General features: G+C 55.0%; 57 protein-coding genes (2 of these 57 only partly in view). 23 read left to right on the forward strand and 34 right to left on the reverse strand.

Features of this window, described 5'->3' with window-relative positions; translation table 11 throughout:
- Positions 1 to 265, forward strand: partial view of a glycosyltransferase family 9 protein gene (locus OMR58_RS21650; protein ID WP_264546891.1) — the 3' end only. Its footprint begins 752 nt before the window's first position; 265 of the gene's 1,017 nt are visible here — the last part of the coding sequence; the start codon falls outside the window, past its left edge; the stop codon is at positions 263 to 265.
- On the opposite strand, the gene OMR58_RS21655 is transcribed toward OMR58_RS21650, so the two are convergent.
- Genes OMR58_RS21655 through rfaQ form a run of 3 tightly spaced genes read right to left on the reverse strand, consistent with a single transcriptional unit; the run spans position 254 to position 3,561 of the window.
- Entirely contained in the window at positions 254 to 1,363 is a 1,110-nt protein-coding gene (locus OMR58_RS21655; protein WP_264546892.1) for a glycosyltransferase, read from the reverse strand. The genes OMR58_RS21650 and OMR58_RS21655 overlap by 12 nt on opposite strands.
- 3 nt (positions 1,364 to 1,366) lie before the next feature.
- Complete coding sequence (locus OMR58_RS21660) at positions 1,367 to 2,494, reverse strand: glycosyltransferase family 4 protein (protein ID WP_200562113.1); 1,128 nt, start codon at positions 2,492 to 2,494, stop codon at positions 1,367 to 1,369.
- Entirely contained in the window at positions 2,491 to 3,561 is a 1,071-nt protein-coding gene (gene rfaQ / locus OMR58_RS21665) for a putative lipopolysaccharide heptosyltransferase III (RefSeq protein WP_200562111.1), read from the reverse strand. Before rfaQ ends, OMR58_RS21660 begins: the two co-directional genes overlap by 4 nt.
- A 161-nt stretch (positions 3,562 to 3,722) precedes the next feature.
- Between rfaQ and OMR58_RS21670 the strand changes: the two genes are divergently transcribed.
- Both OMR58_RS21670 and OMR58_RS21675 read left to right on the forward strand, forming a co-directional pair.
- Positions 3,723 to 4,679, forward strand: a complete 957-nt coding sequence (locus OMR58_RS21670; RefSeq protein ID WP_264546893.1) for a polysaccharide deacetylase family protein — start codon at positions 3,723 to 3,725, stop codon at positions 4,677 to 4,679.
- A 1-nt stretch (position 4,680) separates the two neighbouring features.
- The gene (locus OMR58_RS21675) at positions 4,681 to 5,778 is read left to right on the forward strand and encodes a glycosyltransferase family 9 protein (protein ID WP_264546894.1); all 1,098 of its coding nucleotides are present in this window, start codon (positions 4,681 to 4,683) and stop codon (positions 5,776 to 5,778) included.
- 4 nt (positions 5,779 to 5,782) lie between these two features.
- Here OMR58_RS21675 and OMR58_RS21680 read toward each other — a convergent pair whose 3' ends face one another.
- The 6 genes from OMR58_RS21680 to rfaD are packed head-to-tail and all read right to left on the reverse strand — an operon-like array spanning position 5,783 to position 12,144.
- A complete protein-coding gene (locus tag OMR58_RS21680; protein ID WP_264546895.1) occupies positions 5,783 to 6,766 on the reverse strand; it encodes a glycosyltransferase in 984 nt (327 codons plus the stop codon).
- A complete protein-coding gene (locus tag OMR58_RS21685) occupies positions 6,759 to 7,994 on the reverse strand; it encodes an O-antigen ligase family protein (RefSeq protein ID WP_370569917.1) in 1,236 nt (411 codons plus the stop codon). The genes OMR58_RS21680 and OMR58_RS21685 overlap by 8 nt, the downstream gene beginning before the upstream one ends.
- Positions 7,995 to 8,016: 22 nt before the next feature.
- Entirely contained in the window at positions 8,017 to 9,186 is a 1,170-nt protein-coding gene (locus OMR58_RS21690) for a glycosyltransferase family 4 protein (protein WP_264546897.1), read from the reverse strand.
- Positions 9,183 to 10,148 (reverse strand): lipopolysaccharide heptosyltransferase RfaC, encoded by a 966-nt coding sequence (gene rfaC, locus OMR58_RS21695; protein ID WP_200562099.1) that lies wholly within the window; start codon positions 10,146 to 10,148, stop codon positions 9,183 to 9,185. Before rfaC ends, OMR58_RS21690 begins: the two co-directional genes overlap by 4 nt.
- Complete coding sequence (gene rfaF, locus OMR58_RS21700) at positions 10,149 to 11,195, reverse strand: ADP-heptose--LPS heptosyltransferase RfaF (RefSeq protein ID WP_200562097.1); 1,047 nt, start codon at positions 11,193 to 11,195, stop codon at positions 10,149 to 10,151.
- Positions 11,196 to 11,211: 16 nt separating this feature from the next.
- Positions 11,212 to 12,144, reverse strand: coding sequence for an ADP-glyceromanno-heptose 6-epimerase (rfaD, locus tag OMR58_RS21705; RefSeq protein WP_105594452.1), 933 nt, complete (start codon positions 12,142 to 12,144; stop codon positions 11,212 to 11,214).
- Positions 12,145 to 12,371: 227 nt separating this feature from the next.
- Between rfaD and OMR58_RS21710 the strand changes: the two genes are divergently transcribed.
- Positions 12,372 to 13,571 carry a glycine C-acetyltransferase gene (locus OMR58_RS21710; protein WP_200562095.1) on the forward strand — a complete coding sequence of 400 codons (1,200 nt, stop codon included), beginning with the start codon at positions 12,372 to 12,374 and terminating at the stop codon, positions 13,569 to 13,571.
- A gap of 9 nt (positions 13,572 to 13,580) precedes the next feature.
- Positions 13,581 to 14,612 (forward strand): L-threonine 3-dehydrogenase, encoded by a 1,032-nt coding sequence (gene tdh, locus OMR58_RS21715; RefSeq protein WP_200562093.1) that lies wholly within the window; start codon positions 13,581 to 13,583, stop codon positions 14,610 to 14,612.
- Positions 14,613 to 14,647: 35 nt separating this feature from the next.
- Here tdh and OMR58_RS21720 read toward each other — a convergent pair whose 3' ends face one another.
- Together OMR58_RS21720 and envC are read right to left on the reverse strand one after the other, a co-directional pair.
- Complete coding sequence (locus OMR58_RS21720; RefSeq protein WP_200562091.1) at positions 14,648 to 15,580, reverse strand: divergent polysaccharide deacetylase family protein; 933 nt, start codon at positions 15,578 to 15,580, stop codon at positions 14,648 to 14,650.
- A 2-nt stretch (positions 15,581 to 15,582) separates the two neighbouring features.
- Positions 15,583 to 16,890 carry a murein hydrolase activator EnvC gene (gene envC, locus OMR58_RS21725; protein ID WP_200562089.1) on the reverse strand — a complete coding sequence of 436 codons (1,308 nt, stop codon included), beginning with the start codon at positions 16,888 to 16,890 and terminating at the stop codon, positions 15,583 to 15,585.
- Positions 16,891 to 17,242: 352 nt separating this feature from the next.
- Between envC and OMR58_RS21730 the strand changes: the two genes are divergently transcribed.
- The 5 genes from OMR58_RS21730 (at position 17,243) to cysE (ending at position 20,397) form a co-directional block, all read left to right on the forward strand.
- Complete coding sequence (locus OMR58_RS21730) at positions 17,243 to 17,674, forward strand: rhodanese-like domain-containing protein (protein ID WP_200562087.1); 432 nt, start codon at positions 17,243 to 17,245, stop codon at positions 17,672 to 17,674.
- Between the two features lie 17 nt (positions 17,675 to 17,691).
- Positions 17,692 to 17,943, forward strand: a complete 252-nt coding sequence (grxC, locus tag OMR58_RS21735; RefSeq protein ID WP_105594458.1) for a glutaredoxin 3 — start codon at positions 17,692 to 17,694, stop codon at positions 17,941 to 17,943.
- A gap of 86 nt (positions 17,944 to 18,029) precedes the next feature.
- Positions 18,030 to 18,491: a protein-export chaperone SecB gene (gene secB / locus OMR58_RS21740; protein ID WP_105594459.1), complete on the forward strand. Its 462-nt coding sequence runs from the start codon at positions 18,030 to 18,032 to the stop codon at positions 18,489 to 18,491.
- Positions 18,491 to 19,510 carry an NAD(P)H-dependent glycerol-3-phosphate dehydrogenase gene (gene gpsA, locus OMR58_RS21745; protein ID WP_105594460.1) on the forward strand — a complete coding sequence of 340 codons (1,020 nt, stop codon included), beginning with the start codon at positions 18,491 to 18,493 and terminating at the stop codon, positions 19,508 to 19,510. Before secB ends, gpsA begins: the two co-directional genes overlap by 1 nt.
- Positions 19,511 to 19,575: 65 nt before the next feature.
- Positions 19,576 to 20,397: a serine O-acetyltransferase gene (gene cysE, locus OMR58_RS21750; protein WP_105594461.1), complete on the forward strand. Its 822-nt coding sequence runs from the start codon at positions 19,576 to 19,578 to the stop codon at positions 20,395 to 20,397.
- Positions 20,398 to 20,411: 14 nt separating this feature from the next.
- On the opposite strand, the gene trmL is transcribed toward cysE, so the two are convergent.
- From trmL to cpxR, 3 genes are read right to left on the reverse strand one after another with little or no spacing between them, the layout of a single operon-like run.
- On the reverse strand, positions 20,412 to 20,885 hold the full coding sequence (gene trmL / locus OMR58_RS21755) for a tRNA (uridine(34)/cytosine(34)/5-carboxymethylaminomethyluridine(34)-2'-O)-methyltransferase TrmL (RefSeq protein ID WP_264546898.1): 474 nt from the start codon (positions 20,883 to 20,885) through the stop codon (positions 20,412 to 20,414).
- 38 nt (positions 20,886 to 20,923) lie between these two features.
- Positions 20,924 to 22,303, reverse strand: coding sequence for an envelope stress sensor histidine kinase CpxA (gene cpxA / locus OMR58_RS21760; protein WP_200562085.1), 1,380 nt, complete (start codon positions 22,301 to 22,303; stop codon positions 20,924 to 20,926).
- Entirely contained in the window at positions 22,300 to 22,998 is a 699-nt protein-coding gene (gene cpxR / locus OMR58_RS21765) for an envelope stress response regulator transcription factor CpxR (protein ID WP_200562083.1), read from the reverse strand. The genes cpxA and cpxR overlap by 4 nt, the downstream gene beginning before the upstream one ends.
- A gap of 152 nt (positions 22,999 to 23,150) precedes the next feature.
- Between cpxR and cpxP the strand changes: the two genes are divergently transcribed.
- The 5 genes from cpxP (at position 23,151) to OMR58_RS21790 (ending at position 27,987) form a co-directional block, all read left to right on the forward strand.
- A complete protein-coding gene (cpxP, locus tag OMR58_RS21770) occupies positions 23,151 to 23,660 on the forward strand; it encodes a cell-envelope stress modulator CpxP (protein WP_264546899.1) in 510 nt (169 codons plus the stop codon).
- 189 nt (positions 23,661 to 23,849) lie between these two features.
- The gene (gene fieF, locus OMR58_RS21775) at positions 23,850 to 24,746 is read left to right on the forward strand and encodes a CDF family cation-efflux transporter FieF (RefSeq protein WP_105594466.1); all 897 of its coding nucleotides are present in this window, start codon (positions 23,850 to 23,852) and stop codon (positions 24,744 to 24,746) included.
- A gap of 215 nt (positions 24,747 to 24,961) precedes the next feature.
- Positions 24,962 to 25,924 carry a 6-phosphofructokinase gene (pfkA, locus tag OMR58_RS21780; protein WP_264546900.1) on the forward strand — a complete coding sequence of 321 codons (963 nt, stop codon included), beginning with the start codon at positions 24,962 to 24,964 and terminating at the stop codon, positions 25,922 to 25,924.
- A 144-nt stretch (positions 25,925 to 26,068) separates the two neighbouring features.
- On the forward strand, positions 26,069 to 27,058 hold the full coding sequence (locus OMR58_RS21785) for a sulfate ABC transporter substrate-binding protein (protein WP_264546901.1): 990 nt from the start codon (positions 26,069 to 26,071) through the stop codon (positions 27,056 to 27,058).
- A gap of 182 nt (positions 27,059 to 27,240) precedes the next feature.
- Positions 27,241 to 27,987 carry a CDP-diacylglycerol diphosphatase gene (locus OMR58_RS21790; protein WP_264546902.1) on the forward strand — a complete coding sequence of 249 codons (747 nt, stop codon included), beginning with the start codon at positions 27,241 to 27,243 and terminating at the stop codon, positions 27,985 to 27,987.
- A gap of 27 nt (positions 27,988 to 28,014) precedes the next feature.
- On the opposite strand, the gene yhjD is transcribed toward OMR58_RS21790, so the two are convergent.
- On the reverse strand, positions 28,015 to 29,013 hold the full coding sequence (yhjD, locus tag OMR58_RS21795) for an inner membrane protein YhjD (protein WP_200547471.1): 999 nt from the start codon (positions 29,011 to 29,013) through the stop codon (positions 28,015 to 28,017).
- Between the two features lie 54 nt (positions 29,014 to 29,067).
- On the reverse strand, positions 29,068 to 29,967 hold the full coding sequence (locus OMR58_RS21800) for a LysR family transcriptional regulator (RefSeq protein ID WP_200562079.1): 900 nt from the start codon (positions 29,965 to 29,967) through the stop codon (positions 29,068 to 29,070).
- Positions 29,968 to 30,082: 115 nt separating this feature from the next.
- Here OMR58_RS21800 and OMR58_RS21805 point away from each other — a divergent pair, with 115 nt between their 5' ends.
- Complete coding sequence (locus OMR58_RS21805; protein WP_264546903.1) at positions 30,083 to 30,841, forward strand: SDR family NAD(P)-dependent oxidoreductase; 759 nt, start codon at positions 30,083 to 30,085, stop codon at positions 30,839 to 30,841.
- Between the two features lie 147 nt (positions 30,842 to 30,988).
- On the opposite strand, the gene OMR58_RS21810 is transcribed toward OMR58_RS21805, so the two are convergent.
- A complete protein-coding gene (locus OMR58_RS21810; RefSeq protein WP_264546904.1) occupies positions 30,989 to 31,840 on the reverse strand; it encodes a PhzF family phenazine biosynthesis protein in 852 nt (283 codons plus the stop codon).
- A 128-nt stretch (positions 31,841 to 31,968) separates the two neighbouring features.
- Between OMR58_RS21810 and OMR58_RS21815 the strand changes: the two genes are divergently transcribed.
- Entirely contained in the window at positions 31,969 to 32,592 is a 624-nt protein-coding gene (locus tag OMR58_RS21815) for a glutathione S-transferase family protein (RefSeq protein WP_264546905.1), read from the forward strand.
- 2 nt (positions 32,593 to 32,594) lie between these two features.
- Here the strand turns inward: OMR58_RS21815 and OMR58_RS21820 are convergent, their stop codons facing one another.
- The gene (locus tag OMR58_RS21820; protein ID WP_264546906.1) at positions 32,595 to 34,049 is read right to left on the reverse strand and encodes an aminotransferase-like domain-containing protein; all 1,455 of its coding nucleotides are present in this window, start codon (positions 34,047 to 34,049) and stop codon (positions 32,595 to 32,597) included.
- Positions 34,050 to 34,187: 138 nt separating this feature from the next.
- On the opposite strand from OMR58_RS21820, the gene OMR58_RS21825 reads away from it, so the two are divergent.
- Positions 34,188 to 34,775, forward strand: a complete 588-nt coding sequence (locus OMR58_RS21825) for a LysE family translocator (protein WP_200562075.1) — start codon at positions 34,188 to 34,190, stop codon at positions 34,773 to 34,775.
- A 92-nt stretch (positions 34,776 to 34,867) separates the two neighbouring features.
- Here the strand turns inward: OMR58_RS21825 and mqo are convergent, their stop codons facing one another.
- Positions 34,868 to 36,472, reverse strand: a complete 1,605-nt coding sequence (gene mqo / locus OMR58_RS21830; RefSeq protein WP_444861336.1) for a malate dehydrogenase (quinone) — start codon at positions 36,470 to 36,472, stop codon at positions 34,868 to 34,870.
- Between the two features lie 312 nt (positions 36,473 to 36,784).
- Positions 36,785 to 37,240, reverse strand: a complete 456-nt coding sequence (locus tag OMR58_RS21835; RefSeq protein WP_200562185.1) for a carboxymuconolactone decarboxylase family protein — start codon at positions 37,238 to 37,240, stop codon at positions 36,785 to 36,787.
- 92 nt (positions 37,241 to 37,332) lie between these two features.
- Between OMR58_RS21835 and pdxR the strand changes: the two genes are divergently transcribed.
- Positions 37,333 to 38,772 (forward strand): MocR-like pyridoxine biosynthesis transcription factor PdxR, encoded by a 1,440-nt coding sequence (gene pdxR, locus OMR58_RS21840; RefSeq protein ID WP_200562073.1) that lies wholly within the window; start codon positions 37,333 to 37,335, stop codon positions 38,770 to 38,772.
- A 33-nt stretch (positions 38,773 to 38,805) separates the two neighbouring features.
- On the opposite strand, the gene tpiA is transcribed toward pdxR, so the two are convergent.
- Together tpiA and OMR58_RS21850 are read right to left on the reverse strand one after the other, a co-directional pair.
- On the reverse strand, positions 38,806 to 39,573 hold the full coding sequence (tpiA, locus tag OMR58_RS21845) for a triose-phosphate isomerase (protein ID WP_200547462.1): 768 nt from the start codon (positions 39,571 to 39,573) through the stop codon (positions 38,806 to 38,808).
- 117 nt (positions 39,574 to 39,690) lie between these two features.
- Positions 39,691 to 40,284: a YiiQ family protein gene (locus OMR58_RS21850; RefSeq protein WP_200547518.1), complete on the reverse strand. Its 594-nt coding sequence runs from the start codon at positions 40,282 to 40,284 to the stop codon at positions 39,691 to 39,693.
- Between the two features lie 89 nt (positions 40,285 to 40,373).
- Here OMR58_RS21850 and OMR58_RS21855 point away from each other — a divergent pair, with 89 nt between their 5' ends.
- Positions 40,374 to 40,808, forward strand: coding sequence for a DUF805 domain-containing protein (locus tag OMR58_RS21855; RefSeq protein WP_105594481.1), 435 nt, complete (start codon positions 40,374 to 40,376; stop codon positions 40,806 to 40,808).
- On the opposite strand, the gene fpr is transcribed toward OMR58_RS21855, so the two are convergent.
- Positions 40,809 to 41,555, reverse strand: a complete 747-nt coding sequence (gene fpr / locus OMR58_RS21860) for a ferredoxin--NADP(+) reductase (RefSeq protein ID WP_200547461.1) — start codon at positions 41,553 to 41,555, stop codon at positions 40,809 to 40,811.
- Positions 41,556 to 41,863: 308 nt separating this feature from the next.
- On the opposite strand from fpr, the gene emrD reads away from it, so the two are divergent.
- Positions 41,864 to 43,042, forward strand: a complete 1,179-nt coding sequence (gene emrD, locus OMR58_RS21865; RefSeq protein WP_264546907.1) for a multidrug efflux MFS transporter EmrD — start codon at positions 41,864 to 41,866, stop codon at positions 43,040 to 43,042.
- 54 nt (positions 43,043 to 43,096) lie between these two features.
- On the opposite strand, the gene glpX is transcribed toward emrD, so the two are convergent.
- The 3 genes from glpX to OMR58_RS21880 all read right to left on the reverse strand — a co-directional run bounded on the left by glpX (position 43,097) and on the right by OMR58_RS21880 (position 46,609).
- The gene (gene glpX / locus OMR58_RS21870) at positions 43,097 to 44,107 is read right to left on the reverse strand and encodes a class II fructose-bisphosphatase (protein ID WP_200547996.1); all 1,011 of its coding nucleotides are present in this window, start codon (positions 44,105 to 44,107) and stop codon (positions 43,097 to 43,099) included.
- 93 nt (positions 44,108 to 44,200) lie between these two features.
- Positions 44,201 to 45,712: a glycerol kinase GlpK gene (gene glpK, locus OMR58_RS21875; RefSeq protein WP_200547995.1), complete on the reverse strand. Its 1,512-nt coding sequence runs from the start codon at positions 45,710 to 45,712 to the stop codon at positions 44,201 to 44,203.
- Positions 45,713 to 45,766: 54 nt separating this feature from the next.
- Positions 45,767 to 46,609: an MIP/aquaporin family protein gene (locus OMR58_RS21880; RefSeq protein ID WP_105594486.1), complete on the reverse strand. Its 843-nt coding sequence runs from the start codon at positions 46,607 to 46,609 to the stop codon at positions 45,767 to 45,769.
- Positions 46,610 to 47,054: 445 nt separating this feature from the next.
- Here OMR58_RS21880 and zapB point away from each other — a divergent pair, with 445 nt between their 5' ends.
- A complete protein-coding gene (gene zapB, locus OMR58_RS21885) occupies positions 47,055 to 47,294 on the forward strand; it encodes a cell division protein ZapB (RefSeq protein ID WP_105594487.1) in 240 nt (79 codons plus the stop codon).
- A gap of 66 nt (positions 47,295 to 47,360) precedes the next feature.
- Here zapB and rraA read toward each other — a convergent pair whose 3' ends face one another.
- From rraA to priA, 7 genes are all read right to left on the reverse strand, one after another.
- The gene (gene rraA / locus OMR58_RS21890) at positions 47,361 to 47,846 is read right to left on the reverse strand and encodes a ribonuclease E activity regulator RraA (protein WP_105594488.1); all 486 of its coding nucleotides are present in this window, start codon (positions 47,844 to 47,846) and stop codon (positions 47,361 to 47,363) included.
- 106 nt (positions 47,847 to 47,952) lie between these two features.
- Complete coding sequence (locus OMR58_RS21895) at positions 47,953 to 48,882, reverse strand: 1,4-dihydroxy-2-naphthoate polyprenyltransferase (RefSeq protein WP_264546908.1); 930 nt, start codon at positions 48,880 to 48,882, stop codon at positions 47,953 to 47,955.
- A 171-nt stretch (positions 48,883 to 49,053) separates the two neighbouring features.
- Complete coding sequence (gene hslU / locus OMR58_RS21900; RefSeq protein WP_200547993.1) at positions 49,054 to 50,385, reverse strand: HslU--HslV peptidase ATPase subunit; 1,332 nt, start codon at positions 50,383 to 50,385, stop codon at positions 49,054 to 49,056.
- Between the two features lie 11 nt (positions 50,386 to 50,396).
- Entirely contained in the window at positions 50,397 to 50,927 is a 531-nt protein-coding gene (hslV, locus tag OMR58_RS21905) for an ATP-dependent protease subunit HslV (RefSeq protein ID WP_105594491.1), read from the reverse strand.
- Between the two features lie 90 nt (positions 50,928 to 51,017).
- Positions 51,018 to 52,025, reverse strand: coding sequence for a cell division protein FtsN (ftsN, locus tag OMR58_RS21910; RefSeq protein ID WP_264546909.1), 1,008 nt, complete (start codon positions 52,023 to 52,025; stop codon positions 51,018 to 51,020).
- 172 nt (positions 52,026 to 52,197) lie between these two features.
- Positions 52,198 to 53,235 carry a DNA-binding transcriptional regulator CytR gene (gene cytR / locus OMR58_RS21915; protein WP_105594493.1) on the reverse strand — a complete coding sequence of 346 codons (1,038 nt, stop codon included), beginning with the start codon at positions 53,233 to 53,235 and terminating at the stop codon, positions 52,198 to 52,200.
- Positions 53,236 to 53,469: 234 nt separating this feature from the next.
- Positions 53,470 to 55,668, reverse strand: a complete 2,199-nt coding sequence (priA, locus tag OMR58_RS21920) for a primosomal protein N' (RefSeq protein WP_264546910.1) — start codon at positions 55,666 to 55,668, stop codon at positions 53,470 to 53,472.
- A 243-nt stretch (positions 55,669 to 55,911) separates the two neighbouring features.
- On the opposite strand from priA, the gene rpmE reads away from it, so the two are divergent.
- Positions 55,912 to 56,124: a 50S ribosomal protein L31 gene (rpmE, locus tag OMR58_RS21925; RefSeq protein ID WP_105594495.1), complete on the forward strand. Its 213-nt coding sequence runs from the start codon at positions 55,912 to 55,914 to the stop codon at positions 56,122 to 56,124.
- A gap of 78 nt (positions 56,125 to 56,202) precedes the next feature.
- On the opposite strand, the gene OMR58_RS21930 is transcribed toward rpmE, so the two are convergent.
- Positions 56,203 to 56,469, reverse strand: partial view of a linear amide C-N hydrolase gene (locus OMR58_RS21930; RefSeq protein ID WP_264546911.1) — the 3' portion only. It continues 822 nt past the right edge of the window; the window shows 267 of its 1,089 coding nt (coding positions 823-1,089); its start codon lies off the right edge, out of view; the stop codon is at positions 56,203 to 56,205.

Consider the following 56,469-nt stretch of genomic DNA (forward strand, 5'->3'; position numbering starts at 1 on the left):
GCGGGTTTCTCTTTATCCCACTGCTTCGGTACGCGAGCTGGTGGCGGCTTTTGAACACTGCGAGCGCCTGCTGTGCAGCGACGGAGGCCAGATGCATCTGGCCTCGGCAATGAATAAAAAGCAGGTGGTACTGTTTGGTGACACGGACAGCAAGGTCTGGCATCCGTGGTCAGGCGAATACCGGATTATGCAGACGCCATCCGGTGAGTGCGCTGATGTCAGCGTCGATGAGGTCTGGCAACAGCTGCAAAGCTTAGCGGATTGATTTCTCCTGAAGCGCCAGATACTGCCGGCAAACGGGTTCTAAATCATATTCAGCGAGCTTTTGGCTATCGATGAACGGTGGCGACTGCCAGGTCGCCGCTATCTTCGCGGCCAGTGAATCGGCCGTTAACTCTGCCAGCGCATCCTTCATGCCCATACGTTCGAGAATTTCCGCCGGGCCACCCGGGCAGCGCGTGCTGACCACCGGGGTGCCGCACAGCAGGGCTTCCACCAGCACATTACCAAAACCTTCACTGTCTGAACTCAGTACCAGCATTCGGGCATGCTTAATCAGCGGGTAAGGATTAGCCTGGAAACCGGCAAAAACCACCCGGTCATCAATACCCAAACGAATGGCCAGATCCTTCGTCTTCGCGAGCTGGTCTTCGCTGCCGGTTCCTGCCAGCACCAGTTTGGCCGGAATACCCGATGCCGCAAAGGCTTCCAGCAGGCGGTCATGGCGCTTGTGCGGATGAAAACGCCCGACGTGAACGATATAAGGCACGCCCGCGACGGATAAAGGTTCTGCTGCCTGCTGCAGAATACTTTCAATATCAAAAGGATTATTGATAACCGCCAGCCGCGATGGCGAGATCGCCAGCTGTTGGGTCAAATCCTCTCCCACCGCGCGGGAGACCGCGACGATATTTTTGCCCTGATAAACACGGGCGATCTTACGCAGTTTCAGCCAGCGGCTGAACCCGCTGCGATGACCCAGGTAAGAGGTAGAGAGAATACCGTGAATGCAGTACCACAGCTTCTGCGGCGGAATGGCTTTACAGCGCGATACAATCCGGTCGGTTTTATGCAGATTGGAGAAGATTAAATCATAGCTGCCGCGATGCGATTCGCTGACTGCAATGGCATCATCCAGCGCGGCGGCGCGGCGCGACAGCTCGGTCAGCTTGCGCCAGGGAGCTTTGCTCGGGCGTTCTACGATCTGATAATCAATCCCGTCCGGGATAGCGTAATTGCACACGTTACGCAGCGAGAACAGGCTGACATCGTGGCCCATCTTCTGCATCCCTTCGCACAGCGTCAGTACCACTTTTTCTGCACCGCCGCCCGGCAGGCCGTCAATAATCATCAAAATACGCATTGGTTAGTCCAGAATCTGTTGATAAAGCGATACAAGCTGCTGTGACAGCCGCTGTGGCGTGGAAGCCATCACTTGTTCACGGGCCGCCAGCGCCATGCTGCTGTCGGTCGCACAAGCGGGAAGGGCCATCACCGCATCGCGCAGCGCAGTGATATCCAGCGCATCGCATACATAGCCATTGTGTCCCTGCTGAATGAACTCCGCGCCGCCGCAGGTGGTCGAGGTGATCACCGGCAGACCGCAGGCCATTGCCTCGAGGATAACGTTAGGGAACGGATCGTACAGCGTGGGCAGCAACAGCCCATCGGCGGCCTGATACCACGGCAGCGTATCCGATTGCATCCCAACGAAGCGGATACGATCGGCACAGCCCAGCGTAGTCGCCAGTGCTCTGTACTGTTTCTCTGCTTTATCTTTGCCGACGACCAGCAGGTAGCGATCGGTACTGGCTACTGCGCGTATTGCCGCCGCCAGCCCTTTACGCTCGAAGCCGGAGCCAACATAAATCAGCACGCTGGCATCCAGCGGCAGCGCGATTTTCTGTCGGATAGCCGCCCGTGTCGCCATTTCCGCCGGTACGAACTGGGCAGTGTTAATCGCGTTGTAGATGACGTGGATTTTGTCACCGGCAACGCCAAACCGCTGGATGATTTCCTGCTTTACCATCTCCGCATTGCAGATGACGGCTTTCAGCTCCGGAGCTTCATACATTGCTTTTTCGGCCGCCATCACGTAGCGGTGATAACGGTTCGCCAGCAGTAGTTTATGTCGCCAGCCCGGCATCAGCCGGCCGCGCAGCTCAAGCCAGCGCTGATGAACACCGTCGCCGGCGCGGTAGATATCGCATCCGGCAATGCGCTCGTGGCTCTGAACGATATCGAAGTTTTCACGCTGCCACAGCGCCCGGGCGGCGTCGGCAAACCCTCGCTCGCGGCTGATGCGGCCCCATTTTGTCGGATTACAGATATGCAGGTGCCAGTTGGGCTGGCGCTGACCCTGCCATTCACGGGTAATCACGTTGAGGTCCAGCGACTGCTGGTCCAGCGCTTCCAGCGCGCGGGCGATAAAACGCTCTGCGCCGCCATCGGGGCGGTATTTCTGCCGTACGATCGCCAGTCTGATGGGTTTCATGCTAAAAGCCTCCGTGCTGCTGCCAGGACATCGTCAACGGGAATGGCATCCAGATAGCGCTCGCTGGTGCGGGTATCAACGCTGTCCGGGTCCGGCAGGGGAGCGTAGTCTCCAGCCCAGATGATTTCGCCTTTAACCTGCCACGGGCGCCAGAAGACCAGCTTTGAGGGGCCAAACAGCGCGACGGTTGGCGTTTGAAGTGCCGCAGCCATGTGCATCGGAACCGAATCTACGCCGATAAACAGCTGCGCACCGTCAATCAGCGCGGCAAGCTGGGTCAGCGTCAGCTTCCCGGCCAGAGAGAGAACGCCTTTCCGCGAACTCAGTCGATCGATAATTCCTTCAACCATCGCTTTTTCTTTGCCGTCAGGACCGGAGGTCAGTACGACTTTTCGGCCATCATCCAGCAGCCCCTGAAGCGTGGCAGCAAATTTCTCCTCGCTCCAGCATTTGAAGAACCAGCGGGAGGTCGGTTGAACCACGATATAATCTTCCGGACCGGCAAGCTCGCGAACGATCTGACGATCTGCGTCGGAGTAGTGCATGGCGACGTTATCCCGCCGCTGTGGAAGCCTCAAAGGGGCCAGCAGCGACAGATTCTGCTCAACGGTATGCAGCGAATTATGGTCAGCAGTGGAAACTAACTGCGTATGGCACTGACGCCACAGCCTCCCCTGACGCTTCGGGAAATCAAACCCCAGACGCACACGTGCGCCGGTAAAGCGGGTAATAATCGCACTGCGCCACTGATCGGCCAGATTCAGCACCATATCGTAATGCTGCTTTCTCAGCGTGCTCATCAGCCGCCATTCCTGGCTAATCTGGAAGCGCACACCCTGTTTTTTCCAGCTGCGATCGATGGCATAAATCTGGTGGATATCAGGATGGCAGCTGAGCATGGTTCGGGTTTCCTCGAAAAGCAGCACATCTATCTGAGCATCAGGAAAGGCGGCTTTTAATGAGTGAATGACCGGCGTAGTCAGCAGCATATCGCCATGGTGGCGAAATTTGATCACCAGGATACGTGATACCGGGTGAGGGATGTGGGACAGATCCAGAGATTCCATGCTTTATCGCTGTTCAGTAAACCAGTCGTTGATTCTAAAGCAGTCACCAGGGCGTGGCTAGCCTCGCCTCCCGCTAACGCCGGGATGAGCGGAATTACCTTTGCGCTTTGCTGGCCCGCTACGTAACATAGCCGCAGGTAATTGTGCTGACAGGAAATAATATGGGTAAGCCCGCGTTTATCATCACCATCGATACCGAAGGCGATAATCTTTGGCAGAATCACAATCGGATCACTACCGAAAACACCCGGTTTTTGCCCCGTTTCCAGCAGCTTTGTGAGAAGTACGCTTTTAAACCGACATGGCTGACGAATTATGAAATGGCGGTCGATCCGGCCTACGTTGAATTTGCCCGCGACGTGATTGCCCGCGATACCGGGGAAATCGGCATGCACCTGCACGCGTGGAATAACCCCCCCATACAGGACCTCACCGGCGACGACTGGCGGCACAAACCCTATCTGATTGAATACCCTGAAGCGCTCATCCGCGAGAAAGTCGGCTACATCACCCGGCTGCTGGAAGACACTCTGCAGACTAAAATGCGCAGCCACCGCGCCGGACGCTGGGCGTTTAACGAATTTTATGCCCGTTTGCTGATTGAGCTGGGCTATCAGGTGGATTGCTCGGTCACGCCGCGAGTGAACTGGCAGTTTTCGCCGGGCGCACCTCAGGGCAACGGCGGCACCAATTACCAGCATTTCCCCGATCGTGCTTATTTTATCGATCCGCAGGATATTTCCCGGGCGGGTGATTCCCCGCTGCTGGAAGTGCCGATGAGTATTCAGTACAAGCATTCAGCGTTGATGAACGGCGTTAAGCAGGGCTGGGATCGGCTGCGCGGCAAGCGTCGCAGCCCGTCTGTCCACTGGCTGCGGCCGATGCACGGTAATCTTCAACAGATGATCGGCGTGGCGGAAAAGACGCTGGCCGCTGGCAGCGACTACGTGGAGTTTATGCTGCATTCGTCGGAGTTTATGCCCGGCGGCAGCCCGACGTTCAAAACCGCCGCGGATATCGACGCGTTGTATGACGATTTGGAGCAGCTGTTCAGCTGGTTGCAGTCGCGTACGACGGGGTTAACTTTATCAGAATATTACCAGAGTAAAGTGGGTTGAGATGTCGAAGAAATGGAAGATTAAGCTCGCGAACTTTTTCCTTGACCGCTATACCGCCAGATACGGCCGTCTGCAGGATAAATCCACTTTCGACAGTGGGATTCATTTCGACAATATCGTTATCTATTCGACAACGGCACTCGGCGATTTTATGTTCAATACGCCCGCTATTCGTGCCGTACGCGAGCGTTATCCCGATGCGCATATTACGCTGGTAGTGCATGAGAAGAACCGGGAGCTGGTGGAGGGCGGGCGAGACTTTAACCGCGTCGTTTACTGGAACAGTAAAATCAAAACGCTGGGCCCGCTGCTGAAATCCTTACGTGAGCATCAGCCCGATCTGGCTCTGATTATGCATTCGCATCTGCCCTATGATGTGATCAGCGCCGTGATGGCCGGGGCCAAATATATTATTCGCGATAACTACAGCTCCGGAATTAGCGGGCTGGAGAAATGGCTGACCAACTATGTGTTCCATTACTACGGACATTTTGTTCGTCGTAAGCTTGAGCTGGTTTCGATTCTGGGATGCCGCAGTGACGATCCCACGATGGAGATCCCCGCCCCTTTTGAGCGAGCGGAAAAAAATCCTGACCAGATAACCATTGGTTTTCAACTGGGCGCATCAACGGAGTCACGCTGTTGGCCCGTTTCTCATTACGTTAGTCTGGCTGAAATGCTGGTGGCTGCCTGGCCGAAAGTGAAAATTGTGCTAATTGGCGGCGGTACCGACAGGGAAAGAGCACAGCGCTTTCTGCAAAGCGTCAGCGCAACGACCGCAGAGCATGTTGATGACCGCATTGGGAAAACCGGGTTACAGCAAATGATTACGCTGCTGGATGGTTTCGATTTGCTGGTGACCGGTGATACGGGGCCACTGCACGTAGCGATCGCTCTGAAGGTAAAAACCATCAGCCTGTTTGTTACCGCCGACCCGCGCTCTACCGGCCCTATTCAGGATTTAGAGCTGCACCGCGTTATTCATCTTTCCCGCACTGGCTATACGATGCCGCTGGAAGCAGAAAGTCCGATGGGAGTGATCCAACCACAGCGGGTTTATGATGAGGTTGTGGAACACCTGCGGCTGAATGAGAAGTAATCTTTCACTTCGTCATTTTCCAGCGGAGTTGTGACAGCCAGGTATCGATGTAGGCGTATCGCATCTGCCGGACCTTTTTCTTCGGTACGGCAGTGCCATCACACAGCGCGGCGGCTTGCGTTAATACTTCCCGGACTTTCTCGGGGTAAAAGTAGTAGCCGTAAAGTTTCTTCGACATGGCTTTTACTTCGTTAAAGCAGTTGAGCACCATCAGGGCAGCGAGCTGTTTAATTGCCTTATCATGTTGATGCTGCGCTGCAAAACTCAGCATTTTCTGCATCGCAAACAGCATGTCTTCAATGTCTTTTTCTTTAACGTTGCGGGTGATGCCCTGGCTGTTATCGCGATAAAAATAGAGTGGGTGATCGATATGGCCAATTTTTTGCGTCTTGAAGTAGACGAATGGCGTAAAGATCACATCCTCATAGCGTCGGCCTGCTTCGAATGATTCACCAACGAGTAGAGAACGATGGAACACTCTGTTCCACAGATGCCACATGGACCGACTGAAAAGCGGCATCAGGCAGCTCATTCCCTGCGTAAAATCACTGGTGGAAAATGCTGATTCTGCGGGGCGGTTGTCTTCCTGCGTTGCATTGGCAAATATATGATATTTAAAATCTATTAACTCATACTTCCCGGATAACAGCAGTGGGCGAAGCGTGATCAGATAGTGACGACTGAGCAAATCATCCCCATCAAGGAAAGTCACATACTGTCCGCTGGCATGCCGAAGCCCAACATTGCGTGCGTGCGCGATGCCCCCGTTTTGCTGAGAAATAAAGACAACGTGCGGATGGGCGTAGCGATCCAGGACACTCTGTGCTGCAATGACTGAACCATCTGTTGAGCCGTCATTAACTAGTACGATCTCAATATCATCATCAACTTGTCGCAATAATGACTCCAGGCCGTCGCCCAAAAATTCTTCATTATTGTAGAACGGAATAATAACGCTGAGCAGACGACTATTTTCAATGTCACTCATCTGCCTGCTCCCGAGTTTTCTTTAGCGACAGCACACTGAAGATAATTGCCAGTGAAAAGGTGATGGTTGCCTCCGAGCTAAAGAACAGAACGTCGCTCAGGCCATAGAGGATCAGTGCAGCACTGACACCCAGCAGCATGGCATTTCGTTCAGGTCTGAAGGACTGAATCAACAGGGCCAGGTAGATGGCGAGCAGTATGGCAACGCCCCATATACCTTTTAGCGAGTAGGTTTCGAGCACTTCATTATGCATATGCACGTCGAGATAGCGTTTGGCATTATATAATTTTGGTTCTTCGGCAATAATTTTCAGCGCTTCTTTCGCTCGACTTTCAGCAGACTGCCCAAAAGGCGCATCATTGCCGGTTCTGATTGCGATAATTTGCATCCACACTCGGGAGAAAATAGAGTTATCCGCTTTTGCCGTATTTAGCATGACGAAATTTCTCTGTGCATCCTCAATACGTTTAGCAATTTTATCCTTAAAGATAAAACCACAGACGGTAAGCAGCAGCGGAAGAAGCAATATAATCACGATCTTATGCCGATGAGATATCACATTTTTTGTCGCAAGCACTGACAAACCAATTAGCACAGGGTAAAGCAGCATAGCGGCACGTGTGCCCGTGAACACGATAGCGGCATAGCTGAGCATGAAAGCCAATGCATAAAGTACCAGCCGATACCTGACTTTTAGCATCAGAAAAGATTGCATCATCAGTAAGCTAACGGCGGTAAGAATATAGGCTACTATCGTCGCGCGATCGAAGGCCAGTTCAATACGAATGTATCTCAACGCTATGCTCTGATAGAAAGCATAGAGGTTAATCACGACTCCAGCAGTGATGCAAAAATAGATAATTTTACGCTGCAAGACCAGGCGTTCATTGAGAGCAAGTAGTAGAACAAAAGCGGTGGCTATAAACAGTCTCGACATGTTCATATACGAACGATAGATATTGATATAGTCGCCGGGGGCTTTATAAACGACCAGCCAAAATATGGTGGAAAAGGATAATGTCAGAAATAATCCTGGCAGGATCAGATTTTTTTTATTAACGGTATAATATCTAAAATTGAATAAAACGCAGAAAAAGGCGAAGTAGCCGCTAAGATAAAACAAATCACGCCCGGCACTCGGAAGAAAAGGCAGTATTAAAAGACTAATGGCGCAGCACGAGTAGGAAAAATAACTCCACAGTGGCGACGGAGTTGGGTTATTAAAAATGCCTTTGGCTAAATCTCTCACATTATTTCTCATTTTTGTAATATTCAAGGGTGTTATTAAATTCATCCTGAAATACTGCAAAACTAAAGTTCTCTAATGGGAATTTCTGCGCATTTCTGCTGTAGGATTCGTAATTTTTTTCCGCTATCAATTTTTCGACAGCATCCGCGCAGTCAGTATGTGAAATTAATTTCGCAGAAACCAGCGCGTCCGCTAGAGGATCGTAGACCTGATGAGGGAAATCCACCTCAATACCGGTGAGAGTTTGGTGTTGTTCAATGCTGACGGAAGGAACGATACCGATGCCGCAGACGCCTTCTTTAACGGCCTCTGGCTGACCGTCTACCATTGGAAATATCACCGGAACGCCAAAATATAACGATTCCATACAGGATAATCCGAAAGGTTCGGTGATAGGTGTGCTGAGGTAAATATCAGTACGGTTAAAAAAATCCGCAACGTTATGCTGAAAACCACTGAAAGTGACCCGATCGCCAAGCTGTAATCTTTCTGCCAGTGCCTCAAACTCCGCGCGGTCCGGACCTTTTCCGGCAATCTCCAGCACCACGTCGTGTCCTCGTGCCAGCAGCTCTTTCAATGTCAGTAATCCAACGCTGATACCCTTCAGGGTGACCAGTCGCGAAGCCGTACCCAGACGTATTGGCGACCTCAGATGGCGAGGAGTGGTACTGATCCCGTCGGGAGTTTTGATGCGGTTAATCACCACCTTATGCGGGCAGGGTAAATTGAAACGCAGCTCCATCACCCGCTTAGAAGCATAAGAGGCTGAAATAACGCCATCAAGCATTGAGAGAAAACGCAGCGTCTTGGTGTTTTTGGCATAGCGCCACGAGCAGCCGTGATCGTAGTAAAGCAGCTTGCCGCGTTTAGGTTTAGCTGCCAGTCCGGGGATCAGATCCCAGACAATAATGACGTCAGCATTGGTACGGTTTACCTTCCACTGAAGTAGATACTTTCTCAGAAACTGTGGGCAGCGTAGCGGGAGCTTATCGATAAGTCGCGTAGCGAAGGTCACTTTCTGCTGTGGCATCTGACGCGCAATTTCAGGGCCTATCTCGCGGCTCACACAGATGATTTCATTGCTGTCATCGCCCGCGTCATTAAGATACTGCAAAAAAAGGCGCTCTACGCCGCCCATTTTTCCCAGGTTAATGATGTGTAGTTTCTTCATGAAATGACCTTACTCAATGCCTCGTGCACTTGCTCTGCGCTCAACGAGTCCATGTTTTTATCCGGAGAAATCAGGGCAAACTGATTCTTGCCGTAGCCGCCAATCAGCCCCGGATCGGTTGGGCCATACAGCGTGATGTTCGGGCGGTCGAGCGCGGCGGTTAGGTGGCTCAAACCGGTATCGACGGATACCACCGCACGCGCGCCCGCCAGCGTGCGGGCGACCTGCTCCAGCGTCAGCTTCGGCAGCACATCTACGAAATCAAAGCCTTCAGCCAGGCGAATCGCACGCTGATGCTCGTGTTCCGCACCCCAGGGAAGCTTTATCCGCAATCCCGATGGCTGTATTAAACCAATAAGTTCACGCCAGTGGCTTTCCGACCAGTGCTTATTATCGCGGGTGGTGGCATGCAGAAACACCAGATAGCGGTTCGCATCTTCCGGCAGCTCGTGAATAAAATGTTGGGCGATAGCGTAGTCACCCGTGGTTTCCGGCAGCGCATAGCCGAGGCTTTTGGCGAACAGTTCTCGCGTGCGCTGTACGGCATGCTGCTGTTTGTCGATCGGATGACGGCGGTCATACCACCAGCTGGCAAACGGTTCACGCGCGCTGCGGCTATCGGCCCCATGCTTAACGCCTTTTGCCAGACGCGTGACCAGCGCCGCGCTTTTAATCAGCCCCTGCGCATCCAGCACCACATCATACTCTCGCGACTGTAGCTCGCGCTTAAACGCCACGCGCTCTTCGCGGTTCTGGCTGCCAAACCAGTGTTTGCGCCAGCGGCGAATCGCCACCGGCAGGACATTATCCACGGCGGGATGCCAGGAAGGGATCTGAGCAAAGCCCTCTTCAACGACCCAGTCAAAACGAATTCCGGGAATGGCCTGCATGGCGTCCGTTAATGCTGGTAGCGAGTGCAATACATCTCCCATTGAGGAGGTTTTAATAATCAGAACCCGCATTCAAACTCCTGGAGTAGGGCAAAGCGTTTCCAGCTCGGCGATAACGCGCGCTGGAGTAATATCAATCAAACTCTGGTGATAGCCTTCGGCAGCATCACCCTTACGCACTTTGTGGTAGCCGTCGATCAGACGTATCACCCGTGCCTTATCGGACAGCGGCGGCGTGAAATCAGGGCTGCTTGGACCGTAAAGCGCAACCAGCGGGCGGTCGAGCGCTGCGGCAATATGCATCAGTCCTGAGTCGTTGCTTACTACAGCGTGGCAGCAGGCCAGCAGGATCACCGCCTGTTCCAGCTGGGTTTCGCCAGCGAGATTGCGGCAGTGCTGTCGATTGTTTTCGCTCAACGCGGCAAGGATCTGATCGCCCGTCTCATGGTCTTTCGCTGAACCGAACAGCGCTATCTGGTATCCCTGGTCGATCAGATGCTGCGCCAGCGCTGCATAGTGATAGTGCGGCCAGCGTTTTGCCGGGCCAAACTCCGCGCCGGGACAGAAGCCGATCAGCGGTCGGTCAGCATCGAGATTAAATGCGGCGGCGGTGGTTTGCTTCTCGGATTCCTGTACTACCAGTTTCGGCCACAGCAGCGGCTGGGGCAGATCGCTGGCGCTGGCGATGCGAGATTTGTCGTATGCCAGCGCGACGTAGCGCTGCACCATCAGAGGAAACGCGGCTTTATCCAGCGTGCGGATATCGTTCAACAGGCCGTAGCGCATTTCACCGCGCCAGCCGGTACGGCGTGGGACGGCAGCAAAAAACGGCACCAGCGCGGATTTAAACGAGTTGGGCAGCACAAACGCGCGATCGTAGCCTTTATCGCGCAGCGCCTTGCCCAACCGACGGCGTTCACCGATCTCCAGTGCGCCGTGGCCCAGCGGCATCGCCAGCGCCTCGTTCACTTCCGGCATGCGCGACAGCAGGGGCCGGCACCAGGCTGGCGCCATCACATCGATCGTCGCCTCGGGATGTTCCGCCTTCAGCGTACGATACAGGCTCTGCGACATCATCATGTCGCCGACCCACGATGGGCCAATAACCAGAATTTTCATTGCCTGCCCCGCTCCGTTAACCGTTACGGTTCAGCCACGCCATGTATTCAGCCACGCCTTCGGCGACGGTTTTGAACGGCTTATCGTAGCCCGCAGCACGCAGTTTGGTCTGGTCGGCAAGGGTAAACGCCTGATAACGGCCTTTCAGTTTTTCCGGGAACGGAATGTATTCGATTTCACCTTTCTGGTGATAATTCAGCGCGGCGTCCGCCACTTCCTGGAAAGATTCGGCACGGCCGGTACCGCAGTTAAAGATGCCGGACACGCTGTTTTCCCAGAACCACAGGTTGACCGCAGCAACGTCTTCCACATAGATAAAGTCGCGCTTAAATCCGTCGCTGCCTTCAAACAGTTTTGGGTTCTCACCGTTCTTCAGCTGGGTATTGAGATGGAATGCCACGCTGGCCATGCTGCCTTTGTGTCCTTCGCGCGGTCCATAAACGTTGAAGTAGCGGAAACCGCAAACCTGAGACTGCGCTTCAGGCAGGATGCTGCGTACATAGTGGTCGAACAGCATTTTGGAGTAGCCGTACACGTTCAGCGGCTCTTCAAACTGGCGCTCTTCAATAAAGTCGGCGTTACGGCCACCGTAAGTCGCCGCGGAAGAGGCGTACAGGAACGGAATATCGTGCTCAAGGCAGTAATGCAGCAGCTCTTTAGAGTACTGATAGTTGTTATCCATCATGTACTTTCCGTCCCACTCGGTGGTGGATGAACAGGCACCTTCGTGGAACACGGCTTCAACATCGCCAAAATCTTCATCGGCCAGAATGGCAATCAGGAAGTCTTCTTTATCCATGTAGTCGGCGACGTCTAAATCCACCAGATTGGCGAATTTGGTTCCGTCTTTAAGATTGTCGACCACAAGAATGTCAGTATGGCCCTTATCATTCAGCGCCTTGATGATATTGCTTCCAATAAATCCAGCGCCGCCGGTGACGATAATCATGAGCATTAACCTTTACTGTGGGGTGGAACAGGAGGCTCCACGCGCTAATAGTCTTATCATAACATCTCAACGCGCCACACACAGCCAGACGAGTCTGTAACCTGGGGTGCTGAACAAATTATTCCGTGAGATATGCTGCAATATTTGCATCTTCCATCATGTCTGTCCGCTATTGTGCTGTACTTTCAGTGCACAGTTTCGCTGAAAAGAGCTGGAGGGGGATAAACATGAAGGATGTTTTTTATCAGCAGGTTAAACAGCAGTTGCTGAATGCGGATCGTGAGGGGCTGTTTAAGCACGAGCGGCAGATTGCAGGTGCGCAGCAGGCGGTAATTGAATTAGCTGACGGTAGCGAGCTACTGAATTTTTGCGCCAATAACTATCTCGGGCTGGCTAACCATCCGTCGCTGATTGCTGCAGCAAAATCCGGGCTGGATACGCACGGTTTTGGCATGGCCTCGGTGCGGTTTATCTGTGGGACGCAGGACCAGCATCGCCAGCTTGAACATCGACTGGCGGAATTTCTGGGCATGGAAGACAGCATCCTTTACTCCTCCTGCTTTGACGCCAACGGCGGGCTGTTTGAAACCCTGCTGGGTGCGGAGGATGCGGTAATCTCCGACGCGTTGAATCACGCCTCAATTATAGACGGCATCCGCCTGTGTAAAGCTCAGCGCTATCGCTATGCCAACAATGATATGGCCGAGCTGGAATCCTGCCTGCAACGGGCGCGGGAAGCGGGCGCACGTCATATTCTTATCGCTACCGACGGCGTGTTTTCGATGGATGGCGTGATTGCTAATCTGGCGGGGATCTGCGATCTCGCCGATCGCTACCAGGCGCTGGTGATGGTGGATGATTCTCACGCTGTAGGTTTTGTCGGTGAGGCGGGGCGCGGCAGCCATGAATACTGCGGCGTGATGGGCCGAGTGGACATCATTACCGGCACACTGGGCAAAGCGCTTGGTGGGGCGTCCGGCGGCTACATCGCTGCCAAAAAAGAGGTGGTGGAGTGGCTGCGTCAGCGATCGCGCCCTTATCTGTTCTCCAATTCCCTGGCCCCCTCAATTGTCGCGGCATCCTTACAGGTGCTTTCTATGCTGGCAGAAGGCGATGGGCTGCGGCAGCGGCTGTGGGATAACGTGAACTATTTCCGTTCTGCGATGCAGGCCGCAGGATTTACCCTGGCCGGTGCTGACCACGCCATTATTCCCGTGATGCTGGGCGATGCGCGGCTGGCCCAGACCTTTGCCAGCCTGTTACAGCAGGAGGGGATCTATGTCACCGGTTTCTTCTACCCGGTAGTGCCGGAAGGAAAAGCGCGTATCCGTACCCAGATTTCTGCCTCCCACACGCAGCCGCAGCTGGAACGTGCGGTTGATGCATTCACCCGCGTTGGCCGTCAGCTGGGCGTCATTGCCGGATAAGGAGGAGTGATGAAAGCGTTAGCCAAACTGCACGCCCGCCAGGGGATCTGGATGATCAACGACGCCGCAATACCCGAGCCGGGCCACAATGATGTGTTGATAAAAATCCGCAAAACGGCGATCTGCGGTACCGACGTTCATATCTATAACTGGGATGCCTGGTCACAGAAAACCATCCCGGTGCCGATGATTACGGGCCACGAATACGTCGGCGAGGTGGTGGCGGTGGGGCAGGAAGTGGTCGGTTTTCAGCCCGGCGACCGGGTCTCCGGCGAGGGGCATATCACCTGCGGCCACTGCCGTAACTGCCGGGGAGGGCGAACTCATCTGTGTCGCAATGCGATTGGCGTTGGCGTGAATCGTCAGGGCTGCTTTGCCGAATACCTGTCAATTCCGGCGGTTAACGCGTTTAAAATTCCCGATAATATTCCTGACGAGCTGGCGGCCATCTTCGATCCCTTCGGCAACGCGGTGCATACGGCGCTGTCATTCGATCTGGTCGGTGAGGATGTGTTGATAACCGGCGCGGGGCCGATTGGCATCATGGCGGCGGCCATCTGTCGCCACGTGGGGGCGCGGCATGTGGTTATCACCGACGTTAATGAATACCGGCTGAAGCTGGCACAGAAAATGGGCGTCACCCGGGCGGTTAACGTCAGCCGGGACGACCTGAGATCGGTGATGGGTGAGTTGGGAATGACGGAAGGCTTTGATATCGGACTGGAGATGTCTGGCGTACCCGCAGCATTTCGTTCCATGCTGAGCGTAATGAATCACGGCGGGCGCATTGCTATGCTGGGTATTCCTTCCGAGGAAATGGCCATCGACTGGAATCAGGTGATCTTCAAGGGGTTGTTTATCAAAGGCATTTATGGTCGGGAAATGTTTGAAACCTGGTACAAAATGGTGGCGTTGCTGCAGTCCGGACTGGATTTAACGCCGATTATTACTCATCGCTTTGATATTGATGATTTCCAGCAGGGGTTTGATGAAATGCGTTCCGGCCACTCGGGCAAGGTGATCCTTAACTGGCCGTCTTAACACGCTGCCGCCAGCTGGCGCTGGCGGCAAACGAATTAGCGAGAAAAATCAGGCTTTAATCCTGAAAACTGCTGCGACAGCGTTTTCAGCAGTGGGCTGCTGGCGACGCTTTCAGCGACAATCCCAAGAGCCAGCGTTGCCGGAACCGGCACGGTTTTCACCGGGCAGTTTTTGCCCACGCGGAACGGATTGCGCGGCTTGTTCGGTTGCGGCCGGGTCTCAGGCAGCGGCGTGTTGCTGCCATGCTGTGGTTCGTTGAGAAGCTGGCTTGGGCGCACCAGCGTGATATCGGCGGGCAGCGTTGGCAACATCTGCTGCAAAACGCGAACCGTCGTCGGATGCGGGTGACCAATGGCAATTGCCGAGCCGTCGCGTTGGGCAAGCCGGACCGCCCGGGTAAACTGCTGGCGGATATCCGCCTCATTTTGCGTATCGTCCAGGAACACGCGGCGCTTGATGACTTTAACGCTGGTGCCGGCGGCGGCGCGCGTTGACTGGCTGTTGCCGATGGTCATGCTGTCGAGAAAATAAAAATTATAGCGGTCAAGAACCTGCATCACTTTCTGCATGCCGGGCAGGCTGGAGGTCATTGCGCTACCCATATGGTTATTTAACCCAACGGCGTAGGGGACATCGGCGGCGGCTTCACGCACGATGCGCGCAATTTCATCCACGGACATGTCCGGGCGCAGAGTGTCTTTTTCCAGCGGCTGCTTGCTGAGGGGGGCCATCGGCAAATGGATCAGCACTTCGTGGCCGCGCTGATGGGCTTTGGTTGCCATCTCCCGGGCGTGTGGTGCATTAGGCAACACCGCCACGGAAATGGCCGCAGGCATCTGTAATACCTGATTTTCCTGCGCCGGACGGTAGCCAAAATCATCAATCACTATTGAAAGCTTTCCGGCGAACGCCGGGCTGACCAAAACAAGCGCTACCAGCAGGCCGCTGAGTTTTCGTAACTGAAACAAACTTATCTTCCTAACCACGGCAATGGATTGACGGCCTGTCCCTGGCGGCGGATTTCGAAATAGAGTGAAGGCGTGCCGCGGCCACCGCTGTTGCCAACCAGCGCAATGGGCTGTCCTGCCCGGACCTGAGTTCCCACGCTCACCAGCGCACTCTGATTATAGCCGTACAGGCTCATATCGCCTTTCCCGTGCTCCACGACCACTACCAGCCCGTAACCCTGCAGCCAGTCGGCCATCAGCACTCGACCGTCGGCGATGGCTTTAACTTCGGTTCCTTCCGGCGCGGCGATAACTAAGCCTTTCCAGCGTAGCTCGCCCTGCAGCTGTTCACCAAAACGGTGCTCGATGCTGCCGCGAACCGGCCACAGCGCCTGCCCTGCCGCCCGGCCAAGGCCGCCGGTACGGGAAACCAGCGCACGCTCGCTCTCGGTGGGTTTATAGGTGGTGCCTTTCCGCTTCGCCTGCGCTTCGCGTTCGCGCACTTTCTGCGCCTCACGGGCTTCGCGTTCGGCACGCGCTTTCGCCTCCCGCTCGGCCTTCGCTATTTTGTCGCGCAGGCGGCTTTCGTTCTGCCGCAGTTCCACCAGCTGCGCCTGGTCTTTCTCCAGCGATGATTCGAGCGTGGTCAGGGTTTGCTTACGCGCCTGGCGGGCACCCTCAAGCTTTTTCTGCTGCGTTTGCTGTTGCTCCAGCAGGGATTTTTGCTGCGCCTGCTTGCCTACCAGGCTGGTTTTTTGCGCTGAGAGGTCGCTGCGGGTTTGCTTCAGCTCATCGATGGATTTTTGCCGGGCATCGTTCAGATAGCCGAAATAGGCCAGCATGCGCTCGCTGCGCTGGCTCTCTTCGCCGCTGAGGATCAGCTGTAAACCACTGTGCTGGCCCTGGCGGAAAGCGGCATCAAGCTGCTGCGCCAGCATCGATTCCTGCTGCTGCTGCTGTTTCTGAAGCTTATTGATGGAGGCGGTGAGAGAGCTGATATCTTTACTCAGTGAACCCAGACCCGACTGCGTTTCGCGCAGCTGGCGGCTGGCCTGAGCGATAACTTTTTCCTGAGCCTGTAACTGATCGAGAAGTTTGCTGCGCTGCTGTTTTTGCAGCTGAACGCTTTTCTCTTTTTCAGCGATATCCTGCTGGATACTCTGTAGCTGTGACTTATTGTCGTCGGCGGCGGAAGCAGAAAAAGACCATAGCAACGCGCCGGTGCAAAGAACACTGACGGTCAGGATGGACAAGCTTGCACGTAATGACGGCGTGGATGCCTGCTTGTTACGTGGGGTCCATGAATGTATCACTGTTGCTTTTTCCCTCATAGCTTCGGATTATTCCACGATGAACAGCGGCTTACCAGCCATCTCTACCGGGTTTTCAGTTACTGACAGTAACAGTAATCGCTCTCCAGCACGGGATTTTTGCTCGGTCGTTAATCCTTTCAGAATCACGATGAGCGACAGCCGTAATGGCTCGCTGCACAACAAATAACCGCTTAAGAACGATACACCGTTATCTCAGGATAGTATTTTTCACTTAAGGCAACTTTTTTTTGTAATCTGCCGCAGAAAACATAACTCTGAGCAGCTTATCGACTGTACATGGCAGCCTTGGCAGGTATACTCAGAAGCCTTATTTTTAGCTTATTAACCCTTCCGGGAGTTGTTACCCCTCATGCAAGATATTATGCAGTTTGCAGGCAATCACACAATTTTAAGTCTGGCGTGGGTTGTTTTGCTGGTTTTGGTGATCGTGACTACGGTTAAGGGTCTGTTCTCCAAAGTAAAAACGATTAGCCGTGGTGAAGCCACCCGTTTAATCAACAAAGAAGATGCCGTGGTTGTAGATGTGCGTGGGCGCGATGACTTCCGTAAAGGCCATATTTCAAATTCAGTTAACGTACTGGCTGCTGATATCAAAAAAGGCAGCTTCAGCGAACTGGAAAAACACAAAGCGCAGCCGCTGATTGTCGTTTGTGCGACCGGTACTTCAGCAGGTGAATCCGCGTCGCAGCTGTACGCTGCCGGATTTGCACAGGTGTATGTGCTGAAAGACGGTATTTCTGGCTGGAGCGGCGAGAACCTGCCGCTGGTCCGCGGTAAGTAAACTTCAGGAGTGTCGGCATGGCTAACATTGAGATCTATACCAAAGCAACCTGCCCTTTCTGCCATCGTGCCAAAGCGCTGTTGGATCAGAAAGGCGTGAGCTATCAGGAAATCCCGATTGATGGGGATGCCGATACGCGTGAAGTGATGATCAAACGCAGCGGCCGGACTACCGTTCCTCAAATTTTTATTGATGCACAGCACATTGGCGGCTGTGACGATCTCTTTGCGCTCGACGGCCGCGGCGGTCTTGACCCGCTGTTAAAATAGTAACGAGCTGAGTACGCACTGAGCGCTCACAGGATGACGAACACTGCGGCACAATAACGGATTATTAACCCATAGGATTACGTATCATGTCAGAACAAAACAACACCGAGATGGCTTTCCAGATCCAGCGTATCTATACCAAAGACATCTCTTTTGAAGCGCCAAATGCACCGCAGGTTTTCCAGAAAGAGTGGGAACCGGAAGTTAAGCTGGATCTTGATACCGCCTCTACTCAGCTGGCTGACGACGTATATGAAGTTGTACTGCGCGTAACCGTAACCGCAACGGTAAACGACGAAGCGGCGTTCCTGTGCGAAGTTCAGCAGGCGGGTATTTTCTCCGTCAGCGGCATTGAAGGCACGCAGATGGCACACTGCCTGGGTGCATACTGCCCGAACATCCTGTTCCCGTATGCTCGTGAATGCATCACCAGCCTGGTTTCTCGCGGTACTTTCCCGCAGCTGAATCTTGCACCGGTTAACTTCGACGCGCTGTTTATGAACTATCTGCAGCAGTCAGAAGGTGCAGCGCAGCAGCAGGATGCTTAATGCGTAGCTCTCATGCTTCCATGAGCGTCATCGGTGCCGGCTCGTACGGCACCGCCCTGGCGATTACGCTTGCCCGTAATGGCCACGACGTGGTGCTGTGGGGGCATAATCCACAGCACCAGGCGCAGCTTCAGTCCGATCGCTGCAATACCGCTTTCCTCCCCGATGTGCCTTTCCCCGATACTTTGCAGATAGAAACTGACCTGGCTAAAGCGATTGCTGCCAGCCGTGATCTGCTGGTGGTAGTCCCCAGCCATGTATTTGGTGACGTTTTGCAGCAGATTAAACCACATCTGCGTGCGGACTCCCGTCTGGTATGGGCGACGAAGGGCCTGGAGAAAGAGACCGGTCGTCTGCTACAGGACGTGGCGCGAGAAATTCTGGGCGACGCGATCCCGCTGGCGGTGATTTCCGGTCCGACATTTGCCAAAGAGCTGGCTGCCGGTATGCCAACGGCGATAGCGCTTGCGGCCACCGATAGCACTTTCGCAGATGAGATCCAGCAATTACTGCACTGTGGTAAAAGTTTCCGGGTATACAATAATCCTGATTTTATCGGCGTTCAGCTCGGTGGTGCGGTGAAAAACGTTATCGCTATCGGAGCAGGAATGTCGGATGGCATTGGCTTTGGTGCGAATGCCCGTACGGCGCTGATTACCCGTGGCCTGGCTGAAATGAGCCGCCTGGGTGCAGCGTTGGGTGCCGACCCTACGACGTTTATGGGTATGGCCGGCCTCGGTGACCTGGTGCTGACCTGTACCGACAATCAGTCGCGCAATCGTCGTTTCGGCATGATGTTAGGCCAGGGGGCTGATGTTGAAGGCGCGCAGCAAACCATCGGCCAGGTAGTGGAAGGCTTCCGCAATACCAAAGAAGTGAAAGCACTGGCCGCGCGATTTGGTGTTGAAATGCCAATCACCGAGCAGATTTATCAGGTACTGTACTGTGGTAAAAATGCACGTGAGGCAGCGTTGAGTCTGCTTGGGCGTACCAGAAAAGATGAGAACAGCGGTAGCTGAGATGGTGTAACCGTGTCGTTGTCTGTTGGCGTCCTGGTGACGCCATTTTTAGTGGGGAGTGAGTTATGTCGTGTGCAGAACCTGAACTGATCTGGGATAACATCAAAACGGAAGCGCGAGCGCTGGCCGATTGTGAACCTATGCTGGCCAGTTTTTACCACGCTACCCTGCTCAAGCACGATGACCTCGGAAGTGCGCTGAGTTATATGCTGGCCAACAAACTGGCAAATCCGATTATGCCGGCGATTGCTATCCGTGAAGTTATCCAGGATGCGTATTCGCAGGACCCGTCGATGATCGTTTCCGCCGCCTGCGATATTCAGGCGGTGCGCCAGCGTGACCCGGCGGTCGATAAATACTCGACGCCGCTACTCTATCTGAAAGGGTTCCACGCACTTCAGGCGCATCGCATTGGCCACTGGCTGTGGCATCAGGGCCGTCGTGCGCTGGCGGTGTACCTGCAAAACGAAGTGTCCGTGTCGTTTGCCGTCGATATTCACCCGGCGGCGAAAATCGGCCGCGGTATCATGCTGGACCACGCCACAGGGATCGTTGTGGGTGAAACGGCTGTTATCGAAGACGATGTCTCTATTCTGCAATCCGTTACCCTTGGCGGTACTGGTAAAACTAGCGGCGATCGCCACCCGAAGATCCGTCAGGGAGTGATGATCGGCGCGGGCGCTAAGATCCTCGGCAATATCGAAGTGGGTCAGGGGGCGAAGATCGGCGCGGGTTCCGTTGTATTGCAGCCGGTTCCACCGCATACCACCGCCGCTGGTGTTCCTGCGCGCATTGTCGGCAAGCCCAACAGCGACATGCCGTCAATGGATATGGACCAGCACTTTAACGGTATGGTGCCGGGCTTCGAATTCGGCGATGGGATCTGAGCCTGGCTCAGATTTCAGCTTCTTAGCAGCGCACCCGCATAGCCCAACTGCCGCCACGCTTCATATACCACCACCGATACTGCATTTGACAGGTTCATGCTGCGGCTGTCCGCCATCATTGGAATACGGATTTTTTGCTGTGCGGGCAGGGCATCAAGAATGCTGGCCGGCAGGCCGCGCGTTTCCGGGCCAAACAGCAGATAATCGCCATCCTGATAGCTTACTGCGCTATGGGCAGGGGTTCCCTTGGTGGTCAGCGCAAACAGGCGCTCAGGCGCTTCTGCGGCGACAAACGCCTCGAAGTTAGCATGATGCTTAATGGCGGTGAATTCGTGGTAGTCCAGCCCGGCGCGGCGCAGTCGTTTATCATCCCAGGCAAAACCCAGCGGTTCGATAAGATGCAGCTGAAAGCCGGTATTGGCGCACAGGCGGATGATATTGCCGGTATTCGGCGGAATTTCAGGTTCGAATAAAACGATATGTAGCATGAAACGGCCCTCTGATACGAGGGCCGCAGGATAGCAAATTATTCGTGCTGAGTGGTATACAGCGGTAGCCAGATGGTCAGCCGCAGCCCGCCCAATGGACTGTCATCGGCTTTCACCCAGCCGTGATGCTGCTGAATGGCATTTTCCACAATCGCCAGCCCCAGCCCGGTACCGCCGGATTCGCGATCGCGCGCCTCATCGGTGCGGTAGAACGGCCGGAAAATCTGTTCCCGATCCTCCGGGCTGACGCCAGGGCCGTCATCATCCACATGGACGGTGACGCCTTTTTTATCCACCGAGAAACTGACCGAAATTTTGCTGTGCGAGTAGCGCAGGGCGTTACGCACGATGTTCTCCAACGCGCTGTCGAGCGTGCTGGGGTTACCGTACAGCGGCCACGGACCCGGTGGATAAGGCACCTCCAGCGATTTACCCATCTGTTCCGCTTCGAACTTCGCATCTTCCAGTACATCCGACCACAGGTGATTGGCCTTGATCGCCTCGCTGACCAGCGCATTTTTGTGCTGAGTACGCGAGAGCACCAGCAGGTCATTGATCATGCCATCCAGGCGCTGCGCTTCCATCTCGATACGCTCCAGCTCTTTGGCCTCACCGTGGCGGCGGCGCATCAGCGCGGTGGCCAGCTGCAGGCGAGTCAGCGGGGTGCGCAGTTCATGCGAGATATCGGACAACAGCCGCTGCTGAGAAGTCATCATCCGTTCCAGCGCGCTGACCATCTGGTTGAAGCTGGCTCCCGCCGCAAGGAATTCCTGCGGACCGGCTTCCAGTTCCGGTCGCTGGCGCAGGTTACCGGCGGCAACATCATCTGCGGCATGTTTTAGTTTGCGTGCCGGTTTTGCCAGGCTCCATGCCAGCCAGAGCAGCAGTGGTGAACTGATCAGCATGGTGACGATCAGCAGCAGCAGCGGCCGGTCAAACAGCAGATTGATAAAATCGAGCTGTGAGTTACTGGCGGGACGGATCAGATACAGCTGATAGCTGTCTTCCCCATCGCGCACGGAGAACGGGCCGGCCATTTCCAGGCGACCATATTTTTTCTTCTGCGGCTGATCTGCGTTATCCGACTGGCCGATAAAATTACGGATCACCTGCATTTCATTGTGCTGCGCGCCAATCACCCGGCCTTCGCTGGTCACCAGCAACAAACGCTGGCCGGGTGGAGCCCACTTGTCAATTGCGCGAAACAGCCTGCGCCACCACATCAGGTCGTTGGGCGGGTCCTGTGCCAGCTCCGCTTCAACGTGCTGCTCAATCATGACTCCCTGCCGTTCTTCACTGTCCAGCAGTGGCGTCATCTGGCGGGAATCGAGCTTCGGCAGCATTAACACCAGCATCAGCACCAGTGCCAGCGTCAGCCAGAATATGGCAAAGATGCGGGTGGTCAGGCTGGATATCATGTTGCGGACACCATCAGATAGCCACGTCCGCGCAGCGTTTTGAACCACGGATGTTCGTCTTTACGCTCCGGCAGCTTGCGCCGCAGGTTTGAGATATGCATATCGATAGCGCGATCGAACGGAGTAAGCCGCTTACCAAGGACTTCCTGGCTCAGATGTTCACGTGATACAACCTGGCCTAAATGCTGTGCCAGCAGGTAGAGCAAAGTGAATTCTGTTCCGGTCAGATCCAGCGTCACGCCGTCAAAGCTGGCTTCCTGGCGGCCCGGGTTCAGGCGCAGTAAATCCACCTCCAGCGTTGGCGAGCTGTTATCGTGCTGTTGCTGCTGCTCACTCCAGTTGGAGCGGCGCAGAATGGCACGGATACGCGCAACCAGTTCCCGGTCGTTGAACGGTTTTGGCAGGTAATCGTCCGCGCCCAGTTCCAGGCCGAGTACACGGTCCAGCTCGCTGCCGCGAGCGGTGAGCATAATCACCGGGGTCTGATGCTGCTGACGCAGTTCTTTCAGGGTATCAATGCCGTTTTTCTTCGGCATCATCACATCGAGTAATAGCAGATCGACACTGTTATCCAGTAGCGCCAGCGCCTGTTCACCGTCACCGGCAACCAGCACATTGAAGCCTTCCATTTCCAGCAATTCTTTCAGCAGCGAAGTCAATTCGCGGTCATCGTCAACCAACAGGATTTTATTCATCTTTTATTGCCCTCCGCAGGCAAAATACCGTGAACGAACGCGCTCAATCTATGACTTTACGTAGTTTTACACCCCCTGACGCTTGTTTGCAGCAGGCCCCGTAGACTGAATCTCGTTGAATCGAAATACGGAAACAAACTTGGGAGTAAACGATGCGCAGAGTTACCGCCGTCGTTGCGGTTCAGGCGCTGGTGCTTAGCCTCTCCACCGCATGGGCTGCTGACGTTACGACGAATGACGAGATGCATCACACTGATGGAGCAAGCAGCACATTAAGGCTGGGCCCGCAAAATCACATGTTTGATGGCATCAATTTAACGGAGCAGCAGCGTCAGCAACTACGGGACCTGATGCAGCAGGCACGGCACGATCGTTCTCCTATAAGTATTAACGATTTAGAGCAACTGCACGAACTGATTATTGCAGATAAATTTGATCAGGCAGCTTACGAAGCTCAGGTGGAAAAAATAGCGCAGGCGGAGGTTGAACGCCAGGTCGAGATGGCCCGGGTACGCAACCAGATGTATCACCTGTTAACACCTCAGCAGCAGGCTGTCTTAGAGCAGAAACATCAGCAGCGCATCGATGAATTGCGCCAGCTAACGAACTCGCAGCAGGCTTCGCCTCTGCAGGCAGTACGTAACACCAGCAGTAACCCGTAAAGTACCAGTACATACTATCCCTGTTTTTCCTTGCCATAGACACCATCCCTGTCTTCCCCCTCATGATGAGGGGGTTTTTTTTGCCCATCAGATTTCAATGTTTCTCCGCATGCACCGGCTCGCAATAACCGGGGATTTTTTGCGCTTAAATCCAGTATACTGACGGTACTTTTCCTGCCGGAGTGCGTCATGAATCAACGCTATGCTCGGCTGGTCAACTCGGCAGCACTGGCCGCTACGGTTCTTGCTTCGCTGCTGTTGATCATCAAAATTTTCGCCTGGTGGCATACCGGATCGGTCAGCGTATTGGCCGCGCTGGTTGACTCACTGGTGGATATCGCCGCTTCTCTGACTAATCTGCTGGTTGTCCGCTATTCGCTTCAGCCTGCTGATGCGGAACATACCTTTGGTCACGGTAAGGCCGAATCGCTCGCCGCCCTGGCGCAAAGCATGTTTATTTCTGGATCGGCTCTGTTTCTGTTCCTGACGGGTCTTCAGCATTTGGCCACTCCCGCACCGATGCATGCACCGTTGGTAGGGATGATCGTCACCGTCATTGCACTGTTCTCTACGTTAATTCTGGTGACTTTCCAGCGCTGGGTTGTACGGCGCACCCACAGCCTGGCGATACGTGCCGATATGCTGCACTATCAGTCAGACGTGATTATGAACGGGGCGATTTTGCTGGCACTTGCTCTGAGCTGGTACGGTTTTCATCGCGCGGATGCACTGTTTGCCTTAGGCATTGGCGTCTGGATTCTGTATAGCGCGTTACGGATGGGTTATGAAGCGGTTCAGGCGCTTCTGGATCGCGCATTACCCGATGAAGATCGCCAGGCCATCGAAAATATTATTGCCGCGCAGTCCGGTATTCAGGGAGCGCATGATATTCGCACCCGCCAGTCTGGCCCGACTCGATTTATTCAGCTCCATTTGGAAATGGATGACCACTTACCACTGGTTAAGGCTCATCAGATAGCGGATGAGCTGGAACAGGCGTTGCTGATGCGTTTTCCGGGGTCTGATGTGATTATCCATCAGGATCCATGTTCCGTAGTGCCAGTGGAGCCAAAAAATAATTTTTAGTGGTAAATTGCCGTTAAATGAATCAGTTAGCCCTGCATCATTTAAAACGTGAGTTGCCGCAAAAAAAATAGGCAAATCTGGCCTGACCTGAATCAATTCAGCTAACAAGATTTGATATACTATCAGCTTAACTTAGTCGGTTAGCTCTTGTGCGCGCGTCCTGCCGCCCCGGCGTTCAGAATTCAACATTTGCATCAACAAGTTCAGAGGTTGTCATGATCAAGAAAATCGGTGTACTGACAAGCGGCGGCGACGCCCCAGGTATGAACGCTGCAATCCGCGGTGTCGTACGCGCGGCGCTGAGTGAAGGACTGGAAGTTTTTGGTATTTATGACGGCTATCTGGGTCTGTATGAAGATCGGATGGTGAATCTGGATCGCTATAGCGTATCCGACATGATTAACCGCGGTGGTACGTTCCTTGGATCTGCACGCTTCCCTGATTTCCGCAAAGACGAAGTGCGTGCGGTAGCGCTGGATAATATGAGAAAGCGTGGTATTGATGCGCTGGTGGTTATCGGTGGTGACGGCTCCTACATGGGTGCGAAGCGCCTGACCGAAATGGGCTTCCCATGCATCGGCCTGCCGGGCACGATCGATAATGACGTTGCCGGTACGGATTACACCATTGGTTACTTCACCGCGCTGGAAACGGTCGTTGAAGCGATTGACCGCCTGCGCGATACTTCCTCTTCGCATCAGCGTATTTCTATCGTTGAAGTGATGGGCCGCTACTGTGGCGATCTGACCCTGGCAGCGGCGATTGCCGGTGGCTGTGAGTTTATCGTTCTGCCAGAAACGCCATACACCCGCGAAGAGCTGCTGGCGGAGATTAAAGCCGGTATTGCCAAGGGTAAAAAGCACGCAATTGTGGCGATTACCGAGCATATCTGCGATGTGGATGAGCTGGCGAAATATATCGAAGCTGAAACTAAGCGTGAAACCCGTGCAACCGTACTGGGCCATATTCAGCGCGGTGGGGCACCGGTTGCCTATGACCGTATTCTTGCTTCTCGTATGGGTGCTTATTCCATTGAACTGCTGTTGCAGGGCTACGGCGGCCGCTGCGTGGGTATTCAGAACGAGAAAATGGTTCACCACGACATCATTGATGCGATCGAAAATATGAAACGCCCGTTCAAAGGCGACTGGCTGGAAATCGCCAAAAAGCTTTACTGATAAAAAACAAGGCGCTGCGCTCCAGCGCCTTTTTTATGCAAAGTGTTATTCCATATAGTTATTACAGCTTCTTTTTAATTCTTTAATTCGCAGTCTGCTTTATGTCACGCTCCTTCTCAGATTAAACCTTTGGGAGTGCGTGCAATGAAGAAGTGGAGTGTGGGAATTACCCTGTTACTGGCCTCAACCAGCGTGCTGGCGAAGGATATTCAGCTGCTGAATGTCTCTTACGATCCAACACGTGAACTGTATGAGCAATACAATAAAGCGTTCAGCGCTCACTATAAGCAGGAAACCGGCGATAACGTGGTGATTCGTCAGTCGCACGGCGGTTCAGGCAAACAGGCGACGTCGGTGATCAACGGGATTAAAGCGGATGTCGTGACCCTGGCGCTGGCCTCGGACGTTGACGCCATTGCAGAACGTGGCCGCATCGATAAAAACTGGATCAAACGCCTGCCGGATAACTCCGCACCGTACACTTCCACCATTGTCTTCCTGGTGCGTAAAGGTAACCCAAAACAAATTCATGACTGGCCGGATTTGATTAAGCCGGGCGTCTCTGTAATTACTCCGAACCCGAAAACCTCCGGCGGCGCACGCTGGAACTATCTGGCAGCCTGGGGATGGGCACTGGATCAGAACAACGGCGATCAGGCTAAAGCGCAGGAATACGTGAAGTCGCTGTTTAAGAATGTTGAAGTACAGGACTCCGGCGCACGTGGTGCCACCAACACCTTCGTTGAACGCGGCATTGGTGACGTGCTGATTGCCTGGGAAAACGAAGCGTATCTGGCGGTGAACAAACTGGGTAAAGATCAGTTTGAAATTATCACCCCGAGCGAATCCATCCTGGCCGAACCGACCGTTTCCGTGGTGGATAAAGTGGTCGACGAGCGCGATACCCGTAAAGTTGCCGACGAGTACCTGAAGTATCTCTACTCGCCGGAAGGCCAGACTATCGCGGCGCAGAACTTCTACCGTCCGCGTGATGAGGCCGTTGCCAAGAAATTTGCCAGCACCTTCCAGCCGGTGAAACTGTTCACTATCGACGGTAAGTTCGGTGGCTGGATGGCGGCACAGAAAACTCACTTCGCTGAAGGTGGAACTTACGATCAGGTGATGAAGCGCTAAATACCGATCGGGAGTCATGCAATCAGGGCCGACACTGTCGGCCCTTTTTGTTTTCTCTGTTGGACTGAAACGTATTCATCGCAACGTTCCTCGCCGTGGAAGCGCGCTCGCCGATGATTTCACATGATCTTACCGCCCGCTTCGATTACATTGTGAACGATTATTGGCTGAGGTAATGATTGATGCATGGAAGAAAGCGCTTAGCGATTTTGCTGGTGGGGGTAATAGCGGCATCGGCTGGCGCTATGGCCCTGTATTTTAATAATAATGCCGATGCCTTATGGAAGATTGTCAGCCAGCAGTGCGTCGTGGGCGAGCAGCAGAAACACGATCCGGCCCCGTGCAGCCTGGTCAGTGAAGCCGATGGTTATGTGGTACTAAAAGACCGCAATGGTGCGCTACAGTTTCTGCTAGTGCCGATCGCAAAAATAACCGGCGTTGAAAGCCGAAAATTACTCAGCCCGGCCACGCCGAATTTTTTATCCGAGGCCTGGCGCGCCCGGCATTTTATGGAAGAACGACGGGGGGCGGCGATTAACGATCGGGTCTATTCGCTGGCGGTGAATTCTGAGTGGGGACGGACGCAGAACCAGCTGCACGTTCATATCTCCTGCCTGCGGGCCGATATTCGCCAGCAGCTGGATGCCCTCGATAGCACGCTGAATGACCAGTGGCAGACCTATAAACTGGGTAAACATGATTACGTTATACGGGCAATTACCCGCGATGAGTTTAAGCGCACCAGCCCGTTTATCCGTATTGCCAGCGAACTGCCCGGCGCACGTGAGAATATGGGGCGTTACGGTGTGGCCATCGCTGCGTTGAAGGACGGGCGGCGGGCGCTGATGGTGGTCGAGCGCAACTGGCTGCTTTTGAACAGGGGATCTGCCGAAGAGTTGCAGGACCACAGCTGTGCGCTGCTGAAATAGCCAGCCGCACAGCATTGCTTTTGAGGGTTATTTCCCGATAGGTTCCGGGTCATCTTTATACTGTGCGGTGGCGATCCACGCCGCGCAGAACAGCGTCAGACGGGCAAAGAAGTAGAAGAACGCCATTAGCCCCAGCACGGAGCCGAAAGCGGCACCGGACGGTGAAGAAGCCAGCTTCGGCAGCGTCAGGGTCATAATAAATTTAATCACCTCAAAACCAATCGCCGCCAGCAGCGTACCGCGCAGCAGGGCCTTTTTACGCGGCTTGTGGCGCGGCAGTATCCAGAAAATCCACAGGAACAGGAGATAGTTGGCAAAAATGGAGATCGACAGAGCAATCGTCGTCATCGCCGGGCGCAGCCATTCGATATCTTCCAGCCCGAGAGCCCTTACGATCGTCGCCTGCGCCGCACCGGCAATTGAGGTCAGCGACAGGGTAATAATCAGCGCCAGCACCAGCCCGGTCAGCGAAATAAAGTCGCGAGAATATTTGAACCAGACTTTTTCCTGATCCTGCGGCGTCCGTTCCCAGACGTCGCGGGACTGAGCGCGTATCGCTTCACGCAGATTACCCATCCAGCTGATGCCTGAATACAGCGCCACCAGCAGACCGGTTATCCCGACCGTCGTTCGCTGCTGGATCGCCGTATTGACCGTATTCTTCAACGTCGTTGCCAAAGAGGGATCGCTGATGCTGCTAACGATCTTATCGATCAGCTCGGTCAGCAGATCCTGATTTGAGGCAAGCAGAAATCCGACGGCGGCAAAAGACACCATCAGGATCGGGATCAGCGAAAGAAATGAAAAATAGGTAATCGCTGCGCCAAACTGGCTGCCAAGCCGATCGTTAAATCGCTCACCCGCACGAATAAAATGCGCTACCGCCGGAATGGCACGGAACCAGCTGACCAGCCGGGATACCCGGGTGATGGATTTATCGACCGTATGATTCCCGGTTTTGATGTTGATCAGCGGTTTTTCCGCCGTATCTGCTGCCTGGGGATCGCGCCGTTGAGTATCCGCCATGAATCCTTCTCTATCCTTTTGATTAATGTTTAATTGCAAATTATAGCCTGTCAGTCAGGCAACGTAGCGCTTCAGTGCCTGGCTCAGCCATTCAATGAACACCTGAACCCGCCGTGCCTGATTACGACGATGCGGCCAGAGCAGCGACAGCTGCATCGGGCACGCGGGGAAGTGTGGCAAAATCTCCACCAGTTTTTTTTCTTTCAGCGCGCTCTGCACGCCAACGCGCGGTACCTGAATAATGCCCAGACCGGCCAGGCAGGCCGAGCGGTAGGTTTCCGTGCTGTTCACGGTGACGGCACCGCCGGTTTTGATCAGCGTGGTCGTTTTACCATCAAAATATTCAAAGCCGCCCGACTGCACGCCGAGCTGCTGGCTGTAGTGAACCATCGCATGCTGGGACAAGTCCTTCAGGGATTCCGGCGTGCCGAAGCGTGCAAGATAGTCAGGACTGGCGCAGTTAATCAGCGGAAGATGGCCCAGCGGCCGTGCGACCAGCCCGGAATCTTCTAAAACCCCCACGCGAACGACACAGTCGAAGCCCTCCCGTACCACATCTACCCGGCGATCGCTGCTGCTCAGCTCCAGTTCAATTCCGGGGTAGTGCTGAAGAAACTCGGGGAGCAGCGGGATGAGATAGCCGCTGGCGAGGCTGACCGGCATGTCTACCCGTAGCCGACCGCTGAGCGTGGCCGGATCGTGCTGGAACATCGAATCCATCTCTTCCAGCGTGGCCAGCACATCACGGCAGCGTTCGAAGTAAATCTGACCATCCTGTGTCAGCTGCACCCGCCGCGTCGTTCTGTGCAGAAGGCGTGAACCAAGGCTGTTTTCCAGCGCCTGGATCTGGCGCGACAGGCTGCCTTTAGGCAGTCCGAGGCTCTCTGCCGCGCGGGTAAAACTCTGCATTTCCGCCACGCGTACAAACACTTTCATTGTGTGTATTTTATCCATTTTTTCTCTTATTGTTGTTGTTAATGGAACAGTGAAGCGTAGTTAACGCTATTTATAGTTCATCAGAGCAGTAATATCCTGTTTTTTGTCCACAGCCCACTCCCTGGAGAAACAAATGAGCGAGAAAATTGCACTGATCACCGGCGGCAGCCGCGGTTTAGGCCAGAATGCAGCGTTAAAACTGGCGGAAAAGGGGATTGATATCATTCTGACCTGGCACAGTAAAGAGCAGGAAGCGCAGGAAGTCGTCACGAAAATCCAGGCCCTGGGTGCGCGCGCGGTGGCGCTACAGCTGGATGTGGGCGATAGCAGCAGCTTTGATGCCTTTGCCGGACGCGTGCGGGAAACGCTGCAAAAAGTATGGCAGCGCGATAGCTTTGATTACTTATTCAACAATGCAGGGACCGGCCTCTATACGCCGTTCGCCGACACGACCGAAGCACAGTTTGACCACCTGGTGAATGTTCATTTTAAGGGACCTTTCTTCCTCACTCAGAAGCTGCTGCCGCTGATTATCGACGGCGGGCGCATTCTGAATGTGTCCAGTGGACTGGCTCGCTTTACGCTGCCGGGTTCCGGCGCTTACGCGGCGGTCAAAGGTGCGATGGAGGTACTGACACGTTATCAGGCCAAAGAGCTGGGGGCTCGCGGTATTGCGGTCAACATTCTTGCTCCCGGTGCGATCGAGACAGATTTCGGCGGTGGTCGGGTGCGTGATGATGCGGCAATGAATGCGGCGATTGCTGCGCAAACCGCGCTGGGTCGCGTCGGCCTGCCGGATGATATCGGCAACGCCGTTGCTGCTCTGCTGAGCGAAGAGTGCCGCTGGGTTAACGGTCAGCGCATCGAAGCGTCAGGCGGTATGTTCCTGTAATTCAGAAGATTATGATTCACTATCGCGGCCGGGAGCGCAGTATCTATGGCCAGCCAGCCAGCCAGCCAGCCAGCCAGCCAGCCAGCCAGCCAGCCAGCAAGCCGGGATCTCCCTCCGCGATAGCGAATCGAATCGCCTGCGAATGCCTTACAGTCTGATGGCACCATCCAGCACCGTGACCGTCTGGCCACCGATCCACACGCCGTCGCTGGCGTAGGTCACGGTCACTCTTCCCGCACGCTGGATGGCGGTTCCCTGATGAACCATATAGTCCAGCTCCACGCCCCGCGCCTGGAAATAGCGTGCCAGGCACGCGTTCGCGCTGCCGGTCACCGGATCTTCCGTCAGGGAACCTTGTTCAATCAGCAGGCCACGCACCTCATAGCCATCAGCGACGCCTTTGAGGGGGCCAAACGGCATTACCCCGTTCACGTTGGATTTCTTAATCAGCCGGGCAAACTCGACGGCGTCCGGTTTGATCTCCAGCACCGCTTCCGCCGACTTCATTGGCACCAGCAGCCAGCGAATACCCATATCGGCCACCATCACCGGCAGCTGCTCTTCCAGCTTATCGCTGTTCAGCGCGCTGGAAATGGGCGCATCGCTAAACGGTGTCAGCACTGCCTCCGGCGAAGCGAACGCCAGCGCACCGTCATCGGCGATGCGGATCTTCACCAGACCGACGCCGCACTGCTGCACGATCTGCTGCGGCTGATTCAGCGAAATACCGGACTCCAGCAATGCGTGCGCCGTGCCCAGTGTAGGATGCCCGGCAAACGGCAGCTCCATATCCGGGGTGAAAATACGCACGCGATAATCTGCCGCCGGTTCGGTTGCCGGTAAAACAAAAGTGGTTTCGGAAAGATTGGTCCAGCGCGCGATGGTCTGCATCTGCTTATCGCTCAGGCCGTCGGCATCCATAATGACCGCCAGCGGATTACCGTTAAACGGCGTGGAAGTAAAAACATCAACCTGTTTAAAAGGGCGTAGCTGCGTCATAACAATACCTGTAACCGGAAGATTTCCATGGGGACTGACCACGTCGTGCGATGATTTATCACAGGGGTTGTCAGCCTCGTTGATTATGGCTATTACTAGATAATATCAGATAAAAAATGGAACATATTATGCTGAAAATACTGGGAAGAGCGTCTTCGATCAATGTCAGAAAAGTGCTGTGGATCTGTGATGAATTAGGTATCCCCTTTGAACGTGAAGAGTGGGGCGAGGGTTTTCAGTCGCCGAAGGAAGAGGCGTTTAAAGCGCTGAATCCGAACGCGCTCATTCCGGTTATTCAGGACGATGATTTTATCCTGTGGGAATCCAACACCATTATCCGCTACCTGGCGAATGCCTATGGGGGCGAATGGCTCTACCCGCAAAATCCCCGACAGCGCGCGCGTGTAGATCAGTGGATTGACTGGCAGGCCACCGAACTTAACACCGCCTGGCGCTATGCGTTTATGTCGCTGGTTCGCCATTCCCCTGCACATCAGGACCCAACCTTACTGGCGGCGGCCTGCAAGGGTTGGGAATACACCATGGGGATACTCAACCAGCAGCTGGAGAAAACCGGAGCTTACGTATCCGGGGACAACTTCTCGCTGGCAGACATCCCGGTTGGTCTGTCGGTGAACCGCTGGTATGAAACCCCGCTTGAACACGCGGAGTTTCCTGCCGTTCGGGCCTACTACGAGCGCCTGACCGCGCGTAAGGGCTATGCGGCCTGGGGTCGAAACGGTACGCCATAAATTTACGCCACGCCAGCCGCAATGCCGCTCATTTCACAGGCCACGGCACCGGTGCGCTGCAGCGCCCAGATGTAGCGTTCATTAAACGGGTAGCAGCAGGAGAGCCGCAGAGCGTTATTACAGCGCTCGCTCAGCGTGTAAAGCGCGCCGGGCGTCAGGCAGATTTTCTCCTGCAGCAGCCGGTGGAACAGCTCAACGCTGTCGATATTGCCGGGCAGCTCAACCCAAAAGACAAACCCTCCGCTGGGACGGGTGGCGCGCGTTCCGTGCGGGAAATGGCGGGCGATGATACCGCGCGCCTCCTCCAGCTGAGCGGCATAGCGGCGGCGCAGCGAGCGCAGATGGTGATCGTAGCCGCCGGACTCCAGAAAAATCCCCAGCGTTTCCGACAGCAGGCGTGATTCTGCCAGCGAGGAAACGGATTTAAGCCGTGCCAGCTCCTGGCTGAAACGACCAGCGGCAATCCAGCCGAGATGGAAGTCGGGTGCCACCGTTTTGGTAAAGCTGCTGCAGTACAGTACCCAGCCGTTTTCATCAAAGGCTTTTACCGCAGGCGTCAGCGGCCAGCAGAACTGTAGTTCGGCATACAGGCCATCCTCCAGCAGCGGCACCTCGTACTGATTCACCAGTCGCGCCAGCCGCTTTTTCCCTTCCAGCGTCATGCTGCTGCCCAGTGGGTTCTGCGCGTTCGGCATGGCGATAATCGCCTGAATACGCCGCTCCTGCAGCATCAGCTCCAGCGCATCCAGCGACAGCCCGAGCTGCGGATCGGTGGGGATCTCCAGCACCTTAAGCCCTAAGCTGGCGAGCAGTGGAAAGAGGTAAAAGTAGGTCGGCGTTTCCAGCCCGACGCAGTCGCCGGGCTGGGTGACCGCGCGCAGCGCCAGCTGGAGTGCTTCCATACAGCCGTGGGTGAGCGTTACGTCGTCCGTGCTGATGCGAATACCCAAATCCATTGAGCGGCGGGCGATTTCCCGACGCAGGCGCAGACTGCCCGGCGGCAGGGCGTAGCGGCCAATCAGGTCGGGTTCACGGCGCAGCAGTGAGGCCATGATGCGGCTGATTTTCGCCGTGGGGAAGAAGTCGCTGTTCTGCGGGCAGGCCAGCGAGATATTGGTGTAGTCGGCATGGTTCTGCGCGGCAAAAACGGCATCGATCAGGTCGAGTTTTTTACTTCCCGGCGAGCGTACGCTGCTGCGAGGTGGAGACTGGTAGGTCAGCGAAGGGAGCGCATCGCGCACGTAGTAACCGGACTGCGGCCGCGCTTCAATCAGGCCGCGATCTTCCAGAATGCCGTAGGCGGTCAGCACGGTATTAACGCTGACCTGATGGCTGGCCGCGCAGCGGCGAATGGCGGGCAGTCGGCTACCGGGCATAAACGTCCCCTGCTGGATAGCGGAGGCCAGCGTTTCGGCCAGATTATGGTACAGCGTCGCCTGCGGCTCGGTAATGGACACAGATCGCTCCTCAACGGATGGGTACAGTGACAACTTAAATCACTTTGTACCCATAACAATACTGTTTTTCTGCATCTGTTACCATCATGACAGAGTGAATACACTGGCTGCATTCACCCGGAATGTAGGAACTCTCTTATGCTCGATCTCTCTTTTGTCAGCTATGTCACCGTTATGTCGATTACCCCAGGCCCTAACAACCTGATGCTGGCGACCTCCGGGGTCAATTTTGGTATGCGCCGTACTCTGCCGATGGTCACCGGGATTATGCTGGGCTGCGGCATACAGACCGCACTGGCCGGTGCGCTGCTGGAAGTCCTGCTGACGTGGATGGGAGCAATCCGCCTGCCGCTGACGCTGCTGGGCTGCGGCTATCTGCTGTGGCTGTCGTGGAAAATCTTCCGTTCCGGCGCGCCGGAGATGCGTGAAAAAGCGCGTCCGATGACGATGATTGGCGGCGCGCTGTTTCAGGCGGTGAATCCAAAAGCCTGGCTGATGGCAACCAACGTGGCGCTGATGTATACCGTCAACAGCAGTATTCTGGCGGTGATGGTCGGCTTTATGGTGCTGAACCTGCCCTGCATTCTGGTGTGGGCGATGATGGGCGATCGGCTGGGTAAGCATCTGCAGGTGCCGTGGAAGCTACAGCTGTTTAACACCGTTATGGCGCTGTCGCTGCTGGCAACGACGCTGTGGATGCTGGTAGAAGCTATCCAGCTGGCTTAGTTCCTCGGATTCAGCGCAAGAAAAAAGGCGGATATCCGCCTTTTTTTCGTTTTCAAATCGCCCGTGGACGCATGGGTTTCCCCATCCTGCGATTACTTACCGACGACTTCCGCCGCCTGCTCGCTGTTTTCATCATTGGCAGAGGTCATTGGCGCGTAGTCCAGCTGCAGGATGCGGCTGGTGTCCGCCAGCTCTTTCTCCGTCGCGGCCACGTTGCCGTTCAGCTTCTGGCCATAGAACGGAATAATCGCCTTCAGTTTGCTCTGCCAGTCTGATGATGCCATCTGCTCTTTGAACACTTTGCTCATCAGGTCCAGCATGATCGGTGCCGCCGTTGAGGCACCCGGCGATGCGCCCAGCAGTGCGGAAATGGTGCCATCCTGCGAGGTGACCACTTCGGTGCCCAGTTTCAGCACGCCGCCTTTTTTGGCATCTTTCTCAATGATCTGTACGCGCTGACCGGCTTTCACCAGCCGCCAGTCCTCTTTACGCGCGTCCGGGAAGTATTCGCACAGTGCCTTGTGGCGATCGTCAGGGCTGAGCAGCACCTGACCGACCAGATATTTCACCAGATCGAAGTTATCCATCCCCACGCGCATCATCGGCATCAGGTTCGATGGCGTAATAGAGCCAAACATATCCCACAGGGAACCCTGCTTGAGGAACTTGGTGGAGAAGGTAGCAAATGGACCGAACAGCAGCACCGGCTTGCCGTCCAGCGTGCGGGCATCCAGGTGCGGAACGGACATCGGCGGTGCACCAACGGACGCTTTGCCGTACACCTTCGCCAGATGGCGCTTCACCACTTCCGGGTTTTCGCTAACGAGGAACTCGCCACCTACCGGGAAGCCTGCATAGTTTTTCATTTCAGGAATTGCGGATTCCTGTAACAGCGTCAGCGCTGCACCACCGGCACCGATAAAGACATATTTGGCGCGAATGGTGTCCTGCTTGCCGTCGTTGTTCAGATCGGCCACGGTCACGTTCCAGCTGCCGTCGCTGTTGCGGTGAACCTTGCGCACTTCGTGGCGATTTTTCAGGCTGAAGTTCGGGTTCTTCTTCAGCGAGGTGACCAGCTGGCGGGTGACTTCACCGAAGTTGACGTCGGTGCCGATAGGAATACGGGTAGCGGCAACTTTCTGCCCCTGCTCGCGGCCTTCCATCACCAGCGGCACCCACTGTTTAATTTGTTCAGCGTCTTCTGAGTACTCCATACCGCGGAACAGGCTGCAGTTTTGCAGCGCCGCGTAGCGACGTTTCAGGAAGCTGACGTTATCGTCGCCCCAGACAAAACTGATATGCGGCACGCTGGTAATGAAGCTGCGCGGATCGCGCAATACGCCACGTTCAACCTGGTGTGCCCAGAAACGGCGGGAAATCTGGAACGCTTCGTTAATTTCTACTGCTTTCTTAATGTCGATCGATCCATCGGCATTTTCCGGAGTGTAATTCAGTTCCATCAGCGCTGAGTGTCCCGTACCGGCATTATTCCAGCCGTTGGAACTCTCTTCGGCGACTGCATCGAGACGCTCTACCATGCTGATGCGCCAGTTCGGCTCCAGCTCTTGCAGGTAGGTACCAAGGGTGGCGCTCATCACTCCACCACCGATCAGTAAGACATCAACGTGCTTCTCGTCTTCTACAGCGGCTTTACTGGTCAAACCCAGACCCGCCAGAAGTACTGCCATTTTACGCATGAGGATACATCTCCGTATGCTGAATTAATTCAACATGTTAAGCAGGTAAAACAGACCCGATATATCTCTGAACCAGTGAAGTTATTGCGCTAATTCAGGAATGCTAAAAGATTCCACCCGCATTTTTTGCTGCAAGTTTAATCACTTTTAGGAAGTATCAGAAATATACCATTGTTACGGGCTAATTAAAAAAGTGTTTAAAGATTAAAAATGAGAATGATTCATGAGCGGAAATTAGTAACATTTATACGGGCCGTTGAGCGGCCCGCAATACCAGCAGAAGATGAGGGGTAAATGGCTGAGAAGGATGGATTAATTACGAGGAGCGCTGTCTGGAAGCTTGCGGTGGCTTATGGCCAGACGGTTATAAGCATTCATTAAACCGATAGCAATTGTCATATCGGTAATCGCTTTTTCGCTAAATTCTTTTTGTATCAGGGCATACACCTCGTCCGGTGCGTTGGTCTGCGCAATCAGGGTCAGGGATTCGGCCCAGGCCAGTGCCGCCTGCTCATTGCTGGAAAACCAGTTGCCTGCTTCACGCCAGACCTGGGTGAGCACAATTTTGTCCCACGGCATCCCCTCTTTGTGTAACGCTTTAGTGTGCATGTCGATGCAGTATGCGCAGCCGTTAATTTGTGAGACGCGCAGGAAAATCAGTTCGATAATGCTCATCGGCACGCCGCACTGCGCGACATAACCATAGACGCCGCCCAGCGCCTTCATTCCGACTGGGGAAGTGGCGTTAAAATCAATACGTTCACTCATATTTGTGTCTCCAAAGACAGGGGGACTGGCGTGAATGATCGACAGCATTTGCTGCTGATGGCTATTTTCATCGGTTTGATGGGGCAATAAAAGTGCCAGGAATTGACAAAAACAGTGGTCCATCTGCCGTGCAGACGGCGGAACATATTGGCCTGCAGCGCTACGCCGATCGTTCGCTGACGGAGCAGATCCGTACCGGGATGGCGCAGGCGATTGCGGAAGGTCGCCTCCCGGCGGGATCGCGCGTGCCCTCGTGCCGCGATCTGGCGGTTGCGCTGGGCGTTGCGCGCGGTACGGTGCGTGCGGCCTACGATATGCTGGTAGACAGCCAGCTGCTGGTGGCTCGTGGCGCAGCGGGCACCTGGGTCAGTGCCGTGCTGCCCGCCGCCCGTGCGATACCGCCGAAAGCACCGGTGCTGGCCCCGCTGGCGGATGTGGTCCATGCCTTTGACGTGGTGCCAATGACTTTCCAGATGGGTGCTCCTGCCAGCGATGCTTTTCCGGCCAAAGTCTGGTCGCGTATTCTGGCCCGCCACGTTCGGGAGATTGCCGGAGGCGCAACGGGGTATGCCGATCCGCGCGGCAGCCTGGCGCTGCGTCAGGAGCTGGTGAGCTATCTGTCACTGGCGCGCGGTATCCGCTGCCAGGCCTCGCAGGTCATTATCACCAATGGCTATACCGGTGCGCTGGGCATTATCTGCCTGGCGTTGGGGCTGCACGGTTCGCGTGCCTGGAGTGAAGATCCGGGTTATTTGCTGGCTCGTCGTGCACTGAACCTGGCCGGAATCGAGGCGATACCGGTGCCGGTAGATGAGCAGGGAATTTCCGTTGCGGACGGTATACGGCTGGCGGACGACGCCCGCGTGGCATTGGTAACGCCGGGGCAGCAGTCACCGCTCGGCGTGACATTATCGCTTGCGCGCCGCGGCGAGCTGCTGGCCTGGGCGCGGCGGCAGGATAGCTGGGTTATCGAAGATGATTATCTTGGCGAACTGCAATTGCAGGGGCGGGCGGCTCCTGCCCTCGCTGCGCTGGATGCAGAGCGAGTGCTGCATATTGGCACGTTCAGTAAAACGCTCAGCCCGGCGCTGCGTATGGGATATCTGGTGGTGCCGGACGCGCTGGCCGGGCATTTCGCGGAAACGGTGGCGCTGCTGGCGCCGGCATCGTCATCCGTTCTGCATAACGCGGTGGCGGAATTTCTGCACGATGGGCACTACATGCGCCATCTGCGTCGGATGAAACGCCTGTATGCCGCCCGACTCAGCGAGCTGCTACAGGCGCTTGAGCCGCATTTTACACAGCTGTCGCGTGCGGCACTGGCGGTGATTATTCCTCTGCCGCAGGGCACGCGCGATGTACAGATTGCAAAGGCGGCGCTGGCGTACGGCATGGCACCGTCACCGCTGTCGGTGTGGTATCAGGATAAGGCGGCTTATTGCGGGCTGGTGTTGGGGGTGACTAATTTGCCGGAAGGCGGTTTTGCCGCGAGTGCGGCCAGGCTGAAGGCGCTGGTGGAGGAGTTTGGCTAAAACTATCCCTGCCCCGAAGGGCAGGGATGAGGATCAGGCTTTTTTCGCTGCGGCAGCGGCTTTCACGATAACCGCGAACGCGTCAGCTTTCAGCGATGCACCGCCAACCAGCGCGCCGTCGATGTCCGGCTGGCCGAACAGCTCTGCTGCGTTTTTATCGTTAACGGAACCGCCGTACTGGATAATAACCTGTGCAGCCACGGTCGCATCCTGCTTCGCGATGTGGTCACGGATGAACTTGTGTACCGCCTGTGCCTGCTCAGGGGTAGCTGATTTGCCGGTACCGATGGCCCATACTGGCTCATAGGCGATAACCGCGCCGTTGAAGGCTTCAGCGCCCTGAGTTTTCAGCACGGCATCGATCTGACGAGCGCAAACTTCTTCAGTTTTGCCCGCTTCGTTTTCAGCGTCGGTTTCACCGATGCACAGAACCGGCACCAGACCTGCCGCTTTCACGATAGCGAACTTTTTAGCAATGAATTCGTCGCTCTCTGCGTGATAGGTACGACGCTCAGAGTGACCGATAATGATGTAGTGCGCACCGATATCTTTCAGCATGTCGGCAGAGGTTTCGCCGGTAAACGCGCCTGACAGATTCACGTCAACGTTCTGCGCACCCAGTACGATATGGCTACCAGAAATGGCATGTTTTGCCTGATCCAGATAGATCGCCGGTGGGGCAATTGCCACGCCACAACCGTCAACACCGCTCAGTTCGTTACGCAGACCGGCGATCAGCTCATTGACCATGTGCTTGCTACCGTTCAGTTTCCAGTTACCCATCACTAATGGATGTCGCATTGTATCCTCCACGCTTAGAGAGTATTAAAGCTGCCGGCAGGCAGCGTTGTCTGCCGACAGTATAGAGATCAAATATGCGAAAGGCTTTGCTTTTCGTCATCGTTTGCATGAATCGATTCAGGGGGTAGCGAGAGCCAGTTTTAGCGGTTCGATCGCGAAAGTAAGCCCCTTTTCGCCGTTATCCGCCACAATGTAGCGCAACGCCCCCTCCGACTGCTGGTAATATCGCGAATTCTTGCCTTTCGCCAGCAGATCGTTCACCCGTTTCTGGCTTTGTTCATCGCTGAGCATCGGTTCAAAGAACCGCACAAAGGCCGTCATATAGGCCAGTGCCTTTTCCCGCGCGGCTTTCTGTTCTGGCCCGGGGATGGGGAGCCAGGTGATCTGCAGCGTTTTGATCTTCCCGCTGCCGTGCTCAAGCGCCGTGGAAGCGTAAAGATTTTCGTTGATCTTACTAGCGGCACGGGTCAGATTGCTTTTATCATCGGGTGTGTCAATTGCGCGATATTCACCTAACGGTAACGTTGCGTTGGCAGCATTATATTTTTCACGAAACTGGCCAATGGTCATATCAAAGGTTGGGGCCCCCATTTGCAGATAGGGTGCCGCAGGCATATGTTCTGCCCGGTCCTGAGGATCGGGATCGGCTTTTGCTGTAGCGATGTTCAGTGTGGTCAGCAGGATAATCGCTGCCCAGATCGCTTGATTCATTTTCATGGCCCTAACCAGTAAACTCTGCTCAAGATTAAAACGGACAATGACTGGAAAAGTCAAAGGGCACCCTGACACTGGGAAAAATAATGACTCTACAACAATGGTGTTTCTCATTTCGTGGCCGTCTCAGGCGGCGGGATTTCTGGATCTGGCAGGTGGTCTGGATACTGCTATTGACGCTGTTGTTTAGTCTTGCCGGTAACGGTTTGATGGATATGCAACTGGCGGCATTTTGCGTGGTGGCGCTGCTGTGGCCGGTCAGCGCAGTGCTGGTGAAACGATTACACGACCGCAACAAGGGCGGCCAGTGGGCGCTGCTGCTGATCCTCGCGTGGATGCTGATGGCCGGTAGCTGGTCGATGCTGCCAGGGGATGCGCAGTGGCTGCTGGGGCGTTTTATCCCCACGTTGATTCTGGTCAGCATGATGGTTGAACTTGGCTTCTTCCGCGGTACGGATGGCGATAACCGTTACGGTAAGACGGCGCAGTATGTGGTGTTCCTGCGCCGTGGAACAGCCTGATTACCAGTAGTGTTCGCTGGTCATGTGGCCCGGTTTACGCTTGAAGTGCTTGCGCATTCCGCGCGTATCTTTCAGCAGCTGCTGGGTGTCTTTTACCATCTCCGGGTTACCGCACAGCATGACGTGGCTCGACTCAGCATCGATTTTCAGGCCAGTTGCGGCCTCCAGCTGGCCGCTGGCAATCAGTGCCGGCACCCTGCCGGTCAGCGAGCCTTCGGCTTCTTCACGACTCACTACCGTTTGAATCTGCAGCTGGCCGTTATAGCGCTGCTGTAGTTGCTGCATCTGCGGCAGATAGCTCAAATCCCGGGCGTAGCGCGCGGCATGAAGCAGTACGATATTCTTAAAGCGATCCAGTCCTTTCCCTTCTTCTAAAATCGACAGATAAGGGCCAATGGCGGTCCCGGTTGCCAGCATCCACAGCGTATCGCATTGCGGAATTTCTTCGATAACAAAAAAGCCCTGAGCGTCCTGGGTAATCATTACCTCATCACCCGGCTTCAGCGCATACAGTAGCGGGCTGAGCTTACCCTCAGGAACCAGCACCAGATAGAACTCAAGATTTTTATTACTCGGTGCATTCACAAAGGAATAGGCGCGAACCACGCGTTCACCGTTAACTTCCAGCGACAGCTTGGCGTACTGGCCAGCGGTAAAGGGGTCGATGGGGGCGGTCACAATGATACTGAACAGGCTTTCCGTCCAGTTCGTCACTTTTTCTACTCGGGCGTTGACCCAGGCGGCCATAACAAACTCCTTAACTCAGTTGCGGCAGGATTGGCTTCTCTGCGGCTATCTTCGTCAGCTGTGAGTGGTTTTTCCAGTTTCCGGCGGCGGTAAAGCTCGTATAAACAAAGTATGCGCACGAATTTACCTTAGCGTAAAAATTGTTTTACAGCCGCGCCCGTTTTTAGTGACAGCCGCAGGTGGCTTATTTTTGGTTCAGTCCTCGCTTTGTCATCCATTCCTGATATTTTCTCCGGCGCTGAGCGTATCCATTTGCCTGATCCTCTGGATACGAAAAATTTTACCGTTATTTATACTGATGTGGCGCGATGAAAAAGATTGAAAATGGACATCTGTTAGTGATGCTGATTGCCCTGCTGGCGGTCGGACAAATGGCGCAGACTATTTATGTTCCGGCGATGTCCACCATTGCGGCGGCATTTAACGTTGGCGATGGTGCCGTTCAGCGGGTAATGGCGGCCTATCTGATGACCTATGGTGCCTCTCAGCTGTTTTATGGCCCGCTCTCGGACAGTATTGGCCGCCGGCCGGTCGTTTTGCTCGGTATGGGGATATTTATCCTCGGTTCGCTGACGGCTTTGCTGGCGCACAGCCTGAACGGGCTGGTGCTGGGGGCGGCGATCCAGGGGCTGGGGACGGGGGTGGCGGGCGTAATGGCACGGACCATGCCGCGCGATCTGTATGAGGGCAGGGCACTGCGCCATGCCAACAGCCTGCTGAATATGGGTATCCTGATAAGCCCGCTGATCGCTCCCCTGATCGGAGCAGGACTGACCCGGCTGTTCGGCTGGCAGGCGTGCTTTGCGTTTCTCCTGCTGCTGTGCCTGATGGTCAGCGGCGCCATTCTGCGATGGATGCCGGAAACACGCCCGCAGACCGTGCAGCCTCGCCCGCTATTTTCACGCTATCGTCCCCTGCTGGCCGACAGCAGCTTTGTACGCTATCTGGTGATTCTTATCGGCGCGCTGGCCGGTATTGCGGTATTTGAAGCCAGCTGCGGCGTATTGATGGGGGGCGTTCTGGGAATGAGCAGCTTCGCCGTCAGTCTGCTGTTTATCCTGCCGCTGCCGGCGGCGTTTTTTGGCGCCTGGTTTGCCGGTAAAAGCGATAAGCCCTTCACCACCATTATGTGGTATGCGGTGAACAGCTGCCTGCTGGCAGGCGTACTGATGTGGCTCCCTGGCTGGCTGGGCGTCATGAATCTGTGGACGCTGATTGTGCCCGCCTCGCTGTTTTTCTTTGGCGCAGGCATGCTGTTTCCGCTGGCCACAACCGGAGCGATGGAGCCCTGGCCCTATATGGCGGGCACCGCCGGAGCGCTGGTCGGTGGGCTGCAGAATCTGGGATCGGGGCTGACTGCCTGGCTTTCTGCGCTGCTGCCGCAAAACGGGCAGTTCAGCCTCGGGATGTTGATGTTTGCGACTTCGCTGTTAATTCTGTTCTGCTGGCTGCCGTTGTCGAAGCGTCCGGAGCCGCAGACCGTTTGACGCTCAACCCGCAACGCCGGAGCCAGCAATCAGCGGCTGGCCCCGGCGAGTGGATTACAGAATAAACGGATGAAGATTGTCGTCTTTACGGTCGAGATAGTGAATGGACTGGATACGGCGAATGGTGCGTGATTTACCGCGGATCAGCAGCGTTTCTGTGGTAGCCATATTGCCTTTCCGGGTGATGCCCTTCAGCAGATCGCCGCTGGTGATACCGGTGGCGGAAAAGATCACGTTATCGTTACGCGCCATCTGATCGAGCAGCAATACTTTCCCGGCATCAATGCCCATTTCATGGCAGCGCTGAACTTCCTGCTCGCCCAGACGACGGTTTTCCGCCGTATCGCCTTTCACCTCATGACGAGCCAGTAAACGGCCCTGCATATCGCCATCCAGCGCGCGGATCACCGCAGCAGAGATTACGCCCTCCGGAGCGCCACCGATACCGTACATCACATCCACTTCACTGTCCGGCATACAGGTAAGAATCGAGGCCGCTACATCGCCATCCGGGAAGGTAAATACGCGTACACCAAGCTGCTGGAGGCGGGCAATCACCGCATCGTGGCGCGGCTTGGCCAGCAGCGTGACGGTCAGCTCGCTGAGCGGCTTGTCGAGCGCGGCAGCAATGCGCTGCAGGTTCTCTTCCAGCGGAAGGTTCAGGTCGATAGCGCCTTTCGCGCCGGGGCCGACAACCAGCTTTTCCATATACATATCGGGGGCATGCAGGAAGGTGCCTTTATCGCCGACCGCCAGCACCGCCAGTGCGTTCGCCTGGCCCAGAGCCGTCATACGCGTACCTTCGATCGGATCAACGGCAATATCCACTGCATCGCCATTGCCGCTGCCCACTTTTTCGCTGATGTACAGCATCGGCGCTTCATCAATTTCCCCTTCGCCAATCACGATCTGACCGTCAATATCCACCTTGTTGAGCATAATGCGCATGGCGTGTACCGCCGCGCCATCGGCCGCATTTTTATCGCCGCGCCCCAGCCATTTATAGCCAGCCAGCGCCGCCGCTTCGGTTACGCGTGAAAATTCAATTGCCAGTTCTCGTTTCATGACGTGCCTCGGAAAAGTGATGAGGCGGGAAGTTTATCACAGGCGGGGAGGGGAGGAGGTGCCCGCAGTCGGCGACTGCGGGCGGGTAAATCCTTAGTTGTCCTGATCTTCCCACGCCTGAGCGCGGGCAACGGCTTTCTTCCAGCCCGCGTAAAGCACGTTACGCTGGGTGGTTTCGATGCCAGGGCGGAATTCACGCTCGATAACCGACTTGGCGCGAACCTCTTCCAGATCCTGCCAGAAGCCTACCGCCAGTCCTGCCAGATACGCCGCACCCAGCGCGGTCACTTCACGGACTTCCGGGCGCTCAACGCGGGTCCCCAGGATATCCGACTGGAACTGCATCAGGAAGTTATTGGCAACGGCACCGCCGTCCACGCGCAGCGACTGCAGGCGGGTATTGGCGTCATTCTGCATCGCTTCCAGCACGTCGCGAGTTTGATAGGCGATCGACTCCAGCGTGGCGCGAATAATGTGGTTGGCATTTGCGCCACGGGTCAGACCGAAGATCGCGCCGCGTGCATACGGGTCCCAGTAAGGAGCACCCAGGCCGGTAAAGGCCGGAACCATATAGACGCCGTTGGAATCCTTCACCTTGGTAGCAAAATATTCTGAATCAGCAGAATCGCTGATCAGCTTCATCTCGTCACGCAGCCACTGAATGGATGCACCACCGATAAATACGGCACCTTCCAGTGCATAGTTCACTTCACCGCGTGGACCGCAGGCGATGGTGGTCAGCAGGCCGTGGGTTGAGGTCACCGCTTCTTTACCGGTGTTCATCAGCATAAAGCAGCCGGTGCCGTAGGTATTTTTTGCCATACCCGGCTGCACGCAAAGCTGACCGTACAGAGCAGCCTGCTGATCGCCAGCGATACCGGCGATGGGAATACGGGTACCGCCTTTACCACCGATGTTGGTCTGGCCGTACACTTCTGAAGAAGATTTAACTTCTGGCAGCATTTCACGCGGGATGTCGAGGATTTCCAGCATGCGCTGATCCCACTCCAGCTTGTGAATGTTAAACATCATGGTGCGCGAGGCGTTAGTGAAGTCGGTGATGTGCACCCGTCCCTGCGTCATTTTCCACACCAGCCAGGAATCGACGGTGCCGAACAGCAGCTCGCCACGGCGGGCACGCTCACGTGAACCTTCTACATGATCGAGTATCCACTTCACTTTGGTCCCGGAGAAGTACGGGTTAATCACCAGACCGGTGGTGTGCTGGATGTACTCTTCCAGGCCTTCTTTCTTCAGTTTTGCACAGTAATCTGCGGTACGCGGGTCCTGCCAAACGATGGCGTTATAGATTGGCTTACCGGTTTCTTTATCCCAGACGATGGTGGTTTCGCGCTGGTTGGTGATACCAATGGCGGCGATCTCATCAGAACGGATGTCCGCGTGTGCCAACACTTCAACCAGGGTTGAACTTTGTGACGCCCAGATATCCATCGGATCATGCTCAACCCAGCCCGCTTTCGGATAAATTTGCTGGAATTCGCGCTGCGACACGGCAACGATGTTGGAATCATGATCCAGAATTACCGCACGTGAGCTGGTAGTTCCCTGGTCGAGTGCGACGATATATTTTTTTTCTACGGTCATAATGTCTTCCTGATGAGTTCGAGAGTTATACCCGCCGAAGCGGGTATAGCAGGATTACGCTTTACGCTGTGCAGCGCGTTGCACCACTTCATCCTTTTTTACCGCAGTCTGGCCCGGCAGATTGCGGCCAATCAGAGAACGGTAGCCAAATGCGCCAACGATTGCACCGAGCATCGGTCCGAAGATTGGCACGAGGAAATAAGGAATATCGCGACCGCCGGTGAAGGCCATACTGCCCCAGCCTGCGAGTGATGCGAACAGCTTAGGACCGAAATCACGCGCCGGGTTCAGAGCAAATCCAGTCAGCGGGCCCATTGCTGCACCAATCACGGCAATCAGCAGACCGATCAACAGCGGTGCCAGAGGCCCGCGCGGAAGACCGTTGCCGTCATCGGTCAGGGCCATAATCAGCGCCATCATTACGGCGGTAATCACGGCTTCAACCAGGAACGCCTGCCCCACGCTGATATGCGGGTTTGGATAGGTTGAGAACACGCCAGCGACATCCAGGCTTTCTACGCTACCGCGTACCAGCTGATGAGTCTGTTCGTAGTCGAGGAATAAATTGTAGTAGAGCCCATACACCAGCGCAGCCGCGCAGAACGCGCCGGCTATCTGAGAAATGATGTAGGGGAGCAATTTACGTCCTTCAAAATTGGCAAATAACCACAGGGCAATACTGACAGCAGGATTCAGATGCGCACCGGAGATGCCCGCGCTGAGGTAGACCGCCATGGCAACGGCGACACCCCACACGATGCTGACTTCCCACTGGCCAAAAGCGGCACCAGCGAGTTTTAACGCAGCGACACAGCCTGCACCAAAGAAGAGGATGGTCGCGGTGCCAAGAAACTCGGCGATGCATTGTCCTTTAAGTGTGCTTGTTGCATGACTCATGTTGAAATTCCTGAAGGCGAGTTAAGAGTTTACTATCATCGTTTTTCTCATTCCCTGAGCCGCCCAAGTCTTTTGTAGGGCTGATGTGAATTTATCGTTAACGAGCATAAACGAGAAATAGCGAAATCAAAAGTTGTGTACTGCGTCATAAAAATGAGCGAATTCGCGTATTTCAGGGGGCTTAAAATCACTGTACTGCGCGTTTAAGCGGTAACGAAATGCGCAATTCATTAACCTCGGCCCCACCTTATTGCGTGAATATGTTACGCAAACCAGGTCTACGCTGAAAATTGTTACAGACTGCACCCCAACAGGCTTAGCTGCTGGACTTGCTATGCGCGTCTACTTACAATCGAAGAATCGTTGTTATCCGCGGAATGTCGGTTCACTCCTTATCCCTGCGGCTAGCATCATCAGCGCCCTGCGATTAGGAGAGGTTATAGATATGTCATTTGAAGTATTCGAGAAACTGGAAGCAAAAGTGCAGCAGGCGATTGATACCATCACGCTGTTGCAGATGGAGATCGAAGAGCTTAAAGAACAGAACGGAAATCTGAATCAGCAAATTCAACATGCTGCTGGTAATAGCGAAGCGCTGGTGCGTGAAAACCAGCAGCTAAAGGAAGAGCAGCATGTGTGGCAGGATCGCCTGCGTGCGCTGCTGGGTAAAATGGAAGAAGTGTAAGACTTCACTTTTTATTAAAGTGAGTCTGCAGAGAGCGGGTGCCAGCGGCACCCGTTTTTGTATCCGTTATTCGAGATCGAGCGGGTCTTCAGACAGGATCATACCGGTGTTATCGGCGTAGAGATGATCGCCAGAGAAGAAGGTAACGCCACCGAAATTAACGCGCACATCGCTTTCACCAATCCCTTCTCCGGCAGCGCCGGCAGGAATGGCAGCAATCGCCTGAATACCGATGTCCAGCTCTTCCAGGTCGTCTACCTGGCGCACTGAGCCGTAGACCACGATGCCTTCCCATTCATTCTGTACTGCCAGCCTTGCCAGTGCGGCATCAACCAGCGCACGACGCACGGAACCGCCGCCGTCAACCAGCAGTATCCGGCCCCGGCCGTTTTCCTCCAGCAAATCATAAAGCAGACCGTTGTCCTCGAAACATTTTACCGTAATGATTTGCCCACCAAACGAGGTGCGGCCACCAAAGTTTGAGAAGAGCGGTTCAACGACATTCACGTCTTCGTGATAGATGTCGCACAGTTCTGAGGTATCGTATTTCATAGGGATTTCGTCTGTTTGCTACAGGGAGCTTAAGTATATCGCTTAATCGTCACTGTTGGCAAAATCATCAATTGTTAAAAGTTACGATGGGTCAAGTACATCGCGATTAGCTCAACAGCAGTCCAATGGCAAACAGCACGTTGATCAACAGCGCCGTTTTGACCGTTCTGACCAACAGCGGGCGCATTGCCATTGCGCTGGATTCATGTATGACATAACGCGTCTGCTGCCAGATAAGGGGCACCGCCAGCAGGAAAAGCCAGCCGAAGGGCTGCGGATTATTCATCAGTGTAAACAGCGTGAAGCTGGCTATCGCGCCCGCCAACAGCAGGACATGATAGTGCCGCGCGCGCCGTGGGCCGAGGCGAACTGCCAGGGTAAATTTACCGTTTTGGCGATCGTTTTCGATATCGCGCATATTGTTGGCGTTAAGCACCGCCGTTGCCATCAGACCACAGCCGGTGGCGGGCAGCAGTGGTAGCAAATTAAATTGGTGAGTTTGCAGATACCAGCTGCCGATAACGCCAAGCCAGCCAAAGAAAATCATCACCGATACGTCACCCAGGCCAAGATAGCCGTAGGGTTTTCTGCCCACCGTATAGGCGATAGCGGCAACGATTGCCAGTGCGCCAAGCAACAGAAAGCCCAGCATGTCGCTCAGGGTTTTGCAGGACCTTATCAGCAGCATAATACCGCTCAGCATTGATAGTGCCACGGCGAGAGCCATTGCCATTCGCATCTGCTGCTGGGTTATTGCCCCTTTTTGCATACCGCGCAGAGGGCCAATACGCGCCGGCGTATCGCTGCCTTTTACCGCATCGCCATAGTCGTTTGCCAGATTAGAGAGGATTTGCAGCAGCACGGTGGTTAACAGTGCCAGCAGTGCCGTCGTGAGATTGAATGAACCCTGCCACCACGCCAGCGCGCTGCCGGTAATTATCGATGCGCAGGCCAGCGGGAGCGTGCGCGGGCGCAAACTCTCAATCCATGCCTGTGGGTGACTGATTGGGGTAGCCAGCTGGCTGTTGTCGGTCATAGGCAGGCCTCTGCTCTGATTGGCGGGTCCGGAAAAGCCGGATCAACGTTTTAGAAGCAGTGTAAGGCGCTTAGTGCCCCCAGGAATTAACCCTGGTCAAGTTGGCTGGAAATTTAACCAAAAAAAACGAGGGCCATATACTGGCCCCCGTAGTACGGCAGTTCACCGTCGTTACAGAATAAAGCGGCTCAGATCTTCGTCTGCAACCAGTTCATCCAGATGCTTACTGACATACTCGGCATCGATGGTGATCGACTGACCGTTCAGATCGCTGGCGTCATAGGAGATTTCCTCCATCAGGCGCTCCAGTACGGTATGCAGGCGGCGTGCACCGATATTCTCAGCAGTTTCGTTCACCTGCCAGGCGGCGGCGGCAATTTTGCTGATGCCGTCTTCGGTAAAGTTAATATCCACGCCTTCAGTACCCATCAGTGCTTTGTACTGCACGGTGATCGACGCGCTCGGTTCCGTCAGGATACGTTCGAAGTCATGCGTGGTAAGCGCCTGTAACTCAACGCGGATCGGCAGGCGTCCCTGAAGCTCAGGGATCAGGTCTGACGGGCTGGCAACCTGGAATGCACCCGAGGCGATAAACAGAATGTGGTCAGTTTTCACCATGCCGTGCTTGGTAGAAACGGTACAACCTTCTACCAGCGGCAGCAGATCGCGTTGAACACCTTCGCGGGAAACGTCAGGACCTGAGGATTCGCCGCGCTTACAGACTTTGTCGATCTCGTCGATAAACACAATACCGTGCTGCTCTACGGCTTCGATGGCATCCTGCTTAAGTTCTTCCGGATTAACCAGCTTGGCGGCTTCTTCTTCCACCAGCAGCTTCATCGCATCTTTGATTTTCAGCTTACGCGGCTTCTGCTTCTGGCCGCCGATATTCTGGAACATCGATTGCAGCTGGCTGGTCATCTCTTCCATGCCCGGAGGTGCCATAATTTCAACACCGGCGGAAACAGCGGCCAGATCGATTTCGATTTCTTTATCGTCAAGCTGGCCTTCGCGCAGTTTCTTGCGGAAAGACTGGCGTGCGGCAGATGGCTCAGCAGGCGCTTCCGCCTGGCCCCAGTTGTTTTTAGCCGGGGGAATCAGCACGTCAAGAATGCGGTCTTCTGCCATTTCTTCAGCGCGGTAGCGATTTTTTTCAATCGCCTGGGAGCGAACCATTTTAATCGCCGAGTCGGTCAGATCGCGGATGATCGAATCCACTTCTTTACCTACATAGCCCACTTCGGTGAATTTAGTGGCTTCCACTTTGATGAATGGCGCATTGGCCAGTTTTGCCAGGCGACGGGCAATTTCGGTTTTACCGACGCCGGTTGGGCCAATCATCAGAATATTTTTTGGCGTGACTTCATGGCGCAGCTCTTCGTCCAGCTGCATACGGCGCCAGCGGTTACGCAGGGCAATCGCCACAGCGCGCTTGGCGCCGTCCTGGCCGATGATGAATCTGTTCAGTTCGCTGACGATTTCGCGCGGGGTCATTTCAGACATAAATTGGGTCCTTACGCTTTAGACGCTAATTCTTCGATGGTGAGGTTGTGGTTGGTATAGATGCAGATATCACCTGCAATACCCAGCGCTTTCTCCACAATATCGCGCGCGCCAATGTCAGTGTTTTCCAGTAATGCACGAGCGGCTGCCTGTGCGTAAGGTCCACCTGAACCGATGGCAATCAAATCGTTTTCTGGCTGGATAACGTCACCGTTGCCGGTAATGATCAGCGAGGCATTTTCATCGGCGACGGCCAGCAGTGCTTCAAGCTTGCGCAGCATACGGTCGGTGCGCCAGTCTTTTGCCAGCTCAACCGCGGCTTTCACCAGGTGGCCCTGGTGCATTTCCAGTTTGCGTTCAAATAGTTCGAAAAGGGTGAAAGCATCTGCGGTACCGCCAGCAAAACCGGCAATGACTTTGTCATTGTAGAGACGACGCACTTTTTTAACGTTGCCTTTCATTACGGTATTACCGAGGGTAGCCTGGCCATCGCCGCCAATTACTACCTGGCCGTTGCGTCGTACACTTACTATTGTTGTCACGGGCGGACCCCTTGTTGCAGTTGGTGAGGTCCCCGCACTTTTCGTGCGGGGACACTGATGCAATCTGATATGGGGCGGCTTTTAGGGGTTTCAACCCCCAATGGCGAGAGGAATGCAATTTGAGTGGCCGGAACCACGAAGATTTTTCAGCGCGCTATCAGCGGCGGCACGGTTGCCATACGGACCAATCACCACGCGGTTCCAGCCGCCGCCGGTGGTAATGCGGCTTTCGAAACCTTCAAAGGCCAGCGCTGCACGAACGGACTCCGCCTGGTCAGTTCCTTTGAAGGAACCACACTGCACCATCCAACGCTGCTGCTTCTCTTTTTCGGCTTCTTTAGGCTTCGTTTCAGCTTTTGGCTGAGCAGCAACTTCCTGCTGCCGTGCTGGTTCACGGGTGACAGGGGTTATCGGTGCCGGTTTCTGCTGAGCCTGGTTTTGCTGCTGCGCGGCTCGCTCGGTCTGTTGCGTCTGCTGCTGGGTTCGCACCTGCTGCTGATTTTGCTGTACCGGCTGGGCCTGCTGCGTTCTTGCAGGTTGCTGATATGCCTGCACCGGTTGGTTTTGCTGGGTTCTTACCGGCTGCTGCTGAACCTGCTGCGGCATACGTGACTGCTGCTGTAGCTGATTCTGACGCTGTATGGTCTGCTGGCGTTGAGCTGGGGTTTGCTCATTCCACGGCACCTCATTCAGCTGGGTTGGCTGCTGACGCATATCGGCCTGCATTTGCTCCAGCAGCTGCCTCTGTTCGTTAGTCAGCTGTGTCTGCGAATGGGCTTCACCGCCGGATGAAGGTTCTGTCGGCGTAGGCACACCTATCTGGCGATTTTCTAACTCTTTGATATAGCGCCAGCGTTCCTCGGGTTTCGGCGGCAGGCCGTTACCGGTGGCTTTATGATCGGTGATGACGGGGGTGTCTTCTTTTTTATGATGCGCAATAAACCACAAACCACCGACAAAGGTGACGAGGACTGCAACGGCCAGCATGGTCATAAACTTTGATACGCCTGAGCCACCGCTGCGCTTTTTACTGCGACTGTTGGTCTTGCGACGCGTCCCTGTCGAACGCCCGCGGCCTACATAATCTTTTTGTGCCACTATCGTTCCGTTAATAATCAATGAAAGAAGACCGGGCAAAATCGCGATGGGCACCCGGCTACAGCCCGTCATGTTACTTAAGGGTCGGAAGTTTGACCAGCGGCGATCTTACTAAGAATCCGCTGATTTTGCGCCAGGTCGCAGTTGGCGAAAATCACCATTACACAATATGTTAATCTTCATCGCGCAGTGAGGGTGCCGTACTACCGCGGATTTTTAACTCAAAATCCAGTAGACGAGAGCCAACATTTACCATCCGCCCCTGAAGCTGTTCCAGCAAGAGTAGCATCGCTTCGCGCCCAATGTTAAATCGCGGCTGCGCAACGGTGGTCAGCTGCGGATCGCTGTAGCGTGATAACTCTATGTCATCAAAGCCAATAATAGACAGATCCTTTGGGATTTTCAGGCCCATATTCTTCGCCTGCGACATCGCGCCCAGCGCCATGATGTCGCTGTGGCAGAACAGGGCATCGGGTGGTTTTGGCAGCGCCATCAGCTTTTTCATCGCCTGCGTCCCGGCGTCAAAAGTAAAATCACCGCGCACGATATACTGGGGGTCCACGCTCATGCCGCTGCGGCGCAAGGCCTGAATATAGCCCTGCAGGCGATACTGACACAGTGGCATATCTTCCGGTCCTGATATGCAGGCGATACGGCGGTGGCCCAGCTTTTGCAGATGGTTCACCGCTTCGAACGCGGCGGTCAGGTTGTCGATATGCACGGTGGGCAGTTCAAGCTCTGGTGCAAATTCGTTGGCCATCACCATCGGCGGCAGGTTGCGTTGTTCTTCCAGTCCGGCTTCAAAAGGTAGCTGCGATCCCAGCAGTACCATGCCGTCGATTTGACGCGTCAGCATTAAATTCAGAAACGATTTTTCCTGCTGATTCTGGTGGGCGCAGTCGCCAATCAGAACCAGATAGCCCTGATCTGCGGCAACAACCTCGATCCCGCGAATCATTTCACTAAAAAACGGGTCGCAGATATCCGGCACGATAACCAGAATAGTCCGTGATTCGCTACGCCTGGCGCTGCGCGTCATTGAATGCGGGGAATAACCGACGGCAATCACCGCCTGTTCAACTTTACTGCGTGTCGCGGCGGAGACCTTTTCCGGGTTCATCAGGGCACGGGAGACCGTTGCCGTTGATACGCCTGCTTTTTCAGCTACGTCCTTCATGGTCGCTGCTGTTGTCTCTTGATTGTGCTCCAACGCTTTTCTCCTCACGCCAGCCGAAGCTGACCTGACTAACGGGTGATAATGTGCTCTTTCAGTGGCGGGCCGCGTATCCCTTTGCTGACCATTGCGCATTTTTACAGATGCAGCGAACTGCTGTTACTTAATTTGCATAAAAAATGTGACTTGTGCGACTTTTTTCGATCTACGCCGCAACTTTGCCATGCAAACGTTTCCGTCTTCCGCTTCTGTGCGACCAGTGCCGGTGAATTAGCCCTCCGCGGGATCGATATCCAATGACCATTTCACTTTGCGCGACTGGGGGAGTGTACCGATAAGCGGCAGACTGGATTTAATCAGCCGCTGCAGAACGGAGCGGGAAGGGTGTTGCAGCAACAACTGCCAGCGGTATCGACCGCTTCGCTTGGCCTGCAGAGCTGGCACCGGCCCCATCATCCAGAATCCGTCATCATTCAGCGGGCTGGCTTCCAGCAGGTTGCGCAGCTGCTGAAGGAACAGAGAAGCCTGTTGATTATCGTGATCCTCCGCGCGGAACAGCGCGTGGCTGGTAAAAGGCGGCAGAAATACGCTTTTGCGCTCGCTGAGCGCCTGTTTAGCAAAGGCATCGTAGCCCTGCTTCAGCAGCGTTTGCAGTAAAGGGTGGTCCGGGTGATGGGTCTGCAACAGCACTTCCCCCTGTTTGCCCGCCCGTCCTGCTCGCCCTGCTACCTGAGTGTAGAGTTGGGCAAAGCGCTCGGCGGAGCGGAAATCCGCAGAGAACAGCGCGCCGTCAACGTCGAGCAGGGAGACCAGCGTGACGTCAGGAAAGTGATGCCCTTTCGCCAGCATCTGCGTGCCAACGAGAATACGCGCCCCGCCACGATGTACTTCTGCCAGCTGCTGCTCCAGCGCGCCCTTACGGCTGGTGGTATCCCTGTCGATACGCGACAGCGGCACGTCGGGGAACAGTGTGCTGAGGTTATGTTCCAGCTGTTCCGTACCCAGCCCGACGGGTACCAGATGCGTCGATCCACACTGGGGACACTGATGCGGTATCGGGCGCTGACTATCGCAGTGGTGGCAGCGCAGCTGGCGCTGATTCTGATGCAGCGTGTAGTAGCGGTCGCAGCGCTGGCATTCAGCAATCCAGCCGCACTCGTGGCACAGCAGTGCGGGGGAGAATCCCCGGCGGTTGAGGAACAGCAGAACCTGATTATCCGCCTTTAAGTGCTCGCCTATTTTTTTAATCAGCAGCGGAGATAAGCCGCCCTGGAGCTTCATGCCTTTCAGGTCGATCAGTAACTGCGTGGCGCGCGTGGCATTTCCGGCGCGTTTGCTGAGGTTGAGCAGGTGATATTTGCCCAGATGCACGTTGTGTAACGTTTCCAGTGCAGGCGTCGCGGACCCCATCACCACCGGTATATCTTCCTGTCGGGCACGCAGCACCGACAGATCGCGGGCGTGATAGCGCCAGCCCTCCTGCTGTTTGTAGGAGCCGTCGTGTTCTTCATCAATAATGATGGCGCCCAGTCGGGCAAACGGCGTAAACAGCGCCGAACGAGTACCGATAACAATCGCCGTTTCGCCGCTGCGGGCCCGCAGCCAAACCGCCAGGCGTTCGCTGTCGTTCAACCCGGAGTGCAGGACATCCACCGGGGCGTTAAAGCGTTCACGAAAACGGGCGATAGTTTGCGGTGTCAGGCCAATTTCCGGCACCAGCACCAGAGCCTGGCGGCCGTTAGCCAGAATGTTTTCCAGCACGCTGAGATAAACTTCGGTTTTCCCCGATCCGGTGATCCCGTCCAGGAGCCAGGCGGAGAAGCGATCGTCGGCACTGCGAATAGCGCCAACCGCGGTCGCCTGCTCGGTATTTAATCGCAGCCGTTCACCGCAGATGGCAAAGGTTTCGCGCCAGTCCTGCATCGCACGGGTCACTGCATGAAGTTCGCACAGTCCTTTGGCCCTCAGCGCCTGCAGCGTTGCTTCGGTGATGTCGTGCTGGCTGACCTCATGTCGGTACAGCGTTCGCTGGCGCAGAGCGGCCAGCGCCTGCTGCTGTTTGGGGGCACGCTTCAGGCTTTCCGGCGGCGTGGCGCGGCCCTGCTCTGTGATTGCCCACTGCCAGATTGGCGCCTCTTCCGCGGCTTTTCCCTGCCGCAGCAAAACCGGCATGGCATGGAACAGTACTTCCCCCAGCGGGTAATGGTAATAGTCCGCCGCCCACAGCAGGATATGCCATAAAGAAGGCGAGAACAGAGGGGTACTGTCCAGCACCTCATGTACGCTTTTCAACTGGTCGCGAGGATAATCGCTGTGTTCGCCAATGCTGACCACGACGCCAATCGCTTTACGTTTGCCGAACGGCACGCTGACGCGGCCACCGGGAACGGCATGGCTGAGGTGGGGAGGCAACAAATAATCAAAGTTGCGCGCAAGTGGAACGGGCAGTGCGACCTGAACAACGGGCATGGCTTCATCCGGGTGAAAAACAGGGCCATTTAGTGTACACTGTGTCGTTCGCAATGTGCGGATCCGATTGCAGCGTACGGTTGATTTCTGTATAATTCGCCGCCGTTGATACGGTATTTTGTATCGCGATGCCCGTAACCTTCGAGGTTTGGGTATATCACCTGACTATTAATCTTCGTGTGGTGCCGGTGCAGGAAACATTCCTGGCGCGGGAGAGCGACACGGCCTTAACTGAGGTTTCCCATGAAAAAAGGTATTCACCCAAATTACGTTGAAATTACTGCTAAATGTTCTTGCGGTAACGAAATCAAAACTCGTTCTACTACGGGTCGCGATCTGAACCTGGACGTTTGTGGCGAATGTCACCCGTTCTACACTGGCAAGCAGCGTGATGTTGCTACCGGTGGACGTGTTGACCGCTTCAACAAGCGTTTCAGCATCCCTGGCAGCAAATAAGCAGCCAGCCAGAAACGGTCAACGTTTCGGATGCACGAACAAAAAAACCAGCTCAGGCTGGTTTTTTTGTCTCCGGAATCAGGAGGACTTCGCGTATTTCAGCACGTCACCCTGCCAGCCTTTTTGGGCATAGTTTTGCAGATGGTCAATACGTTTGACCGGCTGGCCCGCCGAGAAGTTAATCTCTCCCAGTTTTACCATCACCTCTGACGGTGCGAAGACCGATTTAAAGTGATATTCACCGTGGCTGAGATCGGCAATGGTCGTCCAGTAGGTTGACGTACCTTTATTCTCCTGTGGGAACTTCGAATATTTTGCGTACGCATCGGTGATCGATTTCACCAT

This window comes from Erwinia sp. INIA01, from assembly GCF_025947915.1.
Classification (GTDB): Bacteria; Pseudomonadota; Gammaproteobacteria; order Enterobacterales; family Enterobacteriaceae; genus Erwinia; species Erwinia coffeiphila.

Coding starts and splice junctions, on each gene's coding strand:
- OMR58_RS21655 (WP_264546892.1), bottom strand. CDS start 1,363: ATGCGTATTTTGATGATTATTGACGGCCTGCCGGGCGGCGGTGCAGAA.
- OMR58_RS21660 (WP_200562113.1), bottom strand. CDS start 2,494: ATGAAACCCATCAGACTGGCGATCGTACGGCAGAAATACCGCCCCGAT.
- rfaQ (WP_200562111.1), bottom strand. CDS start 3,561: ATGGAATCTCTGGATCTGTCCCACATCCCTCACCCGGTATCACGTATC.
- OMR58_RS21670 (WP_264546893.1), top strand. CDS start 3,723: ATGGGTAAGCCCGCGTTTATCATCACCATCGATACCGAAGGCGATAAT.
- OMR58_RS21675 (WP_264546894.1), top strand. CDS start 4,681: ATGTCGAAGAAATGGAAGATTAAGCTCGCGAACTTTTTCCTTGACCGC.
- OMR58_RS21680 (WP_264546895.1), bottom strand. CDS start 6,766: ATGAGTGACATTGAAAATAGTCGTCTGCTCAGCGTTATTATTCCGTTC.
- OMR58_RS21690 (WP_264546897.1), bottom strand. CDS start 9,186: ATGAAGAAACTACACATCATTAACCTGGGAAAAATGGGCGGCGTAGAG.
- rfaC (WP_200562099.1), bottom strand. CDS start 10,148: ATGCGGGTTCTGATTATTAAAACCTCCTCAATGGGAGATGTATTGCAC.
- rfaF (WP_200562097.1), bottom strand. CDS start 11,195: ATGAAAATTCTGGTTATTGGCCCATCGTGGGTCGGCGACATGATGATG.
- rfaD (WP_105594452.1), bottom strand. CDS start 12,144: ATGATTATCGTCACCGGCGGCGCTGGATTTATTGGAAGCAATATCATC.
- OMR58_RS21710 (WP_200562095.1), top strand. CDS start 12,372: ATGAAGGATGTTTTTTATCAGCAGGTTAAACAGCAGTTGCTGAATGCG.
- tdh (WP_200562093.1), top strand. CDS start 13,581: ATGAAAGCGTTAGCCAAACTGCACGCCCGCCAGGGGATCTGGATGATC.
- envC (WP_200562089.1), bottom strand. CDS start 16,890: ATGAGGGAAAAAGCAACAGTGATACATTCATGGACCCCACGTAACAAG.
- OMR58_RS21730 (WP_200562087.1), top strand. CDS start 17,243: ATGCAAGATATTATGCAGTTTGCAGGCAATCACACAATTTTAAGTCTG.
- grxC (WP_105594458.1), top strand. CDS start 17,692: ATGGCTAACATTGAGATCTATACCAAAGCAACCTGCCCTTTCTGCCAT.
- secB (WP_105594459.1), top strand. CDS start 18,030: ATGTCAGAACAAAACAACACCGAGATGGCTTTCCAGATCCAGCGTATC.
- gpsA (WP_105594460.1), top strand. CDS start 18,491: ATGCGTAGCTCTCATGCTTCCATGAGCGTCATCGGTGCCGGCTCGTAC.
- cysE (WP_105594461.1), top strand. CDS start 19,576: ATGTCGTGTGCAGAACCTGAACTGATCTGGGATAACATCAAAACGGAA.
- trmL (WP_264546898.1), bottom strand. CDS start 20,885: ATGCTACATATCGTTTTATTCGAACCTGAAATTCCGCCGAATACCGGC.
- cpxA (WP_200562085.1), bottom strand. CDS start 22,303: ATGATATCCAGCCTGACCACCCGCATCTTTGCCATATTCTGGCTGACG.
- cpxR (WP_200562083.1), bottom strand. CDS start 22,998: ATGAATAAAATCCTGTTGGTTGACGATGACCGCGAATTGACTTCGCTG.
- cpxP (WP_264546899.1), top strand. CDS start 23,151: ATGCGCAGAGTTACCGCCGTCGTTGCGGTTCAGGCGCTGGTGCTTAGC.
- fieF (WP_105594466.1), top strand. CDS start 23,850: ATGAATCAACGCTATGCTCGGCTGGTCAACTCGGCAGCACTGGCCGCT.
- pfkA (WP_264546900.1), top strand. CDS start 24,962: ATGATCAAGAAAATCGGTGTACTGACAAGCGGCGGCGACGCCCCAGGT.
- OMR58_RS21785 (WP_264546901.1), top strand. CDS start 26,069: ATGAAGAAGTGGAGTGTGGGAATTACCCTGTTACTGGCCTCAACCAGC.
- OMR58_RS21790 (WP_264546902.1), top strand. CDS start 27,241: ATGCATGGAAGAAAGCGCTTAGCGATTTTGCTGGTGGGGGTAATAGCG.
- yhjD (WP_200547471.1), bottom strand. CDS start 29,013: ATGGCGGATACTCAACGGCGCGATCCCCAGGCAGCAGATACGGCGGAA.
- OMR58_RS21800 (WP_200562079.1), bottom strand. CDS start 29,967: ATGGATAAAATACACACAATGAAAGTGTTTGTACGCGTGGCGGAAATG.
- OMR58_RS21805 (WP_264546903.1), top strand. CDS start 30,083: ATGAGCGAGAAAATTGCACTGATCACCGGCGGCAGCCGCGGTTTAGGC.
- OMR58_RS21810 (WP_264546904.1), bottom strand. CDS start 31,840: ATGACGCAGCTACGCCCTTTTAAACAGGTTGATGTTTTTACTTCCACG.
- OMR58_RS21815 (WP_264546905.1), top strand. CDS start 31,969: ATGCTGAAAATACTGGGAAGAGCGTCTTCGATCAATGTCAGAAAAGTG.
- OMR58_RS21825 (WP_200562075.1), top strand. CDS start 34,188: ATGCTCGATCTCTCTTTTGTCAGCTATGTCACCGTTATGTCGATTACC.
- mqo (WP_444861336.1), bottom strand. CDS start 36,472: ATGCGTAAAATGGCAGTACTTCTGGCGGGTCTGGGTTTGACCAGTAAA.
- OMR58_RS21835 (WP_200562185.1), bottom strand. CDS start 37,240: ATGAGTGAACGTATTGATTTTAACGCCACTTCCCCAGTCGGAATGAAG.
- tpiA (WP_200547462.1), bottom strand. CDS start 39,573: ATGCGACATCCATTAGTGATGGGTAACTGGAAACTGAACGGTAGCAAG.
- OMR58_RS21850 (WP_200547518.1), bottom strand. CDS start 40,284: ATGAATCAAGCGATCTGGGCAGCGATTATCCTGCTGACCACACTGAAC.
- OMR58_RS21855 (WP_105594481.1), top strand. CDS start 40,374: ATGACTCTACAACAATGGTGTTTCTCATTTCGTGGCCGTCTCAGGCGG.
- fpr (WP_200547461.1), bottom strand. CDS start 41,555: ATGGCCGCCTGGGTCAACGCCCGAGTAGAAAAAGTGACGAACTGGACG.
- emrD (WP_264546907.1), top strand. CDS start 41,864: ATGAAAAAGATTGAAAATGGACATCTGTTAGTGATGCTGATTGCCCTG.
- glpX (WP_200547996.1), bottom strand. CDS start 44,107: ATGAAACGAGAACTGGCAATTGAATTTTCACGCGTAACCGAAGCGGCG.
- glpK (WP_200547995.1), bottom strand. CDS start 45,712: ATGACCGTAGAAAAAAAATATATCGTCGCACTCGACCAGGGAACTACC.
- OMR58_RS21880 (WP_105594486.1), bottom strand. CDS start 46,609: ATGAGTCATGCAACAAGCACACTTAAAGGACAATGCATCGCCGAGTTT.
- zapB (WP_105594487.1), top strand. CDS start 47,055: ATGTCATTTGAAGTATTCGAGAAACTGGAAGCAAAAGTGCAGCAGGCG.
- rraA (WP_105594488.1), bottom strand. CDS start 47,846: ATGAAATACGATACCTCAGAACTGTGCGACATCTATCACGAAGACGTG.
- OMR58_RS21895 (WP_264546908.1), bottom strand. CDS start 48,882: ATGACCGACAACAGCCAGCTGGCTACCCCAATCAGTCACCCACAGGCA.
- hslU (WP_200547993.1), bottom strand. CDS start 50,385: ATGTCTGAAATGACCCCGCGCGAAATCGTCAGCGAACTGAACAGATTC.
- priA (WP_264546910.1), bottom strand. CDS start 55,668: ATGCCCGTTGTTCAGGTCGCACTGCCCGTTCCACTTGCGCGCAACTTT.
- rpmE (WP_105594495.1), top strand. CDS start 55,912: ATGAAAAAAGGTATTCACCCAAATTACGTTGAAATTACTGCTAAATGT.